The 55434-nt window shown below is 66.1% G+C and carries 53 protein-coding genes, 1 tRNA gene and 3 pseudogenes (2 of these 57 only partly in view); 22 read left to right on the top strand and 35 right to left on the bottom strand.

The annotated features are described in order from the left end of the window. Together serA and GV161_RS02250 are read right to left on the bottom strand one after the other, a co-directional pair. Positions 1-690, bottom strand: the start of a protein-coding gene (gene serA / locus GV161_RS02255; protein WP_152012048.1) for a phosphoglycerate dehydrogenase. The gene continues 900 nt to the left of window position 1, outside the view; only the first 690 of its 1590 coding nucleotides appear in the window; it begins with the start codon at positions 688-690; the stop codon falls past the left edge of the window. 253 nt (positions 691-943) lie between these two features. Continuing rightward, entirely contained in the window at positions 944-2122 is a 1179-nt protein-coding gene (locus tag GV161_RS02250; RefSeq protein ID WP_152012049.1) for a phosphoserine transaminase, read from the bottom strand. 222 nt (positions 2123-2344) lie between these two features. Here GV161_RS02250 and GV161_RS02245 point away from each other — a divergent pair, with 222 nt between their 5' ends. The 3 genes from GV161_RS02245 to GV161_RS02235 all read left to right on the top strand — a co-directional run bounded on the left by GV161_RS02245 (position 2345) and on the right by GV161_RS02235 (position 5996). Then, entirely contained in the window at positions 2345-4423 is a 2079-nt protein-coding gene (locus GV161_RS02245; protein WP_152012050.1) for a hypothetical protein, read from the top strand. A gap of 724 nt (positions 4424-5147) precedes the next feature. After that, positions 5148-5492, top strand: coding sequence for a hypothetical protein (locus GV161_RS02240; protein WP_152012051.1), 345 nt, complete (start codon positions 5148-5150; stop codon positions 5490-5492). 240 nt (positions 5493-5732) lie between these two features. After that, positions 5733-5996: a hypothetical protein gene (locus GV161_RS02235; protein WP_152012052.1), complete on the top strand. Its 264-nt coding sequence runs from the start codon at positions 5733-5735 to the stop codon at positions 5994-5996. 136 nt (positions 5997-6132) lie between these two features. On the opposite strand, the gene putA is transcribed toward GV161_RS02235, so the two are convergent. Further along, positions 6133-9225: a bifunctional proline dehydrogenase/L-glutamate gamma-semialdehyde dehydrogenase PutA gene (gene putA / locus GV161_RS02230; RefSeq protein WP_152012053.1), complete on the bottom strand. Its 3093-nt coding sequence runs from the start codon at positions 9223-9225 to the stop codon at positions 6133-6135. Positions 9226-9338: 113 nt separating this feature from the next. Between putA and GV161_RS02225 the strand changes: the two genes are divergently transcribed. The 3 genes from GV161_RS02225 (at position 9339) to GV161_RS02215 (ending at position 12803) form a co-directional block, all read left to right on the top strand. Beyond that, positions 9339-9812, top strand: a complete 474-nt coding sequence (locus GV161_RS02225) for an Lrp/AsnC ligand binding domain-containing protein (RefSeq protein ID WP_152012054.1) — start codon at positions 9339-9341, stop codon at positions 9810-9812. Between the two features lie 185 nt (positions 9813-9997). Beyond that, positions 9998-11062, top strand: a complete 1065-nt coding sequence (locus GV161_RS02220) for an ABC transporter substrate-binding protein (RefSeq protein WP_244623865.1) — start codon at positions 9998-10000, stop codon at positions 11060-11062. Positions 11063-11186: 124 nt separating this feature from the next. After that, entirely contained in the window at positions 11187-12803 is a 1617-nt protein-coding gene (locus GV161_RS02215; protein ID WP_152012055.1) for an acyl-CoA synthetase, read from the top strand. On the opposite strand, the gene GV161_RS02210 is transcribed toward GV161_RS02215, so the two are convergent. The 4 genes from GV161_RS02210 to GV161_RS02195 all read right to left on the bottom strand — a co-directional run bounded on the left by GV161_RS02210 (position 12775) and on the right by GV161_RS02195 (position 17619). Then, positions 12775-13866 carry a GNAT family N-acetyltransferase gene (locus GV161_RS02210; RefSeq protein ID WP_152012056.1) on the bottom strand — a complete coding sequence of 364 codons (1092 nt, stop codon included), beginning with the start codon at positions 13864-13866 and terminating at the stop codon, positions 12775-12777. The two genes, GV161_RS02215 and GV161_RS02210, sit on opposite strands and share 29 nt — an antisense overlap. Before the next feature lie 121 nt (positions 13867-13987). Continuing rightward, the gene (locus GV161_RS02205) at positions 13988-15112 is read right to left on the bottom strand and encodes a GTP-binding protein (protein WP_152012057.1); all 1125 of its coding nucleotides are present in this window, start codon (positions 15110-15112) and stop codon (positions 13988-13990) included. Between the two features lie 15 nt (positions 15113-15127). Beyond that, positions 15128-16036, bottom strand: a complete 909-nt coding sequence (locus tag GV161_RS02200) for a DMT family transporter (protein WP_159650105.1) — start codon at positions 16034-16036, stop codon at positions 15128-15130. Between the two features lie 14 nt (positions 16037-16050). Further along, positions 16051-17619, bottom strand: coding sequence for a D-alanyl-D-alanine carboxypeptidase family protein (locus GV161_RS02195; RefSeq protein WP_159650104.1), 1569 nt, complete (start codon positions 17617-17619; stop codon positions 16051-16053). 188 nt (positions 17620-17807) lie between these two features. On the opposite strand from GV161_RS02195, the gene GV161_RS02190 reads away from it, so the two are divergent. From GV161_RS02190 to GV161_RS02170, 5 genes are all read left to right on the top strand, one after another. After that, the gene (locus GV161_RS02190) at positions 17808-18710 is read left to right on the top strand and encodes an EamA family transporter (protein ID WP_152012059.1); all 903 of its coding nucleotides are present in this window, start codon (positions 17808-17810) and stop codon (positions 18708-18710) included. Between the two features lie 69 nt (positions 18711-18779). Further along, entirely contained in the window at positions 18780-19730 is a 951-nt protein-coding gene (locus tag GV161_RS02185) for a hypothetical protein (protein WP_201302973.1), read from the top strand. Then, on the top strand, positions 19727-20122 hold the full coding sequence (locus GV161_RS02180; RefSeq protein ID WP_152012061.1) for a DUF4087 domain-containing protein: 396 nt from the start codon (positions 19727-19729) through the stop codon (positions 20120-20122). Before GV161_RS02185 ends, GV161_RS02180 begins: the two co-directional genes overlap by 4 nt. Before the next feature lie 215 nt (positions 20123-20337). Beyond that, positions 20338-21507: an acetyl-CoA acetyltransferase gene (locus GV161_RS02175; RefSeq protein WP_152012062.1), complete on the top strand. Its 1170-nt coding sequence runs from the start codon at positions 20338-20340 to the stop codon at positions 21505-21507. 61 nt (positions 21508-21568) lie between these two features. Beyond that, positions 21569-22762: an MFS transporter gene (locus GV161_RS02170; RefSeq protein ID WP_159650103.1), complete on the top strand. Its 1194-nt coding sequence runs from the start codon at positions 21569-21571 to the stop codon at positions 22760-22762. 3 nt (positions 22763-22765) lie between these two features. Here GV161_RS02170 and GV161_RS02165 read toward each other — a convergent pair whose 3' ends face one another. After that, positions 22766-23038 carry a BolA family protein gene (locus tag GV161_RS02165; RefSeq protein WP_244623866.1) on the bottom strand — a complete coding sequence of 91 codons (273 nt, stop codon included), beginning with the start codon at positions 23036-23038 and terminating at the stop codon, positions 22766-22768. A gap of 94 nt (positions 23039-23132) precedes the next feature. Here GV161_RS02165 and GV161_RS02160 point away from each other — a divergent pair, with 94 nt between their 5' ends. The 3 genes from GV161_RS02160 (at position 23133) to GV161_RS02150 (ending at position 26497) form a co-directional block, all read left to right on the top strand. Further along, on the top strand, positions 23133-24767 hold the full coding sequence (locus tag GV161_RS02160; RefSeq protein WP_152012064.1) for a M14 family metallocarboxypeptidase: 1635 nt from the start codon (positions 23133-23135) through the stop codon (positions 24765-24767). Between the two features lie 175 nt (positions 24768-24942). After that, positions 24943-25551, top strand: a complete 609-nt coding sequence (locus GV161_RS02155; RefSeq protein ID WP_152012065.1) for a J domain-containing protein — start codon at positions 24943-24945, stop codon at positions 25549-25551. A gap of 73 nt (positions 25552-25624) precedes the next feature. Continuing rightward, positions 25625-26497, top strand: coding sequence for a DUF1989 domain-containing protein (locus GV161_RS02150; RefSeq protein ID WP_152012066.1), 873 nt, complete (start codon positions 25625-25627; stop codon positions 26495-26497). 12 nt (positions 26498-26509) lie between these two features. On the opposite strand, the gene GV161_RS02145 is transcribed toward GV161_RS02150, so the two are convergent. Then, the gene (locus tag GV161_RS02145) at positions 26510-27514 is read right to left on the bottom strand and encodes a serine protease (protein WP_152012067.1); all 1005 of its coding nucleotides are present in this window, start codon (positions 27512-27514) and stop codon (positions 26510-26512) included. Positions 27515-27696: 182 nt separating this feature from the next. Then, positions 27697-29700 carry a protein meaA gene (locus GV161_RS02140; protein WP_152012068.1) on the bottom strand — a complete coding sequence of 668 codons (2004 nt, stop codon included), beginning with the start codon at positions 29698-29700 and terminating at the stop codon, positions 27697-27699. A 333-nt stretch (positions 29701-30033) separates the two neighbouring features. Between GV161_RS02140 and GV161_RS02135 the strand changes: the two genes are divergently transcribed. Beyond that, a complete protein-coding gene (locus GV161_RS02135) occupies positions 30034-31371 on the top strand; it encodes an amidohydrolase family protein (protein WP_152012069.1) in 1338 nt (445 codons plus the stop codon). A gap of 12 nt (positions 31372-31383) precedes the next feature. Here the strand turns inward: GV161_RS02135 and GV161_RS02130 are convergent, their stop codons facing one another. Continuing rightward, a complete protein-coding gene (locus GV161_RS02130) occupies positions 31384-31908 on the bottom strand; it encodes an Lrp/AsnC family transcriptional regulator (RefSeq protein ID WP_152012070.1) in 525 nt (174 codons plus the stop codon). 149 nt (positions 31909-32057) lie between these two features. Between GV161_RS02130 and GV161_RS02125 the strand changes: the two genes are divergently transcribed. After that, positions 32058-33290 carry a PLP-dependent aminotransferase family protein gene (locus GV161_RS02125; RefSeq protein ID WP_152012071.1) on the top strand — a complete coding sequence of 411 codons (1233 nt, stop codon included), beginning with the start codon at positions 32058-32060 and terminating at the stop codon, positions 33288-33290. A 32-nt stretch (positions 33291-33322) separates the two neighbouring features. Continuing rightward, positions 33323-33994, top strand: a complete 672-nt coding sequence (locus GV161_RS02120) for an RraA family protein (protein ID WP_152012072.1) — start codon at positions 33323-33325, stop codon at positions 33992-33994. A gap of 6 nt (positions 33995-34000) precedes the next feature. On the opposite strand, the gene GV161_RS02115 is transcribed toward GV161_RS02120, so the two are convergent. The 7 genes from GV161_RS02115 to GV161_RS02085 form a co-directional block, all read right to left on the bottom strand. Then, the gene (locus GV161_RS02115; RefSeq protein WP_152012073.1) at positions 34001-34693 is read right to left on the bottom strand and encodes an SDR family NAD(P)-dependent oxidoreductase; all 693 of its coding nucleotides are present in this window, start codon (positions 34691-34693) and stop codon (positions 34001-34003) included. A gap of 14 nt (positions 34694-34707) precedes the next feature. Beyond that, entirely contained in the window at positions 34708-36021 is a 1314-nt protein-coding gene (locus GV161_RS02110; protein WP_244623867.1) for an MFS transporter, read from the bottom strand. 46 nt (positions 36022-36067) lie between these two features. Beyond that, positions 36068-36466, bottom strand: a complete 399-nt coding sequence (locus tag GV161_RS02105) for a MarR family winged helix-turn-helix transcriptional regulator (RefSeq protein ID WP_152012074.1) — start codon at positions 36464-36466, stop codon at positions 36068-36070. 198 nt (positions 36467-36664) lie between these two features. Beyond that, on the bottom strand, positions 36665-37162 hold the full coding sequence (locus GV161_RS02100; protein WP_152012075.1) for a DUF1178 family protein: 498 nt from the start codon (positions 37160-37162) through the stop codon (positions 36665-36667). Positions 37163-37228: 66 nt separating this feature from the next. Further along, positions 37229-38092, bottom strand: coding sequence for a carbon-nitrogen hydrolase family protein (locus GV161_RS02095; protein ID WP_152012076.1), 864 nt, complete (start codon positions 38090-38092; stop codon positions 37229-37231). A 13-nt stretch (positions 38093-38105) separates the two neighbouring features. Continuing rightward, positions 38106-38366 carry a glutaredoxin 3 gene (grxC, locus tag GV161_RS02090; RefSeq protein ID WP_152012077.1) on the bottom strand — a complete coding sequence of 87 codons (261 nt, stop codon included), beginning with the start codon at positions 38364-38366 and terminating at the stop codon, positions 38106-38108. 45 nt (positions 38367-38411) lie between these two features. Then, positions 38412-39167, bottom strand: coding sequence for a ComF family protein (locus GV161_RS02085; protein ID WP_152012466.1), 756 nt, complete (start codon positions 39165-39167; stop codon positions 38412-38414). Between the two features lie 224 nt (positions 39168-39391). Between GV161_RS02085 and GV161_RS02080 the strand changes: the two genes are divergently transcribed. The 3 genes from GV161_RS02080 (at position 39392) to GV161_RS02070 (ending at position 41132) form a co-directional block, all read left to right on the top strand. Beyond that, positions 39392-40510 (top strand): alkene reductase, encoded by a 1119-nt coding sequence (locus tag GV161_RS02080; RefSeq protein ID WP_152012078.1) that lies wholly within the window; start codon positions 39392-39394, stop codon positions 40508-40510. 121 nt (positions 40511-40631) lie between these two features. Beyond that, a tRNA-Glu gene (locus GV161_RS02075) sits at positions 40632-40706 on the top strand. 84 nt (positions 40707-40790) lie between these two features. Then, on the top strand, positions 40791-41132 hold the full coding sequence (locus GV161_RS02070; protein ID WP_152012079.1) for a hypothetical protein: 342 nt from the start codon (positions 40791-40793) through the stop codon (positions 41130-41132). Between the two features lie 107 nt (positions 41133-41239). Here GV161_RS02070 and GV161_RS02065 read toward each other — a convergent pair whose 3' ends face one another. From GV161_RS02065 to GV161_RS02020, 10 genes are all read right to left on the bottom strand, one after another. Beyond that, on the bottom strand, positions 41240-41422 hold the full coding sequence (locus GV161_RS02065; protein WP_193219472.1) for a hypothetical protein: 183 nt from the start codon (positions 41420-41422) through the stop codon (positions 41240-41242). A gap of 310 nt (positions 41423-41732) precedes the next feature. After that, a complete protein-coding gene (locus GV161_RS02060) occupies positions 41733-42521 on the bottom strand; it encodes an anti-sigma factor (protein ID WP_244623868.1) in 789 nt (262 codons plus the stop codon). An 8-nt stretch (positions 42522-42529) separates the two neighbouring features. Beyond that, a complete protein-coding gene (locus tag GV161_RS02055; protein WP_244623869.1) occupies positions 42530-43063 on the bottom strand; it encodes a sigma-70 family RNA polymerase sigma factor in 534 nt (177 codons plus the stop codon). 43 nt (positions 43064-43106) lie between these two features. After that, entirely contained in the window at positions 43107-43451 is a 345-nt protein-coding gene (locus GV161_RS02050) for a cupredoxin family copper-binding protein (RefSeq protein ID WP_152012082.1), read from the bottom strand. 29 nt (positions 43452-43480) lie between these two features. Beyond that, positions 43481-44428 carry a metallophosphoesterase gene (locus GV161_RS02045; protein WP_152012083.1) on the bottom strand — a complete coding sequence of 316 codons (948 nt, stop codon included), beginning with the start codon at positions 44426-44428 and terminating at the stop codon, positions 43481-43483. Between the two features lie 258 nt (positions 44429-44686). Next, a complete protein-coding gene (locus GV161_RS02040) occupies positions 44687-45664 on the bottom strand; it encodes a spore coat protein U domain-containing protein (protein ID WP_244623870.1) in 978 nt (325 codons plus the stop codon). Beyond that, on the bottom strand, positions 45655-48075 hold the full coding sequence (locus GV161_RS02035) for a fimbria/pilus outer membrane usher protein (RefSeq protein ID WP_159650102.1): 2421 nt from the start codon (positions 48073-48075) through the stop codon (positions 45655-45657). The genes GV161_RS02040 and GV161_RS02035 overlap by 10 nt, the downstream gene beginning before the upstream one ends. 4 nt (positions 48076-48079) lie before the next feature. Next, on the bottom strand, positions 48080-48796 hold the full coding sequence (locus tag GV161_RS02030; RefSeq protein WP_159650101.1) for a molecular chaperone: 717 nt from the start codon (positions 48794-48796) through the stop codon (positions 48080-48082). Positions 48797-48914: 118 nt separating this feature from the next. After that, a complete protein-coding gene (locus GV161_RS02025; protein WP_349236843.1) occupies positions 48915-49382 on the bottom strand; it encodes a spore coat U domain-containing protein in 468 nt (155 codons plus the stop codon). A 416-nt stretch (positions 49383-49798) separates the two neighbouring features. Continuing rightward, positions 49799-50557: an alpha/beta hydrolase gene (locus GV161_RS02020; protein WP_152012087.1), complete on the bottom strand. Its 759-nt coding sequence runs from the start codon at positions 50555-50557 to the stop codon at positions 49799-49801. Between the two features lie 137 nt (positions 50558-50694). On the opposite strand from GV161_RS02020, the gene GV161_RS02015 reads away from it, so the two are divergent. Then, positions 50695-51180, top strand: a complete 486-nt coding sequence (locus GV161_RS02015) for a MarR family transcriptional regulator (RefSeq protein ID WP_152012088.1) — start codon at positions 50695-50697, stop codon at positions 51178-51180. A 137-nt stretch (positions 51181-51317) separates the two neighbouring features. Here the strand turns inward: GV161_RS02015 and GV161_RS02010 are convergent. Continuing rightward, positions 51318-51599, bottom strand: a pseudogene (locus tag GV161_RS02010) (LysR substrate-binding domain-containing protein); the annotation flags it as partial. 17 nt (positions 51600-51616) lie between these two features. Then, positions 51617-52191 (bottom strand): annotated as a pseudogene (locus GV161_RS02005) (transposase); the annotation flags it as partial. Positions 52192-52371: 180 nt separating this feature from the next. Here GV161_RS02005 and GV161_RS31055 point away from each other — a divergent pair. After that, positions 52372-52461 (top strand): annotated as a pseudogene (locus GV161_RS31055) (Ku protein); the annotation flags it as partial. Here the strand turns inward: GV161_RS31055 and GV161_RS01995 are convergent. The 5 genes from GV161_RS01995 to GV161_RS01975 all read right to left on the bottom strand — a co-directional run. Continuing rightward, entirely contained in the window at positions 52437-52589 is a 153-nt protein-coding gene (locus GV161_RS01995) for a hypothetical protein (protein WP_159650100.1), read from the bottom strand. The pseudogene GV161_RS31055 and the gene GV161_RS01995 overlap by 25 nt on opposite strands. Before the next feature lie 76 nt (positions 52590-52665). Beyond that, complete coding sequence (locus GV161_RS01990; RefSeq protein ID WP_100959541.1) at positions 52666-53115, bottom strand: Rrf2 family transcriptional regulator; 450 nt, start codon at positions 53113-53115, stop codon at positions 52666-52668. Positions 53116-53220: 105 nt separating this feature from the next. After that, positions 53221-53685, bottom strand: coding sequence for a cupin domain-containing protein (locus GV161_RS01985; protein ID WP_152012090.1), 465 nt, complete (start codon positions 53683-53685; stop codon positions 53221-53223). Next, positions 53678-54802 (bottom strand): RuBisCO large subunit C-terminal-like domain-containing protein, encoded by a 1125-nt coding sequence (locus GV161_RS01980; protein ID WP_152012091.1) that lies wholly within the window; start codon positions 54800-54802, stop codon positions 53678-53680. The genes GV161_RS01985 and GV161_RS01980 overlap by 8 nt, the downstream gene beginning before the upstream one ends. Before the next feature lie 75 nt (positions 54803-54877). After that, on the bottom strand, positions 54878-55434 hold the 3' portion of the coding sequence (locus tag GV161_RS01975) for an NADPH-dependent oxidoreductase (RefSeq protein WP_152012092.1). It continues 322 nt past the right edge of the window; 557 of the gene's 879 nt are visible here — the last part of the coding sequence; the start codon falls outside the window, past its right edge; it ends in the stop codon at positions 54878-54880.

The raw sequence follows: 55434 nt of genomic DNA, 5'->3' as shown, positions 1-55434 counted from the left end.
GATGCGCACGCCCTTCTTGGTACGGCTAAGGTTTTCCGCCGAGAGGATGTTCTTGGTCTTCTCGGTCATCGGCACGTGCAAGGTGATGAAGTCGGCGCGCTTCAGGAGTTCGTCGAGCTCGACCTTCTCGACGCCCAGCTGCACCGCCCGCTCCGGCGAGAGATAGGGGTCGAAGGCGATGACGCGCATGCGCAGGCCAATGGCGCGCTCGGCGACGATCGAGCCGATATTGCCGCAGCCGATCAGGCCGAGCGTCTTGGCAGTGATCTCGACGCCCATGAAGCGGTTCTTCTCCCACTTGCCGGCCTGGGTCGAGGCATCGGCCGACGGGATCTGGCGGGCGAGCGCGAACATCATCGCGATGGCGTGCTCGGCGGTGGTGATCGAGTTGCCGAAGGGCGTGTTCATCACGATCACGCCGCGGCTGGTGGCGGCGGGGATCTCGACATTGTCGACGCCGATGCCGGCGCGGCCGATCACCTTGAGGTTCGTCGCGGCCTCCAGCAGCTTGGCGGTGGCCTTGGTCGCCGAGCGGATGGCGAGGCCGTCATAGTCGCCGATCACAGCGGCGAGCTTGTCCTTGTCCTTGCCGAGGTTGGGATCGAAGGTCACGTCGATGCCGCGATCCCGAAAGATCTGGACGGCGGCGGGGGAGAGGGCGTCGGAAATCAGGACGCGGGGTTTGGTCATCGGGATGGCTCCGGCAGCGCGCCGCAAGCGGTCGCGCGCGTGAATGGGGAGGCGCGTTCCTTCTCCCCTCGGGGGAGAAGGTGGCTCGGCGAAGCCGAGACGGATGAGGGCCGGCGGGCGAGAGCTCACGACAAACGTCGCGCTGCCCTCACCCCAACCCTCTCCCCATCGAAGTCGGCTGTTGCCGACTTCGACACTTTGAGTGCTGATCTCGGGTATACCCGAGATCAGTGGGAGAGGGGGCGCGTCGAGCTTACGCCGCCTTCTTGCCGAGGCCTGCCTTCGCCTCGTTGAAGGCATACGCAATCCACGGCAGCAGCGCCTTGAGGTCGCGCGATTGCACGGTCGCGCCGCACCAGATGCGCAGGCCGGGAGGGGCGTCGCGGTAGTGGCCGAGATCGTAGCCGGCGCCGGCCTTCTCGATGATGCTCACGACCTGCTTGGCGAAGGCCGCCTGCGCGTCGGCCGGCAGCGCTGTCACCGCCGGGTCGGTGAACTTCAGGCAGACCGAGGTGTTCGAGCGCGTCTTCGGCTTCAACGCAAGGAAGTCGATCCAGTCGTTCTCGCGCACGAACTTGGCGATGACGCGGGCATTGCCGTCGGCGCGCTTCACCAGGCCGTCGAGGCCGCCGACCTTCTTGGCCCAGGCCAGCGCATCGAGATAATCCTCGACCGCGAGCATGGACGGCGTGTTGATCGTCTCGCCGGCGAAGATGCCCTCGGAGAGCTTGCCGCCCGAGGTCATGCGGAAGATTTTCGGCAGCGGCCAGGCCGGCTTGTAGGTCAGCAGCCGCTCGACTGCGCGGGGCGAGAGCACGATCATGCCATGCGCGGCCTCGCCGCCGAGCACCTTCTGCCAGGAGAAGGTGACGACATCGAGCTTGGGCCAGTCGAGCTTCTGGGCGAAGGCGGCCGAGGTCGCGTCGCAGATCGTCAGCCCCTCGCGGTCATCGGCGATCCAGCTCGCGTCGACGACGCGCACGCCCGAGGTGGTGCCGTTCCAGGTGAAGACGACGTCGCGGTTTTTCGTGTCGATCTTCTTCAGGTTCGGCAATTCGCCATAGGGGGCGGTGAAGGTGCGCACATCCGCCAGCTTGAGCTGCTTCGTCACATCGGTGACCCAGCCTTCGCCAAAGCTTTCCCAGGCGACCATGTCGACGCCGCGGGCGCCCAGCATGCTCCACATCGCCATCTCGACGGCGCCGGTGTCGGAGGCCGGCACGATGCCGATGCGGTAATCGGCCGGGATCTGCAGCACCTCGCGCGTCAGGTCGATCGCAGCTTTTAGCTTGTCCTTGCCGATCTTGGCGCGGTGCGAGCGGCCGAGCGCTGCATCACCAAGGGCCTTGAGGGTCCAGCCGGGGCGCTTGGCGCAGGGGCCGGACGAGAAATGCGGCACGCGCGGGCGCGCTGCCGGAATCGTATTCGCCATCGATGTCTCCATCCTTACAGATGGGCGCGCCGCGTTGGGGCGGCGTGTCCCGTCGATGGGCGTAGGATGGGAGGGGGAGGGGAGTCAAGGGTGGGATAAATCATAGAATTCCCTCCTGCGGCTGCTGTTACTCGCGAAGCAATACACAGAAGGCTCGTTTGTTAGGATTGCCTATTATCTGCAGTTTTCCTTATGGTGGATCGTGCAGGGTGGGACGGCGAAATGCTTGAACGTTCGGAAAAAATTGGCCTCGAAGCGATCTTGGATCTTAGCGGTACTGGCCGCGAAGCTAAAGCTTATGCCTTTCTATATGCAGCTTTTAAGAGAACGGAAATAAGTAAGAATCCGGTTCGCGACGTCCTAGACTGTCTGACGCCTTTTTCGGCGCCTTATATTAATAGTATATCTGGACGTCAGATCACATCTGATGGTTTAAAAGATTATCTCAAAACGACGTTTGGATTTGATATACCTCTGTATGCGATAGATCAACTTATGCCAACTTTGCAGAAAGCTGGATATGTTGAGTATAACAGAATTACGAAAAGGTACATCTCCAAAAAGAATGACCATAATTACGAAATTGCAAAGGCTGAAATCGACACTGAATTTGATGACGTGGTCGAGGCGCTCGCTTCTTATGCTAGAAGAGTTGGTTTCACAATTGCCCCACCTTCAGGGAGTTGGGGTGATGCTCTAATCCAATTCCTCAAGAGCAGTACAGATCGCCCGGAAGTAAAATTTGGTAATATAAAAGGAGCTTTGCTCGATCCTGCAAAAATAGAATTTTCTGTGATTGGAGCTTTCATAAAAGATAATCATCATCTTGATACAGTTATATATAAAAGCATACTTAATGTATTCATGGGCGTTTTAGTTGAGGAATTTATAGCGTCCGTTTCTGAAGTTAGCGCTATCGATTTGAAGAATCCAGTTCATGTGTTCTTTGATACATCCGTAATATTGCGTCTTCTAGGATGCTCTGGAAAACTTTTGAAGACGGCTACAGATGAGCTTACGAGATATCTACAGGACCTCGGTTTCAAAATATTCTATCTCTCTGGAAATGAATCTGAGGTTGCTGGAATTCTAGAGACGATTATTTATGTAAAAGATACTGGCCGCGAAATTGAAGGCGAGACGGCGGATGCCATTGCCAGCGGAGATGTCAACATAACCGATATTCGGATGCTGCAAAATACATTTGCGGAGCGGCTGGCCGCGATGGGTATTTTCCCTGCAGCCGATCTTGAAAAAAGCGCATACGACAATGCCAAATATCAGATCGATGAACGTGGTTTTTCTGAGTACCTAAAGCAAAACTCTGTGAAATCACGACGTGGGTATACGCTAAATAATCGCGAGAATGATGCTGGCTATCTCGGGGCCGTCATGAGGTTACGGCGCCGACTGACGACAAATGATCTTGCAAGTTGTGGGTATTTATTTGTTACGTCAAATAAATTTCTCGCAAATATGTCACGCAGATATCTTGTCGAACAGAAAGTAATAAGACCTCAGCACTGCCCTCCTGTTCTTTCGGTCGGGCAGGTTGCTACTATACTTTGGCTTATAAAAGATAAGGCCCTAGAGCCGCAGAAGGCTGGAAGAGAATTGCTGTCTAATTGCTATGCTGCATTTCGCCCTGATCAACAATGGTTTCGATTTTTCCGAGAGGGGATTGAAAAAACATCAGGAAACATTGAGGAATTCGTGAAGGCGCCTCGAAGCGCTCTTGCACTTCAGGCTGCTCGACGCATCGCGCAAGAGGAGAGTTTTGGCGAATCGTCGGTCGTTCGCGAGCTAAATATGGCAGAGATTCTGAGCCGTGCCGAAGTAGAGATCAGCAAAAAAAATGATGAGCAACAAGCAATATTGACCGCCCAATTGCAGGCGTCGTCCATAGCGCGTGATGACCTTGCTCGACAGAAAGACGAGGAAATCATTCGCCTGAACCAGCTAGCGGAAGCTGAACGGTTGGCGGCTGTTGCCGCCGCGCGATCAGACACAACGCGCGCGGTTGAATTTGAACTTGGAGATAAGTTTAATCGGGCGGCTTCTCGATTGGCCGAACGTATTGTTAAAATCATTCAGATGACTCTTATTGCCTTATTCTCGATATTCACGGCTATTGCGATATACTTTCAGATAACGAACTCTAATACAATTTTCCTCTGGATGACATCGGCCTTGCTTGCGGTCCCAAGTATCTTAGGATTTGCAGACGTAGTGGGCGTGAAGTGGGTACAAAAATGGTTTGACAGATTGAGGTCGTGGCTTGTTCATTTGATTGCCTCATGAATAGGCTCCTCTCTCACAGTCTCTGGCCATTTAACAGTTGCCGTGTCGCGGCAGGGCGCTCGGTGGCCTTCGTAGGGTGCGCTAGGTGAGTTGTACGATGTCGATGGTCGGGACGGGGCTGACCGAGGCTCTGCGGGGATAGACACGAGAACAGTCACCGCCCTCCCAACCTCCCGTATACTCCGCCGCATCCCATCCCCGAGGGGCGGCCGACCGGAGGCATGTCGTTTGGCGGGGTGGGTGCGGCGCCTGCGGGCGAGGGTTGCGCCTCGCTCCCGGGAGGCTTCGGGAACCGACCTGGGGACACTACGATCCCTGCGCGAGGAGCTCGCTAGACCGCGCCGGCTGCATAAGCCGGCGCGACAGAAGCGCGGCCCGGAGCTTTCAAATCGCCGCCTGGCGGAGCGCCACGGGGCGTGCGGATGGTGGCTCAATCCATCCGCGCCGCGTCCGTAGCTCACGGAAGCGGATCACCAACCAGCGCCTCGCGGCGCTCCGCTGCCCCTCACATGCGACAACGCCCGCAGGATCAGCCTGCGGGCGGGGAAAAGCTTGGGTGGAGGAGGCGCGACGCGCACCCTTCTCCCCTCGGGGGAGAAGGTGGCAGCGCGAAGCGCTGACGGATGAGGGAAGTCCTGCACAACGCTCACCCGGTCGTACCGCCCTCATCCCCTGCCGGACCTTCTCCCCCGAGGGGAGAAGGAGGCTATTTGGAGGACACTCCATGCCTCGCAATCCCGACCATCGCGGCGCGACCCGCGAGGAGTTCGAGCGCTTCCAGCGTGAGCGGCCGATCATGCTGCGCCAGTTCGCGACACTGCTGCAGTGCTGGCGCTTCTGCGGCCGCAAGGATTGCCGGCGGGCCAAGGCCTGTCGCGGGGCGGATAGCCTGCAATGCTCAGGCGAGTTCATGCAGGCCCTCTCCGACGAGATGCGCGCGACCTTCCAGGAAGCGATCCGCCTGCGCGGCCAGGGCGTCGAGGGCAGGCAAGCCTGGCGCGAGGCCGAGCGACGCATCGCCAAACACAAGGCGCAGCTCGAGGCGACTCCGCTGCGGGGGGAGCGGTAGGTCGGCGCCGGGAGAGCGCCTCTTCCGTCATGGTCGCCCTTGTGGCGACCATCCACGTCTTCGCCCGGTTTCGACAAGGTGCCGGAGGCCATTCTTGGCGGGCGCGTCTGCGATCGGCGGCGCAAGACGTGGATGGTCGGGACAAGCCCGACCATGACGGAGGAGGGAGAGGCCCCGCGCTCTTTGCCGGCAGGCTGCTATAAGCTCGGCTCAGACACGATTCACCGAAAGCTCAGCGCCATGGCCAGAAAAACCCCCGAACAGCTCACCAAGGAATTCGAGGGCCGCAAGGCCAAGGGGCTGGCCAAGGGCGGCGCGGCCTATTGGCCGAACGTGCTGTCGAACGCGGTGCTGAAGCTCGTCGCCGCCGGCGGCGAGCTCAGCGTCGCGGCGCTGGCGGAGCGGGTCGCGCAAGAGGGGCAGGTGACGGATCCGGCAGTCAAGGCCGGGGCCGAGGAAGCGCTCGCCCGGCTGAAGCAGGCGGCGGCAAGGGCGGCGGAGTAGAAGGCTCTTCCTTCTCCCCTCGGGGGAGAAGGTGGCAGCGCGTAGCGCTGACGGATGAGGGAAGGAGGGCTCACCCGGTCGAGGCGCCCTCATCCCCCTGCCGGGACCTTCTCCCCCGAGGGGAGAAGGGGGCTAGTCACTCCCCCATCGCGATCAGCGAGGCATTGCCGCCCGCCGCTGCGGTGTTGATCGTCACCGTCTGCTCGGTGGCGAAGCGCGGCAGATAGTTCGGGCCGCCGGCCTTGGGGCCGGTGCCCGACAGGCCGTGGCCGCCGAAGGGCTGCACGCCGACGACCGCGCCGATCATGTTGCGGTTGACATAGATGTTGCCGGTCGAAAGCCGGTCGATGACCAGCTCGACCGTGGTCTCGATGCGCGAATGCAGGCCGAAGGTCAGGCCGTAGCCGGTCGCCTCGATCTCGGCGAGCACCTTGTCGAGCTGGCCCGCCTTCCAGCGTACGACATGCAGGATCGGGCCGAAATGCTCGGCGGCGAGGTCGGCGACCTTGTCGAGCCTGATGATGTGCGGGGCGACGAAGGTGCCGGGCAATGACGGCGTCTTGCCGGCGTAAGTCACGCGGCCGGCGGCGCGCATCGCGGCGATATGGGCGTCGAGCCGCTCCTTGGCGGCAGCGTCGATCACCGGGCCGACATGGGTCTCGATCGCGCGCGGATCGCCCAGCGTGAGCTCGCGGGCGGCGCCCTCGATCATCTCGACCATCTTGTCGGCGACGTCCTCCTGCACGACGAGCAGGCGCAGCGCCGAGCAGCGCTGGCCGGCCGAGCGGAAGGCGGAGAGGACGACGTCGTCGGCGACCTGCTCGGCCAGCGCGGTCGCGTCGACGATCATGGCGTTGAGGCCGCCGGTCTCGGCGATCAGCGGCACGATCGGGCCGTCCTTGTTGGCAAGCGCGCGGTTGATGGCCCGGGCGGTCGCGGTCGAGCCGGTGAAGGCGACACCGGCGACGTCCCTGTGCGCGATCAGCGCCGCGCCGAGCTTGCCGTCGCCGGGAGCGAAGTGCAGCGCGGTCTTCGGGATTCCGGCCTCGTGGAGGAGGCGCACGGCGAGCGCGGCGATCAGCGGGGTCTGCGGCGCCGGCTTGGCGACGACGCTGTTGCCGGCGACGAGCGCGGCGGCGACCTGGCCGACGAAGATCGCGAGCGGGAAGTTCCACGGCGCGATGCAGACGAACGGGCCGCGGCCGCGCAGGATCAGCCGGTTCTCCTCGCCGGTCGGGCCGGGCAATGCGGTCGGCACGGCGAACTTGGTTTCGGCTTCGGCGGCGTAGTAGCGCAGGAAGTCGACGGCTTCGCGCAGCTCGGCGATGGCGTCGTCCAGCGTCTTGCCTGCCTCGGACTGGAGTAGCGCCAGGATCGGTCCGCGGCGCGCTTCCATCAGGTCGGCGGCCTGGCGAAGGCTGGCGGCGCGGTTGCGGGCAGGCGTCGCGTTCCAGGCGTGGAAGCCTGCCTTGGCGGCGGCCACCGCCCTCTCGGCGCTGGCGGCATCGCCCTCGGTGACGCGGCCGACCGGCTTGCCGTCGATCGGCGAGAGCACGTCGCGGGCGGTGCCGGAGCCGGGCTTGCCGTCGATCAGCGGCACGGCCTCGGGCACGGGCTTGGCCGCTGCGGCGTGGATCTCGGCGAGCAGGGTCGCGAGGCTTTCCGCATCGCCGAGCTCGACGCCGGCGGAGTTGCGGCGGCTCGTCCCGAAGAGCTCGGCCGGCAGCGGGATGCGGCGATGGCGGGCGGCGCTGGGCGTGCCGATCAGGTCGGCCGGCGGCACCAATAGCTGCGCGACCGGCACGTCCGGATCGCCGGAGACCGAGACGAAGGAGGAGTTGGCGCCGTTCTCGAGCAGGCGGCGGACGAGATAGGCGAGCAGGTCCTGATGGCCGCCGACCGGCGCATAGGTGCGGCAGGCGAAACCGGAATCCGACTGCAGCAGGCGCTCATACAGCGCCTCGCCCATGCCGTGCAGGCGCTGGAACTCGAAATTCTCGGCGTCGCCGGCGAGCTCGGCGACGGTCGCGACGGTCAGTGCGTTATGGGTGGCGAACTGGGGAATGATGCGCGGGCGCAGCGCCAGGAGCTGCCTGGCGCAGGCTTCGTAGTTCAGGTCGGTCATCGCCTTGCGGGTGAAGACCGGATAGTCGGGCAGGCCGCGCTCCTGGGCGCGCTTCAACTCGGTGTCCCAATAGGCGCCCTTGACCAGGCGGACCATCAGCCGGCGGTCATAGGTTTCGGCGAGGGCAGCGATGTGGTCGATCACCGCCGCGGCGCGCTTCTGATAGGCTTGGATGGCGAGGCCAAAACCGTCCCAGCCGGCGAGCGAGGCATCGGCCATCACTGCGGCGATGACGTCGAGCGAGAGCTCGAGCCGGTCGGCCTCCTCGGCATCGACGGTGAAGTTGAGATCGTAGGTCTTGGCCTGGCGGGCGAGCTCGATCACCTTCGGCGTCAACTCGGCCAGCACGCGCTCGCGATTGGTTGCCTCATAGCGCGGATGCAGGGCCGAGAGCTTGACCGAGATGCCCGGGCGGTTCGGCAGCCTGTCGTTACCGGCCGAGTGGCCGATGGCGTCGATCGCGTCGGCGTAAGATGCGTAATAGCGGTTGGCGTCTCCTTGCGTGCGTGCGCCTTCGCCGAGCATGTCGAAGGAGTAGCGGTAGAGCTTGCCCGAGCCGGAGCGGGCGCGCTTCAGCGCTTCCTCAATGGTCTGGCCGAGGACGAAATGGTTGCCCATGACGCGCATGGCCTGGCGCGTCGCGGTGCGCACGGCGGGCAGGCCGAGGCGCTTGGAGAGGTTGCCGATGATGCTGGTCGGGGTCTCGCCCGGCTGGATGATGCGGGCGGTGATGCCGAGCGCCCAGGACGAGGCCGAGATCAGGAAGGCGTCCGACTTGGATTCGTGATGGGCGAAGTCGCCCTGGCCGAGCTTGTCCTCGATCAGCCGGTCGGCGGTGGCGGCGTCGGGCACGCGCAGCAGCGCCTCGGCCAGCACCATCAGCGCAAGGCCCTCCTTGGTCGAGAGCGAGTACTCGCGCAGCAATTCCTCGATGCCGCCCAGCCCGACCTTGCGGGTGCGGATCGCGTCGACCAGCGACGTGGCGCGGGCGTCAATCCTCGCCTTGGCCAGGGGATCGCGGCGGCCGCCGGAGAGCAGGCGACCGGCGATCGCGGCATCGTCCTCGGCATAGGGGGCGCGGAAGACGGGTGCAGGGGCGGCCATGAAGAGAGCTCCGGGTCTCGGCGGCGGGATGATCTGCAGAATCATCGCAAGCGGGCTGGATATCAATGGAGATTTCGGCGAAGATATAGTGATTTATCTCGTAGGAAATTTATATGGCAGAGAATAATCCGGTTCTCGATAGAACCGACCGGCGCTTGCTCGCCCTGCTGCAGAACGACGGCCGCGCTGCCGGCGTCGAGCTGGCGGAAAAGGTTGGGCTGTCGCCGACCGCGACCGGCGAGCGGCTGAAGCGGCTGGCGCGCGAGGGCTTCATCACCGGCTACCGCGCGACGCTCGATCCGGTGAAGCTCGGCCTGCACCTCCTGGTTTTCGTGGAAGTCTATCTCGACAAGACGACACCCGATGCGTTCGAGCGCTTCGCGGCGGCAGTGAAGCGGGCTCCCGAGGTGCTCGAATGCCATATGGTCGCTGGTGGCTTCGACTATCTGGTCAAGACCCGCGTCGCCGACATGAACGCCTATCGGCGCTTTCTCGGCGAAGTCCTGCTCGCGCTGCCGGCCGTCCGCGAGACGCGCACCTATGCGGTGATGGAGGAGGTCAAGACCGACGGCGCGCTGCCGTTGTGACTCCTGCAGCACTGCCGCAGAAAAACGTAACCATTTCCGCGATTTCGCCGTGTTCTTGCCCTGTTGGTGCTTGACCTGCCGGCTAGGGAGGTCTTGGTTGCGTTGCGTCCCCGGTATGGTGCTCCACGAGTTCCGTCGGAGAGGCACTTGCGTCCGTGTCGGCTATGGTCGCTCCGGAGTTTGCCATGTCCGTTGCCATGCCCCTGCTTGGCGCGCCGATCTCCCGGCGCGGGTTCGGGCGTTTCCTCGTAGGAACCGGGCTTGCCGCTTGGGCCGGGCTGCGTAATGCGCCTATCGCTGCCGCTACGATCCCGTTGCGCTTCACGCTTGACTGGCGCTTCGAAGGACCAGCGGCGCTGTTCCTCACCGCCCTGGACAAGGGCTATTTCCGCGACGAGGGCCTCGACGTCACGATCGAGCCCGGAACGGGCTCACGCGAAGCCGCTCTTAAGGTCGCGACTGGCGGTTTCGATGCCGGCTTCGGCGATGTGAACTCGCTGATCCGCTTTCGCGACGAGAATCCGGCCGTCGATCTCAAGGCGGTGATGATGGTCTATGACCGGCCGCCCTTCGCGATCGTCGGGCGCAAAAGCCGCGGCATCAGCACCGATCCGAAGAGCCTCGAAGGCAAGAAGCTCGGCGCGCCCGCTGCTGACGGCGCCTTCGCGCAATGGCCGGTGTTCAAGAAGATCAACGGCATCGACGATGCCAAGATCAAGCTCGAGAATATCGGCTTTGCCGTGCGCGAGCCGATGCTGGCGTCGGGCGAACTCGATGCGATCTTCGGCTTCGCCCACACCTCCGTGATCAACATGAAGGCGCGCGGCGTGCCGGCCGAGGATATCGTCACCTTGCTGATGGCCGATTATGGCATCGAGCTCTACGGCAATGCCGTCATCGTCTCGCCGAAGCTGCTCGCGGAGAAGCCGCAAGCGGTGCGTGGCCTGCTGCGGGCGATCACGCGCAGCGTCCGGGATGTCGTCGCCGCGCCGGAGGCGGCGATCGCCGGGGTGATCCAGCGCAATGAAGGTGCCCGCCCTGAGATCGAGCTGGAGCGCCTGAAGATGGCGCTCGACCACTATGTGATGACGCCGAACGTCAAGGCGAACGGCTTCGGCGGCATAGACAAGGCGCGCTGGCAGAAGGGGCTCGATCAAATCGGGCTGACCGTCTCGTTCAAGGACAAGGCCAAGGCCGGGAACGCCTTCGCCGAAGGCTTCCTGCCGGCGGAGGCCGAGCGGGCGTTCTGACCGGCAGAGCAGTTGACCTTAGGCCAAGGTGACAGCGGCTTTAGGCTTCGCCTATCGTGCGCCGCTTTTTGCTAGGGCAGGTGCCGACCGGTGCGTGCTCGATCCGTGATCCTGGGCCTGCCGCATGCTTCCCGACATCCGTGACTATGAGCGCCTGCGCGCGGCCTTCCGCTGGCAGATTCCGGAGCGCTACAATATCGGCGTCGATTGCTGCGATCGCTGGGCAGCGGTCGATCCCGGGAAGATCGCGATCCTGGAGGTCCAGCCCGACTGGTCGGTCATGCCGGTCAGCTATGGCGAGTTGCGGGCGCAGTCGAACCGCCTTGCGAATGCGCTGCGCAAGCGCGGTGTCGGCGAGGGCGATCGGGTCGCGATCCTGCTGCCGCAAGGGCGCCTGGTACCGATCGCACATATGGCAGCCTACAAGCTCGGCGCCATCGCGGTGCCGCTGGCGGCGTTGTTCGGCGCGGACGCGCTGTCCTACCGCCTGCGCGATTGCGGGGCATCGGCGCTGATCACCAATGCTGCCGGGCTCGCCAAGCTCGGCCAGATCGAGGAGCCGCTCCCGGATCTCGGGCTGGTGATCTCGGCCGATGGGCCGGACGGAAGAGCCGAAGGGCTCGCGCGCCTGCTGGAAGCTGAAAGCGATAATTTCGCGCCGGTCGACAGCGGGCCGGACGATCCGGCGCTGATGATCTACACCTCCGGCACCACCGGCAATGCCAAGGGCGCGCTGCATGGCCACCGGGTGATGCTTGGGCATCTGCCGGGCGTGGAGATGCCGCATGAATTCCTGCCGCAGCCGGGCGATCTGCTCTGGACGCCGGCGGACTGGGCCTGGGCCGGCGGCCTGCTCAACAATCTCCTGCCGGCGCTGCATCACGGCGTCCCGATCGTGGCGCGGCCGACGGCGAAGTTCGACCCCGACGAGGCGCTGCGTCTGATGGCGGATCTCGGCGTGCGCAATTGCTTCATTCCGCCGACGGCGCTGCGCATGCTGCGGGCGGTCGAGAATCCGCGCGAGCGCTATGATCTCAAGCTGCGCACGGTCGCTTCGGGCGGCGAGGCGCTCGGTGCCGAAACGCTGGCCTGGGGGCGCGAGAAGCTCGGCCTGACGATCAACGAGTTCTACGGCCAGACCGAGTGCAATCTCGTGCTCGCCTCCTGCGCCGAAATCGGCGTGGTCAAGCCGGGCTTCATCGGCAAGGCGGTGCCGGGCCACGAGGTCGCGGTGATCCGGCCCGATGGCGGCCTGTGCGAGCCGGAGGAGGAGGGGCAGATCGCGGTGAAGCGGCCCGATCCGGTGATGTTCCTGCAGTACTGGCGCAAGCCCGAAGCCACGGAAGCCAAGTTCATCGGCGACTGGATGACGACGGGCGACCAAGGCTCGCAGAATGCGCAGGGCTATATCCGCTTCGTCGGCCGCGACGACGACGTCATCACCTCGTCCGGCTACCGGATCGGGCCGAGCGAGATCGAGGATTGCCTGCTGCGCCATCCGGCGGTCGCGCTCGCGGCGGTGGTCGGCAAGCCCGATGCGCTGAGGACCGAGATCGTCAAGGCCTTCATCGTGCCGAAGCCCGGCTACTCGCCCTCGAAGGAGCTCGTCGCCGAAATCCAGGGCTTCGTGCGCGAGCGCCTCGCGGCGCATGAATATCCGCGCGAGATCGAATTCCGCGAGGAGTTGCCGATGACCACCACCGGCAAGATCATCAGGCGGCTGCTGCGCGACGCCGGGTGAAAGGCGTTGTGCGGCGCGGAGCCTTCGCGGTCGCGGACAGGCGGATGTTGCCGAGTCGCTGCGGCGCCGTGACGGCGTGAAGTCCGGGCAGGTCGGCGATGATCTCGCGCCGACGGCTGCGCCGGCCAAGCCAGGTTATGAGCTGGGCCAACGGGGCGAAGCTGGCGAAGCGCTCGTCCTGCGTGCCCGAATAGAGCCAGAGGCGCGGACTCTTACCGATCAGGATCGCGCCGGCGATCGGCTTGTCGTCGAGGCTCAACAGGCCGATACGGCAGCGGTGGCTGCGCGCCAGATTGCGGGTCATCGCGCGCAGGAAGGCGCTCTCGCGGATGTCCTGAAGCGCGGCGCCGCCGGCGCGCGCCAGCGAGCCTGAAGCTTCGAGCGCCAGATGGTGCTCGACCATGTCGCGCAGCTCCTGACGCGAGCCAGATTCGGCGAAGGAGAGCTTGCCATGGCGTGACAGGCCATGGCGGAGAGCGGCGAGATCGGGCCTGTCCGCGGTGGCCTGCGGTGCCGGTGCCGGATCGAGCGCGGCGGCGTGGCCGGTTTGCTCGGCGACCTGCAACAGGCTGTGCAGCAGCGGGCCGTCGAGATCGAGGTGGCTCAGCTGCAGGTTCTGCGTATCGGCGAGGCCCCAGCGGCCGGGCGCGTGGAGCAGGGCAGCGATGACGCGTTCCACCTGATCGATGTCGATCAGCGGCGTGGCGAGGCCGAGCCGGGGATTGTTCCAGCCGATCAGCTCGTCCTGCCCCAGCAGCCTGCGCCGGAGGCGGGCCGGCACGAAGCCGAGCAGGCGGCGTGGCGCGGCCGGGCCATCCCAGAACAGCAGCACGGAGACGTCGCGGAAGTCGACGAGATGCTGCGCGGCGGGCAAGGCGAAATCGGGCTCGCAGAACGGATTCGGCTCAATGGCGCGGCTGGCGAGGTCGCGCCATTCGGTCTCGATGGCGGCGCAGGTAGCGAGCGGGCGGCGCTCGATCGTGAGGCCAGCCGGGCTTGAGACGGCATTCTGCTTCGGCACGGTCTCGTCCGGCGCAGCCGGGAATGCAGCGAGGTTCGGCATGGCGCAGCCCTTTCGCGGCTCGCCCCGCTTCGGTGCGCTTCCGTGCCGGATCGGCACGTGAGCACGGGGCGGGGCAGGGGTCTGCGCGTGACGAACCAAGAAGCGGGCCGGCGGAAACTGGTCAGGCGTGGTGGTGGTGGGGCTCGGACTGGGCGGGGGTAGCTCGGCCGAGGAAGGCCGACCAGAGCCGCGCGACGGTCTCCTCCTCCAGATCCTTCACGATCAGGACGAGGCGGGAGCGCCGGTCGGCATCGGGCCAGGTCGGTAGCAGCACCGGCGGATGCAGGATCTGCTGGACGGCGTGGACGAGGAGCGGCTCTTCGGGGTGCTCGGCGAGCGCAACCAGCCCCTTCAGCCGCAGCAGCTTTGCGCCATGGGTCGAGCGCAGCAGGGTCCAGAACAGGTCGAAGGTCGCCTCGCGGATCGGCGTCTCCGCTGTCAGGGTGAAGGCACGGATGCTGGCATCGTGGCGGTTGACGTCGTGGTGATGATGGCCGTGGCCGTCGTGATGGTGGTGTCCGTGGGTGTCGCCATGATCGTGGTGGTGGTCGTGATCGTGGCCATCCAGTGCTTCGGCCGCGAGCCAGCGCCGCAATTCGTCCGGGCGTTCGGCGATGTCGTAGAGGCCGGCGCCGATGATCGCTTCGGCAGGGGCATCGGGAGGCAGGATGGCGATGCCCGGATTGAGCTCGCCGAGCCGCTTGCGCAGTGCCGTGACCGCTGCGCCGTCTGTCGCGATGTCGGCCTTGGTCAGCACCAGCCGATCGGCGGCGACCGCTTGCCGGAGCGCCTCGGGGTGAGCGTCGAGCGTCGCCATGCCGTTGACCGCATCGACCAGCGTGACGACGCCGTCGAGCTTGAAGCGCATGGCGAGATAGGGGTGGTTGATCAGCACATTGAGGACCGGCGCAGGGTCGGCGAGGCCGGTGGTCTCGATCACCAGGCGCCTGAACGGCGCGACGCGGCCATTGTCGAGCCGGCGCAGCAGGTCCTCGAGCGTGACGATCAGGTCGTCGCGGATCGTGCAGCACAGGCAGCCCGAGGCGAGCAGGATCATGCCGTCCTCGATGCCTTCGACGAAGAGATGGTCGAGGCCGATCTCGCCGAACTCGTTGACCAGCACGACCGTGTCGGCCAGCGACGGGTCCTTGAGCAGGCGGTTGAGCAGGGTGGTCTTGCCTGCGCCCAAGAAGCCGGTCAGCAGCGTCAGCGGGATCGGCTCGGGGCGGACGGACTGCTCGGACATCGACGGTCAATTTCCCTATGCGGCCACCGCCGGCAATCGGCGGGCTCGCTTTTGTTCCAATATTACATTGGCGATGATCGCAGCGACGACAAGGGCGCCGCCGGCATACTGCAGCGAGCCGACGCGCTCGCCGAGGAAGACGGCGGCGATCGCGACGGCGAAGACCGGCTCGCCACAGAAGGCGAGCGCGGCCGGCCCGGGCGCGACACGGGCGAGCGCCATCACCTGGAGCAGGAAGCCGATCAGGTAGCCGCCGATGGTGATCGCGACCGCGACCGGTGCGAGCAGCAGCGCCGAAGGTGGCTGGAACAGGCCGGTGAGGGCGAGGATCGCCAGCGTCACCGGCAGGATGACGAGGTGCGACCAGAACAGCTTCGGTACGATCCCGGTGTCGGCACAGCGCGCCGCCGAGAAGAACTGCACTGCGGCCAGCACGCTGGCGGCGAGTGCGAGCGCCAGCCCGCGCGGGTCGAGCCCGTGCCAGTCGGGCCCGACCACCATGGCGACGCCGAAAAAGGCGACGAGGGCGATCACGACACGGTCCAGGCTGAAGCGGGCCGGGGTCAGGAACGGCTCGGCGAGCACGATCAGGATGGGAAAGGTGTAGAACACCACGGCCGCTACCGTGATCGGCAGGAAGGCGACCGAGGAGAGATAGGCGCAGGCGGTGAGCGCTGTGCTGAGGCCGAACAAGGCGAGCGCGGACCAATGTCGGCGCGGCACGACGAGGCTGGCGCGCCAGATCAGCGCCGCGCCGACGACGAGCGCCAGCATCAGGAAGACGCGGTAGAAGACGATGAGCGGCCCGCTCAATCCGGCATGGCCGGCGAGCTGGGCGCTGACGATGTTGGTGCCGAAGGCGGCGGCGGAGCCTAGCGCCAGGGCAAGGCCATGCTGGGCCGAGGACGCGCCGCGCTCCTGCACGTCACGCCGCCGGATCAGGCGTCGGGCTTGCTGGCGTCGGGCTTGGTGGCGGGCTTCGCCCCCGGGCGGGCCGGAGGCTTCGCCAGCGGCTTGGCCTGGGCCTGGCTCGGCCTGGCCTTGGCCGGTTCCGCCTTCTCCTGCTTCGACTTGGTCAGCAGCGGCTTGGCGGCCGGCTTGTTCGCGGCCTTGATGCCGGCAGCAGCGCCGGGGCGCAGACTGGCGGGCGTCGCAGCGCCGGGCTGGATCGCGCCCTGCAGACGCAAGGGGCCGGAGCCGAGCGCGGCTGCGGCAGGCCGCTCTTCCGGCGTCGGCGCGACCGGCGCGAAGGCGGAGGAGGTGGGCGGGATCGCGCCATTGCGCGAGAAGGTACGGTTGCCGGCGACGAGGCCGGCTGCGACGGGGGCGCCCGGCTGGATCGTCTCGCGCGCGACCTGGGTGTCGGGCCTGGCGACGGCATTGGCAGCGAGCGGCGCGGAAGCCGAGCCCGGCGTGCGGCCGAAGGAAACCTGGATCGGCTCGAACTTGGCGCGCGGGCCGAGCGTGATGCGGCCGGAGGGCGCGCGGGTCAGCACCGAGCCGGAGGAGCCGCCCTGCGGCGTGGCCACGGCAAAGCGGTCCGAGGTTCCCTCGGCATTGCCGCCGACGCCGCTGTTGGTCGAGATGAAGCTGATTGGCCCGGAGGTCTCGGTATCGTCGCCGAGCGCGTGGCCGCCGCGGCGGACGCTGTCGCAGATGCTGTAGGCGCGCCCGCCATTGCCGGCCGGCATGCTGGCGATGCTGCCGCCGAAGCCGCCCCATTTGCCGAAGCCTTCATCGAGCAATTGCGCAGCCTTGACGGTGCGCTCAGCGCCGGAGCTGGCACCCATGACGACGGCGATCAGGGTGCGGCCATTGCGCGTGGCGGTGGAGACGACATTGAAGCCGGAGGCGCAGACGAAACCGGTCTTCATGCCGCTGATGCCGTAATAGCGGCCGACCAGCCCGTTGGTGTTGTTGAGCACCTGCTTGCCGAGCTGGACCGCGCCGGTGTTCCAGTAATCGGAGTACTCGCCGAACTCGCTCATCAGCGCCATGGCGAGCACCGCGAGGTCGCGGGCGCTGGTCTGCTGGTCGGGGTGGTGCCAGCCATTCGGGTTGACGAAATGGGTGTCGGCCATGCCGAGCCGCCGGGCTTCGGCGTTCATCATCGAGACGAAGGTCTCGACATCGCCGCCGACGCCTTCGGCGATGACATAGGCGATGTCGTTGGCCGACTTCACCATCATGATGCGCATGGCGTTGTCGAGCGTGATCTCCTGGCCGGCCTTGATGTAGACCTTGACCCGCGGCTGGCTGGCTGCCCGCTTCGAGGCGGGGATCGCGGTCTCGAGCCCGAGCTTGCCCGCGCGCACGGCCTTGAGCGCGAGATAGAGCGTCATCATCTTGGTGGTGGAGGCCGGATGCCAGGCCTGGGTCGGGTTCTCGCTCGACAGGACGGCGCCGCTCGAGGCATCGACCACCACGCTCGTGCCGGCTTCAGCCGGAGCGGCGACAGCGAGGAGCGAGGCGAACGTGGCGCCGGCAGCGAGGCGAAATGAAATCATCGGCAGAGGTCTTGAACCTGTCTTGGCGGGAGTCGAGGGCTTCAACGCGACGCTTGAGGCATTTTCGAGACGGCGGGCGACAATCCTGCCTCGCTGATGACGCATACCTACCCCTCATCGGGTGATTTGCCTAGCGGGGCGTGGCGGTCCAAAGCATCCGCGGTGCTTTTTCTTCGGGATGCCAGCGCGTGAGTCTCAGCCTTCTGTGGATACCGGTGACGCTTGCCGCCTCGCTGCTGCAGACGGCGCGAAACCTGACCCAGCGCTCGTTGACCGAAGTGATCGGCGTCGTCGGCGCGACGCAGGTGCGGTTCCTGTTCGGCCTGCCCTTCGCGCTGCTCTTCCTCGTCCTGGTCTGCCTCGCCAGCGGCGCATTGCCGCCGGTGCCTGACTCGCGCGCCTTCGGCTTCGCCGTCTTCGGTGCCCTGACGCAGATCCTCGCCACCGCTCTGATGCTGGCGGCGATGCGCGAGCGTTCCTTTGCGGTGACGACCGCCTACACCAAGACCGAGCCGGTGCAGGTCGCGCTGTTCGGGGCGGCGCTGCTCGGCGACGCGCTGGGCTGGCCGAAATTCGCGGCGATCGTCGTCGCTACCGCCGGCGTCGTGCTGATGTCGTGGAAGCCGGGCGACAAGCTCAGCGCGGCGGGAATGCGCCCGGCGGCGCTCGGGATCGGTGCCGGCGCCGCCTTCGCGCTCTCGGCGATCGGCTTCCGCGGCGCGATCCAGGCGCTGCCGGAGGGGCACTTCCTGATGCGGGCGACGACGATCCTCGCCCTGGGCCTGGCGCTGCAGACCTTGCTCCTGACGCTCTACATGCTCGTCGCCAACCGCCCGGCGCTGATCCTGAGCCTGCGCAACTGGCGCCGTTCGCTCACCGCCGGCTTCCTGGGCGCTGCGGCCTCGCAATGCTGGTTCCTCGGCTTCTCGCTGACGACGGCGGCCAATGTGCGCACGCTGGCGCTGGTCGAGGTGCCGCTGGCGCAAATCGCCTCGCGCCGGATCTTCGCGGAGGGCACGAGCTGGCGCGAGCTTCTGGGCATGGCGATGATCGTCGCCGGTGTCGGTGCTCTACTTCTGCTGGCGATTTAAAAACCGAGACACGGATTCGTCGCAGTCGCTCCCTACCGCTTCCGGACGACGGGCCTGCGGAGATGGATGATGGCGACGAACTATCATTACGTTGGAACCTACGACGAACGCATCTTTGAGCAGGAATTCAGGGAGCGCTTCGGCAAAAGGCCGCAGATCGCCAATACGATTCCCAACGCGCTCGTCTTGCTGCGCCTGATCAGCCGGGACACCAACATCACCGATGTTCGCTGGGCCGCCTACATGCTGGCCACTGTTCTGATCGAGACGACGAACCGCTTCGACCAGCTCGTGCCCGCCAAGAACAAGAAGGGCAAGCCGCTGCTCGACAAGGCGGGGAAGCCGGTGATGCTGAAGCGCCAAACGTGGTTGATGGTGATGGCACCGATCGACGAGGTCGGCCATGGCAAGAAGAAGGACTATCACGAGCCGGTTAAGGTCGCGAAGCTTGCCGACGGCAGCGTTCGTATCACCGAGCAGGATGGCGATCAGTTCAGTGTCACGACGACCGGCAAAATTTCCAAGTTGACCAAAGGTGCCGTGATGGGCTCGCCCGATGGCGGAGCGGCGGCCAAGGTCTATACGAACGATACCGGCGTCGAGAACGCCTATTACGGCCGCGGCTATGTTCAGCTGACCTGGTGGTCGAATTACATCAAGGCGGGAATTGCCCTCGGTAAAGGCCTCGATCTGTTGCTGGACCCTGAGGCGGTGAAGGATCCCGCCACGGCTTACGCTCTCATGTCGCACGGCATGTGCACAGGTTTCGGCTTTGCCAATGGCCGCACATTCTCGACCTATTTCAGCGGCAAGTCGCGCAACTATGTCGGTGCACGCGCCATGGTGAATGGCTCGAACCGAGCCCAGGAGATCGCCGAGATCGCCGAAATTTTCGAGGCGATCCTACTGGCTGCCGGACCGCAGCGGCCGGGCAAGTTCCCGCCGCCGATCGATTCCAGCCTCGCGGGTATGCCGCTGCCGGGAGAGCGTTTCTCCGGCTCGTCGAGGTTCTTCCAATGAGCCGCCAATGGTTCTTGGTAGCCGCTGCGGCTGCTCTGACCCTCGGCCTCGGTGCTGGGATTGCGGTGGCGCAGCAGCCAGGCAACGAACAGCGCTGCGGCTGGTTCGACAATCCGAGCCCGGGCAATGCCTGGCTGCATGACAAGGATGGTCGATGGACGGTCGCGATCCAGGGTGATCATCAGGCGAAGGGCGACTGGCCGCCAGTCTACAAGCCAGGCGAATGGCGCAGAAGCGGCGGTTACAGCTATGGCTATGGCTGCGCTTGCCTGACGGTGAAGGTCGATGCCGAGGAGAAAAACATCCTCGAGATCGTCTCGTCCAAGGGACGGCCGCTATCGGTCTGCCGCAAGGACAAAGCCCTGTCCACCGTCGAGAAGAAGCTGCGCTGACGCCGGACCGATCGATCGACGGGCCGATTCCTGCCGTACTCCGCCATGTCCTGTCCGCAGAGGCGGCTCCCGCTTCGCTGCGCAATGGACCGGCTTGACTTGCTCCGGTTTCCGTTGGCCTTTCCTCGCACAGGAGGAATGCGCGCTTGCCGGCTTGTGGCCACGAGTGCGCGGAGGCAGATATAGTGTATCTGCACATCAACCAGGAGATGGCTATGAGCGCTGCAATCGTCGGCTGGGCCCACACGCCTTTCGGTAAGCAGGATACCGAGACGGTCGAGAGTCTGATCGTGCGCGTCGCCACCGATGCGCTGGTCGATGCCGGCATCACCGCCGATCAGGTCGACGAGATCGTGCTCGGCCATTTCAACGCCGGCTTCTCGGCTCAGGACTTTACCGCCTCGCTCGTGCTGCAGGCCGACCCGGCGCTGCGCTTCAAGCCGGCGACGCGCGTCGAGAACGCTTGCGCTACCGGCTCGGCAGCCGTTCATCAGGGCGTGCGCGCCATCAAGGCCGGCGCTGCCAAGGTCGTGCTGGTGGTCGGCGTCGAGCAGATGACCACGACGCCCGGGCCAGAGATCGGCAAGAACCTGCTGAAGGCCTCCTATCTCGCGCAGGAAAGCGACGTGCAGGGCGGCTTTGCCGGCGTCTTCGGCAAGATCGCCTCGTCCTATTTCCAGCGCCATGGCGACCAGTCGGACGCGCTCGCCATGATCGCCGCGAAGAACCACAAGAACGGTGTCGACAACCCTTACGCCCAGATGCGCAAGGATCTCGGCTACGCCTTCTGTCGTGAGGAGAGCGAGAAGAACCCCTACGTTGCCGGGCCGCTGAAGCGGACCGACTGCTCGCTGGTCTCGGACGGCGCCGCCGCGCTCGTGCTCGCCGATGAGGAGACGGCCAAGTCGATGCGCCGCGCCGTCGGCTTCCGCGGCATGGCCCATGTTCAGGACTTCCTGCCGCTGTCACGTCGCGACATCCTGAAGTTCGAGGCCGGCGCGCGCGCCTGGCAGGACGCACTAGCGCAGGCCGGCGTCGCGATCGAGGACCTCTCCTTCGTCGAGACGCATGACTGCTTCACCATTGCCGAGCTGCTCGAATACGAGGCGATGGGCCTGACCAAGGAAGGCGAGGGCGCTCGCGCCATCAAGGAAGGCTGGACCCAGAAGGACGGCAAGCTGCCGGTCAACGTCTCCGGCGGTCTCAAGGCCAAGGGCCATCCGATCGGTGCGACCGGCGTTTCCATGCATGTGCTCTCGGCCATGCAGCTCGTCGGCGAGGCGCCGGAGGGCATGCAGGTGCAGGATGCCCGCCTCGGCGGCATCTTCAACATGGGTGGCGCTGCGGTGGCGAACTACGTCTCGGTGCTCGAGCGGGTGAAGTGACGAACAGGGCCGCCGTCGAATCCAAGTCGGCGGCCATCTTCGAGCTGGCCGGAGAGGCGGCGTGATCATCTTCTTCGCGCTGCTGCCTGCCTATGTGCTGTCGATCTTCTACCGCTCCTTCCTGAGCGTGATTGCCGGACCGGTGATGGGCGATCTCGGCATCGGGCCGGCCGAATTCGGCCTGCTCGGGGCCTCCTGGTTCATCGCCTTCGCATTGGCGCAGTTTCCGGTCGGCTGGGCGCTGGATCGGCTCGGGCCGCGCCGGACGGTGGCGGTGACCATGGCGATCGGCAGCGTCGGCGCCGTCCTGTTCGCGCAGGCCGGCAATGCCAACACCGCCACAGCCGCGATGGCGCTGGTCGGCGTCGGCTGCTCGCCGATCTTCATGTCATCGCTTTATCTGTTCGCGCGGACGGAGGCGCCGGCGCGCTTCGGCCTTTTGACCTCGATCTTCATCGGCCTCGGCTCACTCGGCAATCTCGTCGGCGCTGCGCCTTTGGCGCTGGCGGCGCAGGCCTATGGCTGGCGCCCGACCATGCTCGCCTTCGCCGTGGCCTTCCTGCTCGCGACTGTGCTCGCCGCGGCGCTGGTGCGCGATCCGCCTCCGGTCACCGACGCCTCGGGCAAGCATGAGGGGCTGCTGCAGGGGCTGAAGAGCATCGTCGCGATCGGGCCGCTCTGGCTGCTCGCGCCGATCACCCTCGTCGGCTATGCGATCATCGCGACGGCGCGGGGCCTGTGGATCGCGCCTTACATGACGCAGGTGCATGGGCTCGACGGCATCGCCGCCGGCCATGCGACGCTCGGGATGGCGACGACCATGATCGTCGGCGCCTTCGTCTATGGCGGGCTGCAGAAGCGGGCGGGGCGCAGCAAGGCGCTGGTCGCCTGGGGGACGGTCGCGACCGGGATCGGCTTCGGTCTGCTCGCGCTCTTCGGCGCGCGTTCCATGCTCGGGGCGGTGGTTCTGTTCGCGGTCGTCGGCGCGACGGGTTTCACCTATGCGATCCTGATGGCGCATGCGCGCGAGTTCTTCCCGGCGCATCTGGTCGGGCGTGGCATGACCTTCATCAATTTCCTGTTCATCGCCGGGGCGGGGCTGATCCAGTGGGGCTCCGGCTGGTTCGTCGCGGCGCAGCGGGCCGATGGGCGCGACGCAGCGCTCGCCTTTGCCAACATGCATTGGGGCTTCGCGGCGCTGCTGCTGGTCTCGACCGCGATCTACCTGACGACGCCGGAGCGCAAGGCGGCCTGAGGCTCAGGCCTCGCCCGGCGCCCGCGCCGCGATCGCCAGTGCGTGCACGCCACCGGCGAGTTCCTCGGAGAGCGCGGCGTTGACCAGGCGATGGCGTTCGAGCCGGCTCTTGCCGGCGAAGGCGGGCGAGACGATCTCGACGCGGAAATGCGTCTCGCCACCCTCGCGCCAGCCGGCATGGCCGTGATGCTGGTGGGATTCGTCGATCACCTTGAGATGCTCGGGCGTGAGCTGCGTGGTGAGCTTGCCGGCAATCCGGTTGGCCATGGTCGGCATGCGGGTTTCTCTGCGGTTGCTTGCTCGGGTTCCGAGGCAGTCTCATAGTCCCTGACGGGCAGGGCGGGAACGCGTCTTTCTGTCGGAGGCGGCGATGATGACGATATGGCGCATGTTCACCCTGGCGTTTTGCGTCGCTGCGGGCCCCGCGCTGGCGCAGGACGAGGGGCGCGTCGCCGATTACAAGCAGAGCGAGGCGGTGTTGGCGCGCTACAAGCCGGTGCCGATACCGCTCGCGACCCCGGCGCTGACACGCGGAACGCCCGGCCTGACGACGCAGGCCGAACTCGAAGCCTTCGTCACCGATCTCGCCGGCAAGGCGCCCGGGAAGGTCGTGCTCGGCTCGCTCGGCAAGTCGCAGCAGGGCCGGGACCTGCCCTATCTGGTCTTCTCGAAGGAAGGGCTCAAGGACCCCGCCGCCCTGAAGGCGCTGGGGCGGCCGATCGTCTGGTTCGTCGGCCAGCAGCATGGCAACGAGCCGGCGGGCGCCGAGGCGATGCTGGCGCTGGCGCATGATCTGGCGCTGGGTGATCTTGGTGCCGTGCTCGACAAGCTCGTCGTGGTGATGGTGCCGCGCAGCAATCCCGATGGCGCGGCGGCCGACAAGCGGCCCGGCGCCAGCGGCTTCGACCTCAACCGCGACCATCTGCTGCTGACCCTGCCGGAGACGAAGGCGCTGCATGCCAAGCTCGCCGAATTGCCGGCCGACGTGATCGTCGACGTGCACGAGTTCTCGGTCGCCAATCGCTGGCTGGAGAAGTTCGGTGGGCTCAACGCGGCCGATGCCATGATCCTCTACGCCACCAATCCGGCGGTTCCGCAGCCGACGACCAAGATCGCCTCAGAAATGGTCAAGCCGGCCATGGACAAGGCGATGGCGGAGAAGGGGCTGAGCTCGTTCTGGTACTTCACCACCAGCTACCGCAAGGACGACAAGCTGGTCTCGATGGGCGGCAATGCGCCCGGCATCGCGCGCAACCTGTTCGGGCTCTCCGGCGCGGTCTCCTTCCTGATCGAGACGCGCGGTGTCGGCTTGCAACTCGAGAACCTGGAACGCCGCATCGCCACGCATTACGTGATCGCGCGCGCCGTGCTCGACACGGTCGCGGCCAATGACAAGGCCGTGCTGAACGCGGTGAAGGCGGCGCGGGCGGAACTGGCTGGTAATCAGGGCGAATTGATCGTCGCCCATCGCATCGCCAGCGAGACGGTCGCGATCCCGCTGGTCGATCCGGCGACCGGGGTGGACATGCCGACCCCCGTCGAATTCCGCGACTCGCGCAAGGTCACGGTGACCAGCCGCCGGGCGCGGCCGGAAGGCTATCTCGTGCTGCCGGCCGGACAGGCAGCGCTCGATGCACTCAAGCTCAAGGGTATCGCCAGCTGTGCGCTTAGCGCGCCGGCGACGCTGGAGGTCGAGGCCTTCATGGTCGAGCAGAAGGGGCCGGTGAAGAAGATCGACCGCGAGAACATCAATCCGGACCAGGCGGTGAAGGTCGAGCTTCGGCCGCGCCGGATGGAGGTTCCGGCCAATGCCGTCTTCGTGCCGATGACCCAGGCGGGGGCGAATGTGATTGCTGCCTCATTGGAGCCGGATTCTCCGGGCTCTCATGTCGGCGTCGGGGTGGTGGAAACTGCGCCGGCTTCCGGCGAGGCGCCGATCTATCGCGTGCCTCGCGGGACGAAGCTTGCGCTCGCAGCCGGGGGCGATGTGGCGTGCGGCCGTTGAGTTTGAAACGTGGAAATATTATCTAGAGGGCGTCCCGGCCGCTTCGGCTGAGCCGGGTTCTTTAAGCAATCAGGGTCAAGCTGCCGCCAAGGCGATCGGCTTGCTGCAGGCGCGGAGCGATCCGCGTGGCGGTCGGCTTGTCGGCGCAGCGTTCCACCCGCATAACCATGAGACGATGAACTTCAGCTCGCGCCTTTTCGACCGGATCAGGATCGGCCCTTCCGAGGCGGAAGAGGTGGTCGAGGCCGATGCGCGTCTTTGCGACCATCCGGGTTGCACGAAGGCGGGCGAGTTCCGCGCGCCGATGGGGCGCGGCAAGGAAGGCAAGTTCTTCCAGTTCTGCCTCGAGCATGTGAAGGCCTATAACGCGACCTACAACTACTTCGCCGGCATGAACGACGAGGCGCTCGCGGCCTATGCCAAGCAGGAGGAGATCGGCCATCGGCCGACCTGGAAGCTCGGCGTCAATGCCAGCGCCGCGCGGATGGCGCAGCGTGGGCGCGAGGCCGGCGGGCCGGAGATGGAGGATGCCTTCAACCTGTTCCGTGGTCGCGCCGGCCGCGAGCAGGAGCGGGCTGAACCCAGGGTCGGTGTCCTCGCGAAGAAGGCGCTGGAGACGCTCGACCTCGACGAGAACGCCGACCGCGTCGCGATCAAGGCGCGCTACAAGGAACTGGTGAAGCGCTTCCACCCCGATGCCAATGGCGGCGACCGCTCGCGCGAGGGCCGGCTGCAGGAAATCCTCAAGGCCTACCAGACGCTGAAGAGCAACGGGCTGGCCTGACACGTCGCAGTCTGGACCGCGCTCTCTGCTCCCGATAGGAAATCCGCGGGCATATCAGTCGGCGGAGCACGTCATGACCATGGATTCGCAGGTGATCGCTCCCGCCGATGCGGAGGAGCGTCGGCGCAAGCCGCCGGTCGTGGTCTATCCCAATGGCAGCCTGCCTGGTGCCGACATGGCAATGCTGGCGCGTGCCCGCCAGACCTTGACCAAGCGCGACGAGATCATCGTGCCGCCGCGTGAGGCCGGCAGCTTCCGCGTGCCGAAGGGCCACTTCTTCCGGGTCGTCAGTATCGAAGGGCCGCAGGTCGGCGACCTCAATCTATGGAACGCGGAGGATCTCGACGAGCGCTTCTTCAGCGGCAAGACGCGCGCCCTTCACGCGACCCATGTCGGGTTGGGAGATCGGCTCTGGAGCAACCTGCCGCATCTTCGGCCGATGGCGACGATCACCCATGACACGCTCGGCTGGTACGGCTTCGACCAGGACGGCGCCGGCGTGCACGACGTGATCGGCACGCGCTGCGACCCCTATACCCACCGGCTGCTCGGCGATGGCGGCGACTACCATCATTGCTGCCATTCGAACCTCGCCCGAGCGCTGGGGCAGGCGAGGGGGCGGCCGGCGCGCGAGGTCGAGCATCACATCCACGACGTGCTCAACGTCTTCATGTGCACGGGCTTCACCCGTGACACGCAGCAGTACTTCATGAAGGCGAGCCCGGTCAGGCCCGGCGACTTCCTCGAGCTCTTCGCCGAGATCGATCTGCTCGGTGCGATCTCGGCCTGTCCGGGCGGTGATTGCGGCCAGACCCATTCGAGCGACGTCGCAATCTGCCACCCGCTCAAGGTTGAGATTTACGAGGCCGATCCCGCGACTCTCGAAGGCTGGTGCTCGCCGCAGCGCAGCCTCTATGGGCGCAGCCACGGCGAGGCCGATAGCTGAGGGCGAAGGCCCTCAGTTCTTCAGCAGCGAGTTCATCCCGTCGGTGTCGAGATTGTCGGAGCCGCGCACCGCGCTGCGCTCGGTCGAACTCGGCTGGTCGTCCTGTCCGCCGCCCGAGGCGACCGCGCCGCCGTCCGAGGCGGCCGGAGCCTGCCCGCCCGCGCCGGCCATCTTGCGCAGCAACGGGCTGGCCTGGAGCAGCGCGGTCATGCTGGTCGCGGTGTTGTAGCTGTTCGGGTCATTGGGAGCGAGGCCGCCCTGCTTGTGCAGCGCGATGCCCGCATTGCCGGCGTTGTACAGGAGCGAGCCTGACGAGCCGCCGAGCGTGTCGCAGCGATGGCGCAGTTCGGCTGCGTCGCCCTGCTGGCGCGTCGCCATGCAGCGGAAGCGGCTCATCACCTTCGGCCGGCCGGCCGGGTGGTGGATCACCATCAGCGAAGGCGCACCGCCCGACGGCGTCGCGGCGAGCTTGACCGAGCCATAGGTCGCGGTTGGATTGCCCTTCGCCTTGGCGATGGCGTAGTCGAGGTTGGCATTGAACTCGACCGGCTTGGGGTCGAGCTCGAAGACTTTCGCGCCTTTGCCGTCCTGCGTCAGGAAGTCCATGACGATGATGGCGCGCACCGGCGTCATCTCGCCGCTCTGCGGCAGGCAGTGGTGGTTGGTGAGGACATAGTCGCCCGGCAGCAACTCGCCGGTGCAATGGGCGCCGGACTGCTTGCCGGTCTTGTTGTCCTTCAGGAGGATGTCGAGGCGCCCGATGGGCTTGGCCATCTTGGCGAGCGGATCGCGCTGATCGAGCTCCGCGATCGGCTCGAAGGCACCCTTGTTGTTTTCGATCTGGGTCGCGGCGTCGCCGGTGCTCTGCCGGCGCGGCATGCTGACCTTGCCGAAATCGCTGGGGTCGAATCCCATTGTCTGGGCCGCGGCGGGGCCCGCCAGGGCAAGGCCCATGGCACCGATGAAGGCGGCGCGAATATGGGTCCCGGTCAAATTGGTCTGCAGCCATGCGGGCATGCGCTTCTTCCTCTCCTCAAGCGGGTCCCTCGCGGCCCTGCCGACGACCGCCTTCAGGCACGGGCCGGCGCCGCGGGAACCGGGCGCGGCCGAGCAGTACCGAGACGATAGTCGTCCGCACGCGCTTGGGAAACCCTGAGCGCTTTTCGCATGAGCCGGAAGCTGGGGAAGGCGACCGGCTCTCAGCGCTTCTTCGCCGCGAGCCCCGCGACATCGGCGATGATACCGTCGAGAGCGAAGTCCTTGGGCGTATAGACGCGCGCCACGCCCATGTTCTTCAGTGCGTTCTCGTCGTCGGGTGGGATGATGCCGCCGACCACGACAGGCACGTCCATGCCGGCAACACGCAGCCGAGCCGTGACGTCGCGCACTAGCGGCAGATGCGAGCCGGAGAGGATGGAGAGCCCGATAATGTCGGCCTCGGTCTCCTGCGCCTGCGTCACGATCTCCTCGGGTGTCTGGCGGATGCCGCCATAGGAGACCTGCATGCCGGCGTCGCGGGCGCGCACCGCGATCTGCTCGGCGCCGTTCGAATGGCCGTCGAGTCCCGGCTTGCCGACGAGGAAGCGCGGCGACCTGCCGAGTTTCTCGGTCGCCAGGGCAACCGCTGCCTTGACGGTGGCAAGCCCGGTATCGTCGCCGAGTTTGGTCGTATCGACGCCGGTCGGGGCGCGGTATTCGCCGAAGATCTCGCGCAGGGTCTGCGCCCATTCGCCGGTGGTGACGCCGGCCTTGGCACAGGCGATCGAGGTCGGCATGACGTTGCGGTCTTCCTTGGCGGCACTGGCGAGCTCGGCGAGCGCGGCCTCCGCCGCCTTGCCATCGCGCGCCGCGCGCCAGGCCTTCAGCCGGCCGACGGCCTCGATCTCGACCGAGTCCGGAACCGTGACGACATTGCCTTCGCCGGCCGAGAGCGGCGAGGGCTCGCTGGTGGTGAACTTGTTGACGCCGACGACGATCTGCTCGCCGCGCTCGATCGCCTCGATGCGGCGCGCGCCGTTCTCGACCAGCGCCATCTTCATGTAGCCGCTCTCGACCGCGGCGAGCGCACCGCCCATGGCGTCGATCTTCGCCAGTTCCTCCAGCGCGGCGACCTTCAGTGCCTCGACCTTGGCGTCGATCTCCTTCGAGCCGTCGAAGATGTCGCCGAATTCGAGCAGGTCGGTCTCATAGGCCAGCACCTGCTGCATGCGCAGCGACCATTGCTGATCGAAGGGGCGGGGCAGGCCGAGCGCCTCGTTCCAGGCCGGTAATTGCACGGCGCGGGCGCGGGCTTTTTTCGACAGCGTCACCGCCAGCATCTCAATCAGGATGCGGTAGACATTGTTCTCGGCCTGCGGCTCGGTCAGCCCGAGCGAATTGACCTGGACGCCATAGCGGAAGCGGCGATGCTGCTCCTCCAGCACGCTGAAGCGCTTCAGCGTGATCTCGTCCCAGAGATCGACGAAAGCCCGCATCTTGCAGAGCTCGGTGACGAAGCGCATGCCGGCATTGACGAAGAAGGAGATGCGGCCGACGACGCTGCCGAACTCCTCGGGGGCGACCTCCGGCCGGGCCCTGATCGACTCCAGCAGAGCGATCGCGGTCGCCAAGGCGAAGGAGAGCTCCTGCACCGGCGAGGCGCCCGCCTCCTGTAGATGATAGGAGCAGACGTTCGTCGGGTTCCATTTCGGCAGTTCGCGCGCCGTGAACACGACGATGTCGGTGGTCAGCCGCATCGAGGGGCGCGGCGGGAAGACGTATGTGCCGCGCGACAGATATTCCTTGACGAGGTCGTTCTGGGTCGTGCCCTGCAGGGCAGCCCGGTCGGCGCCCTGCTCATCGGCGGTGGCGATGTAGAGCGAGAGCAGCCAGGCCGCCGTCGCGTTGATCGTCATCGAGGTGTTCATCTGCGCCAGCGGGATCTCGGCGAACAGCGCCCGCATATCGCCGAGATGGGTGATGGGAACGCCGACCTTGCCGACCTCGCCGCGCGAGAGCACATGGTCGGGATCGTAGCCGGTCTGGGTCGGCAGATCGAAGGCGACGGAGAGGCCGGTCTGGCCCTTGGCGAGATTGGTCCGGTAGAGCTTGTTCGATTCGGACGCGTCGGAATGGCCGGCATAGGTCCGGAAAATCCAGGGCTTGTCACGCGGCAAAGCCTTGTCGCGCTGGACCTGATTCCGAAGCGGATCGATCGCGTTCATGGTCGCTCCCTACCGTGCCGTCTTGATGTGCTCGTGCAATCTCGATTGTTGCACTGCAGCGAAGATAACGCCAGTGGGGCGGCTCGTCGTCTACGACATTGGGCGGAGGCTCGCGCTGGATTGCGGTGGCCAGGATCGGGACACGCGAGGGTTGCGGCCAGGGCATGCGTGACCGGCCATCCTGTCGATTGACGGTCTTCCGCTCTCCTCCGCAGATTGCGCCCAGCCGCAGGGAGGTCCCTGCGCAAGATCAAGCGACGCACCCGACGCAACACGCCCTGCCAGCAGGCAGGATGGCGCGTGGCGGTGACGTCGCTGCACTGGAGGAAGCCGATGTCGAAAGCGATCATGCTTGCTGCCGCGTTCACCGCGGTCCTGGCGCCGGCCGCCCTGGCTCAAGCGCCGGCCGGCGACCGTTGGACGATCATTCATGCGGGCTCGGTGCTCGCGGTTCCCGGCACTCCGGCCCGGGGCAAAACCAGCATCATCATCAAGAACAGCCTGATCCAGGAGCTGAAGGACGGTTTCGTCGCGGCCGACAGCATCGGCGCGCCGGCGCAAGCGGTGACGGTCGTCGATCTCGGCGACCGCTATGTCTTGCCGGGCCTGATCGACTCCCATGTCCACATCACCTCGGAGCGGGCGCGCGATACGGAACTCCAGCGCGTCAAGAAGACCGGCGAGAACGTCGCGCTCGACGGCGTCGTCTATGCCCGGCGCACGCTCGATGCCGGCTTCACCACGGTGCGCGATCTCGGCTCGCGCGGGGCGCCGGCGCTCGCTTTGCGCGACGCGATCCGCAAGGGGCAGGTGCCCGGGCCAAGGATCGTTACGGCCGGCCAGTCGATTTCGGCGACCGGCGGCCATTCCGACACCAACGGCTTCGCGCCGGATGTCTTCCCCGAGCTCGGCGACAACATCTGCAATGGTCGCGAGCAGTGCCGCCATGCGGCGCGCAACCAGATCAAGCGCGGCGCCGACGTGATCAAGATCACCGCGACCGGCGGCGTGCTCAGCAACACGGCGGCCGGCACCGGCAAGCAGATGTTCGACGACGAGATCGAAGGCGTCGTCGAAGCGGCCCATGCCATGGGGCGCAAGGTGGCGGTGCACGCTCATGGCGCCGACGGCGTCAATGCGGCGCTGCGGGCCGGCGTCGATTCGGTCGAGCACGGCACCTATCTCAACGACGAGTCGATCGCCCTGTTCAAGAAGAGCGGCGCCTATCTCGTCCCGACCGTGCTCGCCGGCGCGACCGTGGTGCGGATGGCGGACGAGGAGGGCTATCTGCCGCCGGCGGTGCGCGACAAGGCGCGCCAGGTCGGCCCGCTGATGCTCGACATGCTCGGGCGCGCCTATCGCGGCGGCGTCAAGATCGCCTTCGGTACCGACACCGGCGTCAGCGAGCATGGCAACAATGCCGAGGAGTTCGCGCTGATGGTCAAGGCCGGCATTCCGGCCGATATCGCGATCCGGATGGGGACGGTCGATGCCGCCGACCTGCTCGACCTCTCCAAGCAGATCGGCACGCTCGAGCCTGGCAAGGCCGCCGACGTGATCGCGGTCGCCTCCGATCCGGTCAAGGACATCACCGAGTTGCAGCGCGTGCTGTTCGTGATGAGCAATGGCCGCGTGCACAAGGCGACGCCGGCCAAGGTTGCGGCGAAGTAAGCGCGAGCAGCGCTAGGCCCGGTCCGCCTCGCGTGCGGATCGGGCGGGCTGCGCCTTGCGGCCCTGGGCCGTGCCGGGCACATTCAGCAGCCGGTTCGAGCTCTGCGTGTCCAGGATGACCATGGTCGAGGTCTCGGCGACGCAGGGGATCGCCTGCAGGGCCTCGCTGATGAAGGTGCGCAGCGCCTCGATATCCTTGACCCAGACGCGCAGGAGATAATCGACATTGCCGGTGACCAGCAGGCATTCGGTGATCTCCGGCTGGTCACGGATCGCGCTCATGAACTGCTCCGCGGCGTCCGGGCTCTGCTTGGCGAGCTTGACGCTGACCATGACGCAGATGCCAAAGCCGAGCGCCGCCGGGCTGATCTTCGCCGCATAGCCTTTGATGACGCCGGCCTCCTCCAGCCGCTTGATGCGGCGGGCACACGGCGTTGGAGAAAGGCCGACCGCCTCGGCCAGTTCGAGGGTCGAGATGCGGCCATTCTGCTGAAGTGCGGCCAGGATCTTCCGGTCGATACGGTCCAGTTCGATCATGAGCGAGTTTCACTCCAGGATTTCTCTTCCTGGGCGATAAATCGCGCCAATTAGAAGATGTGCTCGATCATTGCACGGATTCACTCGCTTCGAGAGTGCTAAATCTTCACAAGCGGCCGTTTCGGCCGAAAAAGGATGGTGCAAGGGTCATGGTGACATCGGATGCGCGGCGGCCGGCTTTCGCCAGCTGGCTCTCGACCGGCAACAGCATCACCCAGCAGTTCATGGCGATCGGCGGGCGGCCCGACGTCGTCAGCCTCGCCGGCGGCTTGCCGGCGAGCGAGATCTATCCGGTCGAGGCGATCGCTGCGGCGCAGGAGCGGGCGCTGACGCGCTGGGGCACGCAGATCCTCGAATATGGCGCGATCGAGGGGCTGCCGGCGCTGCGGGCTGCGATCGCCGAGCGCTTCAGCGCCACGACCGGGCGCCGCTTCGGGCCGGAGAACGTGCTGCTGACGACCGGCGCGATGCAGGGGCTCGACCTCGTCGGCAAGGCGCTGGTCGATCCCGGCGAGCTGATCCTCTCGCAATTTCCGACCTATCTCGGCGCGCTCGACGCCTGGCGCCCGCGCATGCCGCGCTATGAGAAGCTCGACTGGAGCCTGCAAGCGCCCGGCCAGGATGCCGCGCTACGTCAGGCCAAGTTCGTCTATGCCGTGCCGAACTATTCCAATCCGACTGGCGTGCTGGTGTCGCAGGATGAGCGTGCTGCCTTGCTCGACAAGGTCGAGGCGGTCGGGACCTGGCTGCTCGAGGACGATCCCTATCTGCCGCTGCAATTCGACGGGCCGGCCGGGCCGAGCCTGCTCGCCCATCACGCGCAGCGCCATCCGAACGGCGCCTATGCCGGGCCGGTGATCTATCTCGGCACGCTGTCGAAGAGCCTGGCGCCAGGCCTGCGCGTCGGCTGGGTCGTGGCCGAGGCCTCGCTGATTTCGACGCTGGCGCTGGCCAAGCAGTCGACCGACATCGCCTCCAGCCTGCTGACGCAGGCGATCGCGCTGGAGATGATCGAGAGCGATTTCGAGGTGCAGCACATCCCGAAAATCGTCGCGACCTATCGCGAGCGTCGCGACGCCCTGTGCGCTGCTGGGGCGACACATCTCTCCGACTGGTTCGAGTGGGAGGTGCCGCCGGGTGGCATGTTCGTCTGGATGCGGGCCAAGGACGATGCGATCGACACCGACGCGCTCTATGCCCATGCGCTGGCGGAAAATGTCGCCTTCGTGCCGTCGAGCGTGTTCGACCCTTCAGGCGCCTTGAAGAGCGCGATGCGGGTCAATTTCACCCGCTCGCCGCCGGAGGTGCTGGTCGAGGGCGTGCGCCGGCTGGAGCGGGCGGTGCGCCGCCTGCTCGCTGAGCGACCCGGCCAGGCCGCCTGAACCAACAAGCCATAAAAACCGAGGAAACGCCGATGCCGACCCGTCTCGCCACGCCCGCCCATCCGCGCCTGCCGCAAGCTCTGATCGACGCCTGGCAGGCGGTGCCGAGCTCGGTGATCGCCGACCAGCTCGGCGGCACCGGTCACGCCGATCCCGCAATCCGGCCGACCCGGCCCTTCGTGCCGGGCAAGCGCCTGGTCGGCCAGGCGATCACGGCCTGGTGCGAGCCGGCCGATTACGGGCCGGTGCACCACGCGATCAGCATTGCCGAGCGCGGCGATGTCGTGGTGGTCGCGGCCGGTGGGCGCAAGGATGCGGCAATGATCGGCGACCTGCTCGGCGGTGCCGCCCGGCGCAAGGGCATTGCCGGCGTCGTCGTCGATGGCGCGGTGCGCGATGTCGGGCCGGTCTCGCAATGGCCGGACTTCGTCTTCTTCTCGCGCTGGATCATGCCGCGCGGCCCGTCCTCGATGGAGCGCGGCATCGTCAACGGGCCGATCGTCTTCGGCGGCGTCGCCGTCCATCCGCATGACCTCGTCGTCGGCGACGATGACGGCCTCGTCTTCGTGCCGCATGCACTGGTCGAGGCAAAGCTCGCGCCCTGTCTGGCGCGAGTGAAGGCGGAGGCCGAATGGGAGGTGCTGCTCGCCGGCGGCGCCTCGACGGTCGAGACCTTCAAGGTACCGCCGATGGAGAAGCTCTGAGCGCTCTCAGAAGCTCTCGACCCAGGGCCTGAGCTCGACCTCGAGCGACCAGGCGCTGCGCGGCTGCCTGAGGACGTCGAGATAGCTCTGGGCGATGGCGTCCGGATCGAGCGTGTTGTCGTCAGTATCGGGATGGCGGGTGCTGCGCACGGCGCCGTCGATGACGAAATGCGCGACATGGATGCCCTTCGGCCCGAGCTCTCGTGCGGCGCTCTGGGCGAGGCCGCGCAAGGCGAACTTGCCCATGGCGAAGGGGGCCGACAGCGCGAAGCCCTTGATGCCGGCAGTGGCGCCGGTCAGCAGGATGGCGCCGCGGCTATGCGGCAGCATGCGTTTCGCCGCCTGCTGCGTCACCAGGAAGGCGCCATAGGCGGTGACCGCGAGCGCCTGCGCGACCGCCGCGGGATCAAGCTCCGCGATCGGCCCGCGCAGCCGGCCGCTGGCGTTGTAGATGACGACATCGGGCTCGCCGATCTTGGCGTCCGCCGTTTCGAACAGGCTTGCGACGGCGGCCGGATTGGAGGCGTCGACCTGGAAGGTCGCGGCGCCGGTCTCGGCGGCGAGCGCGGCGAGCTTGTCGGTATTGCGGGCGGCGAGGCCGACCTTGACGCCTTGCGCCGCCAGGGCCCGCGCAACCGAGGCGCTTATGCCGGAGCCGGCGCCGACGATCAGGGCGCTGCGATAGGGCAGGGAGGTCATCGCGAGGTCTCCGTTCAGGCGGTGGCTGGGATCGGCTTGGGCTCGCCGCCGCGCATCATGATGCAGAAGCCGGCGGCGAAGAGACAGAGCGCGCCGGCAATGAAGAAGGCCGGCAGATAGCTGTCATAGACGGTGCGGCTGAAGCCGGCGCCATAGGCGGCGAAGGCAGCGCCGAGCTGGTGGCCGGTGAAGACCCAGCCGAAGACCAGTGTCGCCTTCTCGCCGAAGCGGTCGGCGGCGAGCTTGATCGTCGGCGGCACGGTCGCAACCCAGTCGAGCCCGTAGAAGATCGCGAAGATCGAGAGGCCGTAGAAGGAGAAGTCGGTGAAGGGCAGGAAGAGCAGCGAGAGCCCGCGCAGGCCGTAATACCAGAACAGCAGCCAGCGGCTGTCATAGCGGTCCGAGAGCCAGCCGGAGCCGACCGTGCCGAGGAAATCGAAGATACCGATCACGGCGAGCACGCTCGCCGCTGTCACCGCCGCCATGCCGTAGTCGCCGCAGAGCGAGACGAAATGGGTCTGCACCAGTCCGTTGGTGCTGGCGCCGCAGACGAAGAAGGTGCCGAACAGGATCCAGAAGGTGCTGGTCTTCGCCGCGTCACGCAGCGCCACGATCGGCGAGGCGAGCATCGCTCCGAGGCTGGCGGGTTGAGCAGGTGCCGGCACGATCTGCGTTGCGCCATAGGGGGCCAGGCCGACATCGACCGGCCGGTCGCGCATCAGAGCGAGGATGCCGATCGCCGCGAGCGCGATCATGCCGAGCACGAAGGTCATGGCGGCGCGCCAGCCGACCTGCTCGGTCAGGGCGGCGAGCAGCGGCAGGAAAACGAGCTGGCCGGTCGCGGTGCTGGCGGTGAGCAGGCCGACGACGAGGCCACGGCGCTGCACGAACCAGCGGGTCGCGACGGTGGCGCCGAGCACCATGGCGGTGAGGCCGGTGCCGAAGCCGAGCACGAAGCCCCAGAGCAGGACCAGCTGCCAGAGCTGCGTCATGAAGAAGGAGCCGATGATGCTCGCCGCGATCAGGCTGAGCGCCACCAGCGCGACTGGGCGGACGCCGAAGCGGTTCATGAAGGCTGCGGCGAAGGGCGCCATCAGCCCGAACAGCAAGAGGCGGATCGCCAGCGCCGAGGAAATCTCGGAGGTCGCCCAGCCGAACTCTTTCTGCAGCGGCAGGATCAGCACGCCCGGTGCGCCGACGGCCCCGGCGGTGACCAGCATGGTGAGGAAGGTCACTGCCGCGACGGCCCAGCCATAATGGATGCCGCGCCGGGCGAAGGTGGCGGCGAGGCCGACGGGTTGAACTGGTTCTGCGAGGTCGGTCGGCATGAGTGGCTCCCTTTTGCGGGTATATGCCCGCATATGCATGAGAAAATCAGAGTGAATCGAGCGCAACATGAAGCTGTCGCATGAATTCGACGCCGAGACGGTCGTCGAGGGACTTCTGGGCGCCATCCCAGAGGGGAGCGCCATCTTCCAGAACCTTGTGTCCGGCCTCAGTCAGCGCGACCGTGGCCTCGCGCTGGTCTTCGCCGCGGCCGAGTTCGACGAGACCCATCTTCTCGAGCACGCGGACATTGCGGCCGATGGTTGAGCGGTCGAGCTCGACTCGGCGGCCGAGCGCGGTCAGCGTCACCGGCTCGACCCGGGCGATCGAGCGCATCAGGCTGAATTGCGCGATGTTGACCCCGACCGGAGCGATCGTCTCGTCATAGAAGGCGATCATCCGGCGGGAAGCCGAGCGCAAGGTCGTGCAGATGCAGGGAACTGACATGGGTTGCGGGTATATGCCCGTGACAGAGCGAATGCAAGAGGTTGAATGTCGCTTGCCGGGTCTATTGAGCTCAACGTTCGTCATGCTCGCCCTTGTGGCGAGCATCCACGTCTTGAACACCGCACTGCGATCTATGAGGTGAAGACGTGGATGGCCGGGACAAGCCCGACCATGACGCAAAGGCGGATGGTGGAGCGCTCAGTTCCGCCCTTCGGGCAGGCGCGGCAGGGGCAGGAACTCGACGCCTTCCTCATGCAGCATCTGGGCGTCTTCGGCGCTGGCCTCGCCATAGATGGCGCGGCTTTCGCTCTCGCCGTGGTGAATCTTCAGCGCTTCCTCGGCGAAATTCTTGCCGACGGGCTCGGCGTTGGCGGCGACATGCTCGTGCAGTGCCGTCAGCATGGCGCGAAACGCCATCTCCTTCTCACCGATCAGCGCGGCGGGCTGGGTCGCGGGAACGGGGGAAGGAGCGGGGGCAGACGAGGGCGCGGTGACCTCCGGTGCAGCCCCTGCCGGCCGCGGGCCGCGATCCGTTCGGGCCACGGCCGGCGCCATCACGGCGCGCTCTACTTTGGCGCTGTCGCAGACCGGGCAGGTGACGAAGCCGCGATTCGCCTGCTCGTCGAAGCTGGCGGAACTCGCGAACCAGCTCTCGAACTCGTGGGCGTTGTCGCAGGTCAGGGTGTAACGGATCATTTCAACTCAAGGCCGGCGGTAACGGCAGCAGATAAGGACGCAGCCGTTCCGCGACAAGTTTCACGCTCATTCGGCCGCATCGAGCCGCGGCGCTTCGCTCTTGCGGGTCTCGACCGCGAAGGAGCGGGTGTGACGAAGCGTCGGGATGCGCTGGCGGGCGTCAGCAACCAGAGCAAGATCGATCTCGGCCATGATCAGCCCGGGCTCGTTGCCGGCCTCGGCGAGGACGCGGCCCCAGGGATCGACGATGATCGAATGGCCGTAGCTCTCGCGGCCGTCCTCGTGCAGGCCGCCCTGCGCCGCCGACATCATGAAGGCGCCGTTCTCGATGGCGCGGGCCCGCTGCAGCACCTGCCAATGCGCCTCGCCGGTCTGGCGGGTGAAGCAGGCCGGTGCGGTCAGCATGAAGGCGCCGGCCTCGGCCTCGGCGCGGTAGAGATAGGGGAAGCGGATATCATAGCAGATCGACATCCCGATCAGCCCCCAGGGCGTCTCGACCAGGCTCGCCCGGTCGCCGCCGGAGAAGGTGTTGGATTCGCGCCAGGTCTCGCCATTGGGCAGGTCGACATCGAAGAGATGGATCTTGTCGTAGCGCGCGGCGATCTCGCCGGTGGGATCGATCATATAGGCGCGGTTGGCGATCTTCTCGCCGGCCCTGACCGAGAGCGAGCCGACCTGCAGCCAGATCCTGGCCTCGCCCGCCGCGTCGCGCAGTCCGGCCAGCACCTCGTGCTTGTCCTCACTCTGGCTGGTCTCGCGTAGGACCTTGGTGTCGCGCTCGCAGAGATTGGTGACCTCCGGCGTCTGGACGAATTGCGCCCCGGCCGCCGCTGCCTCGCGGATCAGGCGGACCGCATCGTCGCGATTGCGCCGGGGATCGCGCGTCGAGCGCATCTGGACGCAGGCGGCGGTAAAGCGTGGCGCGGTCATCGGCTCGTCTCCTTCAGGCTGCCTTCAGCAGCGGGTCGAGCTCGCCGCGCGCATCGAGCGCGTGCAAATCGTCGGAACCGCCGACATGGCGCTCGCCGATGAAGATCTGCGGCACCGAGGTCCGCCCGCCGGCCTTCGCCGTCATCTCCTGGCGCAGCTCCGGCTTGCCGTCGACGCCGACCTCCTCGAAGGCGACGCCCTTCTTTGTCAGCAGCGCCTTGGCGGCATGGCAATAGGGGCACCAGCCCGTGGTGTAGATCGTGACCTGCGGCATCAGCCTATCCCGAAAGACGAGTTCGCTTTGTAATATAGGGAGCCGTCACGCTTCCGTCACGACCCGGGCGAAGGTCAGCACGTCGACCGCGCTCGCCCCGCCGCGCAGCAAGGCGCGCGAAGCGGCGTTGACGGTCGAGCCGGTGGTCAGCACGTCGTCGACGAGCAGGATACGCCGGCCCTCGACCAGCGGGCGCATGGCGGGCAGCACCTTGAAGGCGCCCTGGAGATTGTCGGCGCGCTGGGCCTTGGTCAGCCCGACCTGCTGCTTCGTCCGCTTGACGCGGGCAAGCGCCTGCGGCGCGCAAGGGCGACCCGATTGCCGGGAAATCGTTGCGGCCAGCGCCGCCGCTTGGTTGAAGCGCCGCGTCCACAGGCGGAAGCGATGCAGCGGCACCGGCACGATCAGGTCTGCGTCGGAGATCAGCTCGCGGCCGGCCTGCACCGTCATCCGTCCGAGCATCAGGGCAAGCTCGGCCCGGTCGCCATATTTCAGTCGGTGCACCAGCTCGCGCGCCGTGCCGTCGAAGCGGCAGGCGGCGCGGGCGCGGGCGAAGACCGGTGGATCGGCGATCGCGGCCGGCGAGATCAGCCCCGGTCCGAGATCGACTTCGAAGGGCGTGCCGAGCCGCTCGCAATAGGGCCGCTCGATCAGGCCGAGCCCGGCCCAGCACTGGGCACACAAGCCCTGCGCCTCGCTCGTGGCAGCCCGGCAGCCGACGCATGAAGGTGGGTAAACCAGGCCGACGGCGCTGGTGACGCCCGCCCGCAGCCAGCCTCCTCCGCGCTGCAGCCAGCGCATGGAGAGGGTTTTTTCCGCCTCTTCGGGATTTTCGGAAAGGCTCATGCGCGGCGGCTGCCGTGAAGAGAGCATCTTCGCTTTCTCGTGAGCGGGGTGGGGCAGCCCCTGCCAATCCCTGCCATCTGGCCTATCTTCCTTGCGACGGCTCCGGCCCGCCTGACGGCGGCTGGCGCCATGGATGCCTCCCTCGGCCCCGCGGCCGCCTCGCGACAAGGATCGCCACGATGAGTCATGCCTCCCCCGCCAAGCTGTTCACGCCGTTCCGCCTCGGCGATCTCGAGTTGAAGAACCGCGTCGTGATGGCGCCTTTGACCCGCAACCGCGCCAACAAGCACGATGATGCGCCGAACGCGCTCAATGTCGAGTACTACCGCCAGCGCGCCGGCGCCGGGCTGATCATCACCGAGGCGACGCAGATCTCGCAGCAGGGCCAGGGCTATATCTGGACGCCGGGCATCTACCAGGATGCGCAGGTCGCCGGCTGGAAGGCGGTGACCGATGCCGTGCACGAGGCCGGCGGGCGGATCATCGCGCAGCTCTGGCATGTCGGGCGCGTCAGCCATGTCTCGCTGCAGCCGGGCAACCAGGCACCGGTCGCGCCCTCGGCCGTGCTGGCCAAGACCAAGACCTATATCGAGAGCGGCTTCGCCGAGGTGTCCGAGCCGCGCGCGCTCGCGCTCGACGAAATCCCCGGCATCGTCGCCGATTTCGTCCGGGCGGCCGAGAATGCCAAGGCGGCCGGCTTCGACGGCATCGAATTGCACGGCGCCCATGGCTATCTGCTCGACCAGTTCCTGCGCGACGGCTCGAACCAGCGGCAGGACGCCTATGGCGGCTCGATCGAGAACCGCGTCCGGCTGACGCTGGAAGTGGTCGATGCGGTGAGCAAGGTGTTCCCGAAGGAGCGCATCGGCATCCGCATCTCGCCAGTGAGCCCGGCCAATGATTCCCGCGATTCCGACCCGCAGGCGCTGTTCGGCCATCTCGTCGGCGAACTCGACAAGCGCGGCATCGCCTTTATCCACGTCGTCGAGGGCGCGACGCGCGATGCGCGCGACTATCTGCCCTTCGACTACCTGGCGCTGCGCAAGGCCTTCCGCGGCGCCTATATCGCCAATAACGGCTTCACCCGCGAACTCGCGATCGAGACGGTGGAGAAGGGCGAAGCGGACCTCATCGCCTTCGGCCGGCTCTTCATCGCCAATCCCGACCTGCCGGAGCGGCTGAAGCTCGACGCCCCGCTCAACACGCCGGATGTCGCGACCTTCTATGGTGGCGATGCCAAGGGCTATACCGATTATCCGGCGCTGGCGCAGGCAGAACGTTCGCACGCCGCCGGCTGAGGCGAGAAGGAAAGCTCCTGCGGGCGGTGCTTCATCCTGCCCGCAGGTTTTTCGCCTTCGGCTGCACGGAAGGGCTTGCAGCGCGGGCCGGTGCCGATTATACGGACGGCCTTGCCGCGCTGCTCCCATCGTCTAGCGGTCAGGACGTCGCCCTCTCACGGCGAAAACTGGGGTTCGATTCCCCATGGGAGCGCCAGCAAAATCAAGCACTTAGGCTTGATCCCGGCGCCAAGCCACACAGACGTGCCACATAGCCGCGGAAGCAGGCGCCGTTTCGGACTTGGTCGTTTGCGGTCTTGCGTTCCTGTTATGTGGCTGCCGCACCACCGCCGAGCTTGAGGCCGAGCGCGACGCAAAGTTCCAAACGCTCGTCGGCGGCACCATGGCTGATTTCATGCGGCGCACCAGCCTGACGCCCTCCGACATGTATCCGACGAGCTCGGGACGCACGTTCGTCGTCTATGGCCCAGCCAGCACGATCATCGTGCCAGGCCGCGGCTTCGTGCCGACCGTGGCCGCGCATCGACAGTGCAAGATGCTGGTCGAAACCATCGATGCCGACGGCAAGGGGAGTGCGGATAGTTGGCACGTGTCACTGATCACACGAAGCGGGCCCTGCTGATTTAGCTCCAGGAATGCTTAGAGCCGCGTCACCTTGCCATGGTTCCCAGCTGCCGTCTGGAACGTCCGCTCCTGGCGCGCTTTTGGACTTCGACGAAAGCATTGAGGTCAACGGGGATCAGCGAGCCGAGTCTCCCAGGACTCAGAGAGCAGCGCGGCCACGGTGATCAAGCCGAGCGGCGCGGCAGGGTGGCATGCCCCGGCCAATTCGCAGGTCGCCTTGTAATTCCAGAAGGAATTCGGGTTGAATCGCGGATAGATCATCAGCACGCGGCAGCGTTCAGTCGACATGTCATCTTCCCTGCTTGCGCCGAGCGAGCGGCGGGCGATGAAGGGCTCGCAAAGGTCCGAGCCTGCAGCCACGACAATGTAACCCTTTCAGGACCTGTTGTCTTGGAAGAGGTAGGTTCACGCTATGCCGTGCATAGCCGATGCCGGAAGTCGCCAGCGCGATTTCCATAATAAAACAATGAGTTACCTGAATTTTTCTGTCCTTTGGCGATATCCAAAGAATTGGCGATACGACACAATTGGGGGAAGATTCGCTGGTGGGCGCGGCGATTTCAGCGAATCTTTTTGGGGTAATCCTGAGGATCGAAACTCAGCCCGCCGCGGTAGCTTCCCGGAAGCGGCTGACGAAATCTTCAAGGGTGGCGTGATCGGTGTCCGACACGGCCCAATAGAAGAATGCGCCGTCGGCCCAGCGGACCAGGGAGAAGCCGCCGGCGGAACGCTCCATTGCAACCGGCATCCATGCGGTTCCGCTATCCCGCGGCGCGGCCACGAGGGTGATCAGATGCTCGCGGTGCTTGTAGACGAGCGCCGGGAGCGGCCTGCTCCCGATCACTTCGACACGGCCGCCCAAGAGTGAAAAGCCGCCCTTCGCCAGGTCCGGGGCACCAGGCGACAGGCCGATGCGGGCGTCGAGCCAAGGCTTGACCGTGTGGCGATCCGACGAGGCGACATCGACCGGGCTTGCGGCGAGCAGGCTGCGGCGGTGGCTGCTGGCGATGGCTGCGACGAAGCTGTCGGGCGCATCGCGCGTCACCACCCATTGGGTCAGTCCGCTTGCCAGAACCGCGGTGACGAGGATCGACGCCGCCATGGCACGCCAGCCGATCGAACCGAAGCGAGGGCGACCCGGCTGCGCTGGCCTCTCGGGACGAGCGCCCAGTGCGGCGATGCGAGCCTGAAATGCGCTGCTGATTTCGGGGCGGGGCAGATTGCGGACAGCAGTCTGCACGGCGGCAATGCGCGCGTGCTCGACCGCGAGCGCGGGATCGTCAGCCAGCCGCCGCTCCAGGGCCAGGGTCGTAGCGGCATCGAGTTCGCCATCGACCAGAGCGTGAAGCAGCAGCCGCAGATCCGTGGGGTCGGACGGCAAGTGCATGCTGTCTCTCATCGGGCACCCCCGAGTTCCGCCATCAGCAATCCGCGCGCCCGCGACAGCCGCGACATCACCGTGCCGAGCGGCAGATGGAGCATCGCCGCGATCTCCCGGTAGCTGAGGCCGTTGATGTCCCGCAGCACGAGAACCTCGCGAAAAGAATGCGGCAGCATCGTGATCGCAGCCTCCAGCGCGGCCGTGTCCGCCTTGGCGATCAAGGCGGCCTCCGGCGTATCGGCCCCCGTTTCGGCATTCGCGGCCAAGGCGTCGAGATCGGCCAGATCGCCAACGGCGACGATGCGGCGCGGGTGGTTGCGGGCAAGCCAGGCATAGGAGGTATTGCGCACGATCGTCAGTAGCCAGGCCCGCGCATTGCCGCCCGCATAGCTCGCCAGCCCCTTATGCGCCTTCAGACAGGCCTCCTGCACCACATCCTCGGCATCGTCGACATTGCCGGTCAGCCAGCGGGCAAGTGCCAGGGCGTCGGCGAGGTAGGGTAAGACCACCTCGCCGAAGCGTTCCGCCGAAGCCTTGTCGCCTAACACCGGTGCATCATCCGGTTCTCCGGAACGGCCCGCTCGATACAACTCACGGCGTGACGGTGATCGTACCCTGCATATGCGGATGAAGAGAGCAGAAATAGGGAAAATCGCCGGGTTTTGTGAAGGTGAAAACGAAAGCATCGCCGGTGTCGAGCACCTTGGACCGGAATGAATTATCGCTAGCGACGACGGTATGGGGAATGTCGTCGCCATTCTCGAATGTCACGGTCGTCCCGACCTTCACGGTGAGCAACTTGGGGCCAAAGGTGAAATTGTCGATCCTGACATGCGCGGCATCCGCGGCCCAAAGCGGGGACCGCGCCAGGGCGATGATGCCAAGACAGACGAAAGCGGAGGCAAGCCGCCGGCGGCTGAGGCTTATGCGGATCATTGAAGGCATCCTTCCATGCGATGCGAGGCTCAGGCCCCGGCCAGCGTGCTGTCGATGATCGCGAGATCCTGCTTGCCCCGCTTCACAGCGACCTGGGTGATGCCGAGGAGGCTGCGCAGCTGGCCGGCCGGCACAGTCATCGGCCCGGGCGATGGCGCGGTGCCAGGCGCCGGCTGCGGGAAGGCGGTCGAGAGGGCAGTGTGGAAGGTGACGTTGCCCTCCACCTTCTGCATGATCTGATGGATATGGCCGTTGAGCACGGTGACCGAGCCGAAGCGCCTGAGTAGGGCAAGCGCCTGCGCCGCATCGTCGGTGCCCCAACCCCATTCCGGATAGACCGCCCAGAGCGGAATATGGGCGAAGACGACGATGGGCGTAGAGGTGCTCAGCGCCTTCAGGTCGTCGGCGAGCCAGGCGAGCTGGTCGGCTCCGAGATTGCCGAGCCCTCCGGCCTTCAGGTTGACGACATTGACCAGGCCGATGAAGTGCACGCCGTTCTGGTCGAAGGAATACCAGCCGGCGCCGCGGGTGCCCGCCCCATAGCGGTCGAGATAGGCCCGCCCGTTGCTCTCGTCGATGATGTCGTGCTCGCCGGGCACATAGTGCACGTCGAGCGCGGCGCCGCCGATGATCTGTCCGGCCGCATCGAACTGCGCGGCCGTGGACAGATGGGTGATGTCGCCGGTGTGGATCATGAAGGAGGGCTTTTCAGGCAGCGCCCGAACCCTGCCGATCGCCTCCTGCAAGGTGTCGATGGCATGCGGATTGGCAGCCTTGTCGAAGCCGACATGACTGTCCGAGATTTGCAGGAAGGTGAACCCTGCCGCCGCCTCGGCTGCGTTGGCTTCGCCCAGCAGGCCTGGCGAGACGGGCACACCGCCCGAGATCGTCCAGAGCACGCCGGTGCCCGCCCAGATCATGCATTCGAGGGCATGCCGGCGGTCGATAGGCTCGTCATTATTACCGTGCTGGGTCATGTCGATCTCCTGCGCTGCCGCCAATGGCAGATGCTGAGGAGAGCGAGAGAGCGGCGGGTTTATTCCCACCCCTGCCGCATCACATGTTCACAGAGGCGTGAGGAAGCCGGCGTGCTTTCGGTCGTGCCTTTACGGCGCTTCAGAGGTCCGCTTCCGGGCGTGGCGCCAGCTTCCGCTTCTGGCGCATTCAGACCCTTGACGGGTACTCGGCGGGCTAATGAGCGTCTGAGAAAGGTCAGCGCAAAGCCGCTGCAATTTTCAGTAGGTGACCGTCGCTTGAATCGTGTCGGCGTATGGCCCCGGCGATGGTGTGGCCTGGGCCGGGACCCGTCCGTAGACATGGCTCGTCTGCGCCAGACCGGAGCCAATGCCCGTCAATGTATCGAGGCCGAGCGTGCTGCCGAAGGGTTGGCTTCGCGCGACATCCCGATAGAGCCCGTAGGTGATCGTCTCCGCTCCCTTCGTCATGCGCCTCGTCGTTGGATTCGTCGCACCCGACAAGCCGCCGTTCAGGCCGATCTGATAGGCGGTGCCATTCGTGCAGGTCGGCGCCAGGGTCGTGAACGCGTCCTGCGGCGCGGCCAGTACGCCGACCGAGCCGAAATTGAGATCGCTTGTCGTCACCCGGCAGGTCGCCGGCACGTTCGCGCTGACCGTGAAGCTGGTCGACTGGACCACGGTGAGGAGCTCGCAGCCGAGCAGGAAGGACAGGAGCCCGTAGCGGATCCGGGCATCGGTGCCGGCGAAGCTGCTGGAGTAGGTGACGGGCGCCGCGGTAGCCTGGCCGCTGTAGACACGGCCATAGATGGTGACGCTCCGGCTGCCGGTGCCAGATACGGACAAGGTCAGGTTGAAGCCGACCGCCGAAGCCCCGCCCGCAGGCCAGGCTCCCGATCCCCAGGGCACGCTGGCTGCCGCATCGGAGAACAGGCCGTAGTGCAACTGGTTGACGCCGTTCGTCAGGGTCCGGTTCGCCGCGCTGGCGCCGCCGCCGGTCCCGGGCCCGAGTTCGATGCAGACCCCGACCGGCAGGAGCGCCGACCCCGTGCACGAGACTGTCGCAGTGGCCGTTCCATTCACCTGGGCATTGGCGGTGACATCGACGTCACCGAAAACCAGGGGCGTGATGTTCAGCGAGCAGGATTGCGCGGCGGCCCGCGGGCTTGCCAGCAGGCTGCCGGCCGCGATCAGCATGCCCCACAGGCAGAGCGCCAGAACGCGGGAGCCTATCGGCATCGCACCGGTCCGATCGAGACTTGCGTATAGGCACGCGGGACAAAGGAGAAGCGGGCCTTGCAGCTCCCCGTCTCCAGCTTGACGAGGACTTCGTTGTCGGCCGCGAGATTCTCGATGAACGCGCGGCCGTCATAGCCGATGACGAATTCCGGTCCTGCCGCGCTCGTGCCCTTGAGTCCCGGCTGAACGGCGCCTGTCGCCCCGACCCGGATTGGCTGGCCAGCCGCATCCTGAAGGATGACGATCGCCGAATTGCTGGTCGACCTGACGCCAAAGTCGACCACCACGCCGGCACGATCGGAGGGTGCTCGCACCTCGACCGTGGTTTCCGAGAGGGCATCGATCGGGAGGCCGCGCGGGTCGATCGAGATCTTGTTCGGCTGGTAGGACCGCAAGCCTGGGACGAGCGCGTTGCCGGACGCGTTGGTGCGCGCGACCACCCTGTTCTCGAAGAGCACATCCACGTCAGGCGCGCCGACCTTCGCCACGGCGAAGGCGTCGTCGATCCGATTGGCGGCGAAGATGCTGCCTCCGGCCATGGCGATCGCCCCATCGAGTTGCACGGTGCCCGAGAACCCCGACGCGCCCTGCGCGGCGCCCGCCTCGATCAGCCCGGCACTTCCGCGATAGGCGATCGAAGCCGAGCGTCGCTTCTGTCCGTCTTGACCCTCGACGTTGCGTATGCGCCAGCCCACGCTGCCGATCTCCTGATCGACGGGCTTGTAGACGTCGGCAGCCAGGGACCAGCCCGATCCGACGCGATTGGCGCCGGCGGAGGAGGTGATGTTGGTCCCGAACGGAAATGACAGCCCGGCAAAAACGCCTGCGGAGCTGCGATCTGCCAAATCCGTATAGGCGATCGCGTAGAAAGAGCCTCCGCCCCAAAGCGGGCGCGTATAGCTCACATTGACGATCCGGTTGGCACGGCCGACCGCCGGCTTCACATGGGCAACGCCGAGGCTGATGGCCCCACCCAGAGCCGGTATCGGCAGGCTGACCGAAGCCCTGTCGAGGGCGTGCGGCGGCAGCAGCGTTCGCTCCCAGTTGGTCCCGGTCTGTGCCGTCGAGGCCGCCGAGGCGACGTAGTTGCCATAACCGTTGGCGAACTGAGTCCCGCTGACGGAGGCGAGGTCCCTGTAGGCTCCAAAGGTCCTTTGGGATGCCGCCATCAGGGAGACACCCCAGAGCTGGGTCTCGAAAGAGACATAGGACTGGCCGCCGAGTTGCCCGTCCCGCCAGCTCCCCGCGCCGGCCGCCGTCAGCACACCATATCGACCGAGCCCGAAGACCCCGCCGAGACTTCCCGTGCCAAGCCCCTTTGCCCCTTCGGCATGAGCCACGACCGTCATCATGTCGGTGATGCCGTAGCGCCCGCTCGCCGAGCCCGCGATGCCCTCGTCGTAGATGCTGGACCGCAGCCCGTATTGCAGGCGCGGCAGGCCGATTTCCGCAGAGAAGTCGAAGAGGCCGGGCCGCAGCAGATTGCTGGACACCACGAAGGGCAAGCTCGACTCACTCTGGCGGCCCGAGGCGTCCCGAACCACGACACTGGCATTGCCGTTGCCGGTGAGAATCGGAATATTGGTGATGCGGAACGGCCCGCTGCCGACGTCCTGCGAGATCGTCTTCGTTCCGTTGACGAAGATGTCGACCGTCGAAGGAACCGCAGCCGAGCCGGTGACGCCGGGAAGCGGAAGCGTGATCAGATCCGGGCGCAGCCCGAAGTTGCGCTGCACCTGCAAGCCGCCGAGGCGAACCGGCCGGGTCCAGGCGAGGCCGCTCGAGATCAGATCGCCAGCGCGGTAGCTCACCAGGCTGCCGGGATCCGAATAGGTCCAGCTCGTCTCGAGGCGAAGTGCGTCCGTCCCGCCGCCGGCCAGTGACTGGTCGCTGAGGATTCCGGTCTGCGAGAAGACGCCGACCGGGCTGAAGAGCCGGGCATCGAGGGTCGCCGACAGCGTGGGATAACGCCAGAAGCTGCGGAACTGCTTGTCTTCCGACGTTCCGAACAGCGTGTAGTTGAGCACCGCGCCGATGCTGCTGCGTTCCGGAGCCGGTCCGGGTACGGTGCCGGGCTGCAGGTCGTAGGTCTTGGGCAGGCGGCCATCAGGCGGCAGCTTGATGTCGATGCGCTGCGCGGGCTCGTCGTAATGGAAGCTCACGCCCGGGATCGCGCCGAGCGCAACCTCGTCCTCGACCTTGAAGCTCGCGGGAACCCTGATCCCGAGCTCCTCGAGTTCCTTGCGGGCCGCCAGGATCTCGCCGCGCTGGTTCTGCCGGAATGCGCCGATCAGCCCGATCGACTGACCGTTGAGAAGAACGTCCAGGTGCAAGCTGCGGTCCCGAGCGTCTTCGCCGCGGGCCGGCACAGCCGTCCACCACGCTGATCCAAGCGCCAGCGTCAGCACCATGAGCTTACCGGCCCGCTGACATCGGCAGCGTTGCATTGAACGGACCTGCCTCCGTCAGCCCGGAAATCGTGAAGTGAGCGCCCGATTTCGAGCCTGGCTGTGAGGGGAGAACCCACTGCATCGCGGAATGGCCGAGGGAATAGCCGAGCAATCCCTTGTTGACCGCGACCACTTTCCCGGCCCCGTCGCGAACCGTCACAGCGGCGAGCCTGACCCGGCGATCGCCGCTGTTCGCCGCGCCGATCGCCAGGCTTTTCCCGTGTTGGCTCGCCGACCACGTCAGCGATGCCGGCGATGCGGAGCGATCCGTGAAAAAGACGGGAATGACATGGCGCATGACCAGCGCAACGGTTCCCGGCGTTCGGTTCGGTTTGGGCAACTCATCCACGACCAGCCGAAAGGCCGCCTCGCCGCCGGCCGGGCCGCCGGTTACCCGGACGACGCGCACCATGTAGTCTTGGCGGGAGCGCAATTGCACGACGGGCGGGCTGGCGACGACCTCGTCCGTCGGCTCGAGCCGTTCTGTTCCGTCACGTTGGATCCAGCGGAAAACCCGGACCTGCGCCGTGATCGGCTCGACATCGGTGTTGCGCAGGGTGATCGTTGCTGCGTTCCCCGGGGTCGGAAGGTCCAGCAGCACGGGAGTCACCTGCAGCGACGCCGCATCTGCCATTCCGGCGACCAGGGCCGCGAGGGCCGTGCCGATTGCCGTGCTTCTCATCCTGCCCTCCTCCTGGTCCTGGCAAAGCGGAGGCGATCGGCGCCGCGCAAGCAGCGTCGTCCAGCCTCTCGGTTGCCTCATGAAGCGATCGTCAGCAGGCCGGCGGCTCTGGCCGTCGTCAGTAGGTGACCGTCACCGTGATGGTGTCGGTGTAGAGCGCAGGCGCGGGCGTGGTCTGTGCAGGCACCCGGCCGTAGACGGTATAGTTCTGCACTGCCCCGTTGCCGACGCCCGCGACGGTGTCGCTACCCGCCGTCGAGCCCCAGTTCTGCGTGCGGCCAGTGTCGCGGAAAAGCGAATAGTTGATCAGTCCGCCCGCCCCAGCCATCTGGCGGGTCGTGACTGAGCCGCCGTTCACACCCTGGTTGAAGCCGACCGTGTAGGGAGTCGACGTGGTGCATTGCACGCTGATCGTACTCGTCGAATCAATATTCGCGGACAAGACGCCAGCATTGCCGAAATTCAGATCCGAAGCGCTGGCGACGATGCAGTTCGCCTGGATATTGATCTGAACTTGGAAGTTCCCGGTAGCAGTCGCTGCCTCGGTTCCGCCAGAGGTAATTGTACACATTAAAAGCGCAGACAAGAGTCTTATTCTTGCCATGGCCAAATTCCTCATACAGGATTGGCGAATTGAAATCTCACAGAAGAAAGATTACGCTTCCACGGTTAACGAGCTGTTAATCACCTAAAACCATGGCATGCTGAGATGCAAAAGTTTTCGTTTTCCAGCTCAAACTCGCACTAGCGAGCAGCAACCTGGTGTCACCGGTGTCGCCTCTATGAGCCTGCACGCTTCAGGCACTCCTAGAGGCCCCTTTCAGGGAAGGGATCGACTTCCGCTGCTGGCGCGGGCGTGCCGTTGAGGCCTAGTCGCAATCCCAAAATTGTACGCCGTGCAGCGACGTCGTCGAATCTGTTAGCGGGCCCTTTCGGGCCCGCTTTTGTTGTTCTGGCTGGTGCCGGGCTGGGTTGCTACCGGTCCGGTCGCCTGGTTGTCGTTTACTTGGCCGCGGTGGCCTTTTCGATGAACTCCGCGACGACCTTTGGCCTGGAGACGTAGAGGGCGTGGCTGCCCTTTGTCTCGACGACGGTGGCGCCGGCGCGCTTGGCCATCTGGCGCTGGGCCGGGGGCGGGATCATGCGGTCGTCGCTGGCGACGAGGTAGAAGGCGGGCTTGACCTTCCAGGCCGGGGAGGTGACGGCGCCCCCGGCGGCCGCGACGCCCCAAGGCACCTGCGAGTCGGCCATGAAGGCGGCGGTCCTGGCGTCGACGTCGGCGGCGAAGGCGGCGGCGAACTTGGCCTTGTCGAGCGCGAGGAAGCCGTCGACCGGCGCCAGGATCGGCGGGACGGACGCGCCTGGAGGCGGGTTGGCGATCAGCGAGGAGACCGACTCGCCGGCATCCGGCGCGAAGGCGGCGATGTAGACCACCGACTTCACCTTCGGATCAGTGCCGGCCTCGCTGACCACGCCGCCGCCATAGGAGTGGCCGACGAGCACGACCAGACCGTCCTGCTGGGCGATGGCGCGCTTGGTGAAGGCAACGTCGTCGGCGAGCGAGGTCGTCGGGTTCTGGACGATGGTGACCGTGTAGCCCTTGGCCTTCAGGGCAGTGTAGACGCCCTGCCAGCCGGAGCCGTCGACGAAGCCGCCATGGACGAGGACGACGTTCTTCACGGCAGGCGCAGCCTGGGCCGGGATGGCAGTGACGGTGGCGGAGAGGGCGAAGGTCGCGGCGGCGATCAGGGACTTGGTCATGGCGGGCTCCTTTCGTTGATCTATCTGCAATAATAATTATCGCAATATGCATCTTCATAGGAGCCACTTCGGACTTGTAAAGCAGTTTCTTTATCGCGATATCATTTTTCTCGACACAGGCCGATTCCGGAGCCGCCATGACCGACGCCCCTGCCCCGCCGACGCTGCCGCTCGACGGTCAACTCTGTTTCTCGATCTATTCGGCGTCGCTGGCGATCCAGCGCGTCTACAAGCCGATGCTCGATGCGATGGGCGTGACCTATACGCAGTATCTCGTGCTCAGCGCGCTCTGGGAGAGAGACGGGCTGACGATCAGCGCGATCGGCGAGCGCCTGGCGCTCGAGCCGAGCACGATCACGCCCGCGGTCAAGCGCCTCGAGGCGGCCGGCTTCCTCGGCCGCCGGCGCAGCACCGTCGACGAGCGTCTGGTCGAGGTTCATCTCACCGAGAAGGGCAGGGAACTCCACCCGAAGACCGGCTGCCTCACCAATGCGCTGCTGCGCCATTCCGGCTTCGAGATCCCCCAGATGATCGCGCTCAACAGAAGCGTCCAGGGGCTGCGACAGGGCATGCGCGAGGCGGTGGGCCTAGACGAAGCCGCGAAAGCCAGCGCTCACGACTGAATCCGCGATGGCTTTAGTAGAGGTCCGCTCCCTGTTGGTGATGATGTCGAGTTCGACGGTGTTGACGACGCTCCAAGGCCTTCGCCTATGCAGTCACAGAAGCCAGGCATCGTGTGCTCCTTAAGTCGCACGGATGGCTAGCCAAGACTGCCAGCAAATCTTTCCGCAAGCCGCTGGCGTCGAACCGCATCCGCGACGAAATCGACAAAGACGCGGGTCTTTGATGGGAGCAGCGTGCGGCTCGCGTAGTAGATCGAGATCGGCCCCTCGTCGATGTACCACTGTGGCAGCAGGCGGACGAGCGCGCCGCTCTCCAAATGCGGCAGCACATGGCACACAGCGCTCAAGGTCACGCCGAGACCGAGCAGCGCCGCGCGACAGGTCGCTTCCGGGTCGTCGAGAACGATCGTCTCCTTGAGCATGACCGGAATCGCGGTGCCTTGACCCGGCGCTTGGGCGTCTTGTTCCTGAGCTGCAAGCCTAACTCATTGTAGATCCTTCGAATCCGCTTTTGATTGACATGCCAGCCCTCGCGCCGCAGCAGGACGTCGACGCGGCGATAGCCATAGCGAACGCGGGTCTCGCAGATCGCCTTGATCCGGGCTGCCAAGGGGGCCTGGTCGGGCCGGCATGATTTGTAGTGGTAGCTCGAGGTGTCGAACTCCAGGACCGCACAGGCCCGCCGGATCGACACCTGCCACTCGCCACACATCGCGCCGACAAGCTCGCGCTTGCGACCAGGCCTCAGAGCTTTCGGCGAATGACGTCCTGCAGCATCTCGCGGTCCAGGGCGAAGTCGGCGACGAGCTTGCGCAGCTTCGCGTTCTCGTCCTCGAGCTGCTTCAGCCGGCGCATCTCGGCCGGCAGAAGCCCGTCGTACTTCTTCTTCCAATTGAAATAGGTCGCCTGGCTGATTCCAGCCCGCCGGCAGATCTCCGCCACCGGAATCCCGTCTGCGCCCTGCTTCAGGATGAACGCTTTCTGCGCGTCCGAGAACTTCGAATCCTTCATCGTCTTCCGCTCCTCCCAGCCCAAGGGAAACGACGCGGAAACTCTAACCCAAAGCGGTCCAGTCTTAAGGGCTCAGATCACCATCAGCATCGCCACCAAGTTCCTCCGCGGAGAGCAATCACCTATCCACCCTAGGGGACATCCACGGCACCGCGCGCTGTTTGGAAAGGCGTCCTCAAGATTGCCGAGGTGACATGTCCGGTAGCGCTGTACACGGCAGCGTCGACCGCCGAACGAATTTCGTTTCACACGCTCAACCGCAAGACGGGCAGGCCGGCGCGCTCGCCGTCATGCGAGGCGGTAATGATGCTGACCGCGCCCGCGACATTGCGCATCACCGCCTTGAACGCGTCGGAATGGATATCGGCGGCGACGGGCGGGGCGAACTGTTGATTCATGATTTCACCGGAGTGCGGTTTCCGCTCCGATCGAAAATAGGTTCTTGTGATAATTTGTCTACTAAAGAAATAGATTTTAGATCGCGAAGTCGATCTCGGGCTTGTGGGCTGCGGCGCGGCCGACGAGATCGGCGATCGTCGTGTTGTCGACGACCGCCGCCATGGCGTCGCGGACCTCCCGCATCACCCCGCGGACGACGCAGGCTTCGATGTCTCCGCAATCCTGGCACGGCTTGAACGCCGATTGGCTGGCGCAGTCGATCGGCGCGATCGGCCCTTCCAGGGCCCGAATGACGGCTCCAACCTTGATGGTCCGGGCCGGTTTCGCCAGCGCGTAGCCACCGCCCGGACCCTTCTTGCTGCGCAGCATGCCGGCATTGCGCAGATCCAGCAGGATCGCGTCGAGAAACTTCTTCGAGATGTTGTTGCGCTGGGCGATCTCGGCGATCTGGGCGGTCTCGCCGGCATCGAGCCGGGCGAGGTGGACCATGGCCTTGATGCCGTATTTGCCCTTGTTGGTCAGCACTGCCCGTCCCCCGCTTAGAAGTACAGTATATCGATCTATTTTGCGGGAACTGCAAGCGAGGGCGATTATAGGGACGTTGCCCGGCGATGGCGCTTCGGCTGCGGCTCAGCCGTCGAGGAAGGCAGCGATCTCCGGCGAGGCGCGCAAGGTCGCGAGTTCCTCCGGCGTCGGCAGAGCCGGGCGGTCGCGGGTGGCATCGACGAGGCAAAGGAAGCCGAGCGGTTCGTCGGGCGCGGCCTTGAACTGGTGCCAGGTCCAGCCGGGGATGGTGACGAGATCGAGCGGGCCGATCTCACTCACCTGCGAGCCGACGAGACAGCGGCCACGACCGCGCACGATCATCACGCCATGGACATGGCCGTGGCGCTCCAATGTGGTGTGACCGCCCGGCCCGACCTCGAAATAGCGCAGCTCGCCGGCAAGATCGGATCGCGAGAACAGGATCTGGCGCGAGACGTCGCGGAAGGGTGCATCGCCATCCTGCTTGTAGGCGAGTCGTTCAACACCCTGCCAGGCGAAGCCGTCTTCATGCCGGCGCAGGTTGGGAGCATCCTTGGTCGTGTCAGGCATGGGTTTGTGCCAGGGCTTGTGCTTGCGAGTGCTGATGGACCGTGGCGACGAACGCGGCCGTGGCCTCGCTCAATCTGTCGCCCTCGGCGAGCAGGTTGCCGCCGATCAGCAGCATGACGTCGCGGCCGTAGAAGTCGAGCATCTCCGGCACACGCGCCACGCTCATGCCGCCGGCCGGTACCGGAGCGATCGCTGCGAGCCCGGGCTCCGGCGCGAGCGCAGCTTGCGCGATGCGCTGGCACGTCTCGGCGGAATAGCCGAAGCGGCCGCCATGATTGGGGAAGATCACCGCATCGATGCCGGCGAGCCGCCAGAGCCTGGTCAGGCAGGCCGGGTCTATCCGCGCCGCGCCGGCCAGGCTGGGATGGGCGAGCAAGGCGATATCGGGATAGTCCCGCCTGAGCCGCTGGACATTGGCGAGGCCGAGGATCGCCGGCGCCACCATCGCTGTGTCGAGGCCTTCCTGTGCGAGGATGCGCAACTGCTCGCGCACGGCGTCGAGGTTGCCGGAGAGGCTCGGGACATAGCGGGTCGGATGGCCGGTCCGCGTGGTGGCGCGGCGCACCGCGGCGGCACAGGCCGAAACGCGCTGCGGGAACGGGCTGTAGGCTTGCGTCGCCAGCCCGTGATCGTCCTTGACGTAGTCGATGCCGCCGAGCGCGAAGGCTTCGGCCAGGCGCGCCAGCTCCTCCGGTGGCAGTCCTTGTGGTTTGAGGGCCGAGCAGGTCAGAGCGCGCCCTGTGGCGCCGACGCGCTGACGCAGGCCGTCGAGCCCGAACTGCGGGCCATCGCCGAACGCGGTGCGCAGATCGGGCGGCAAGGCGACGTCGGCGAGCGTGAGGTCATCATGCAGCGAGGAATTGCCGAACAGCATGTTGAGGAGCTGTCCGGTATCGTCGCCCACCGTGGCGGCAGAGAGCAGGATGCGGATCGCATGCAGGCCGCTGCCCTTGGGCTCGACCGCGACGACACGGCCCAGAATCTCGCCGAGGACGAAGGGATCGTCGACCGCCTCGGGTGGCATCTCGATGCTCTGCTCGACGGCGATCGCCCTGGCGCGCGCCTGGGCATCCTCGGGCGAGCCGCGCAGGTGATAGGTGACTTCGATCCAGCTCATCGTCGATCCCGCTGAGGCGGGGCTCCGCCATTCCGTTTCACACCACCATTATAGCGCTGCCGTCGCGGAGGCACCTCAGCGCAGCATGAAGCCGAGTGCAGCCAGCGCATCGCGCATGCGGTCGCGCCCGCTCAGCGATTGCGGCCCGGCGACCCGGGCGAGCGCCTGCCGCGACCACGGCACCTGCGGGATCTTCTGCTCGCTCTGGAAGCCCTGGATCGCTCCGTCATAGGCCGCAACCGGCTCAGGCGCGTAGCCGGCCCCGTATTGCTCGCGATGGAGGACAAGGGCGGGCGAGAGGCGCGGCTTGATGCCGGTGACCACCTCGGGAGCGGGATAGCCGACGCAGAGGCCGAAGACGGGGAACACCTTCGGCGGCAGGCCGAGCTCGTTTGCCACCCTTTCGGGATCGTTGCGCAGGGCGCCGATGTAGACCGTGCCGAGGCCGAGGCTCTCGGCGGCCAGCACGGCGTTCTGCGCCGCCAGCGCCGCATCGATGATCGCGACGAACAGCGTCTCGATATAGTCGAGAGCCTCGACTGCATGCTCACGCGCGGCACCAAGCGCGCCCAGCCGATTGAGATCGGCGAGGAAGACCAGCAGGGTCGGGGCCTGCAGGATGTGCTTCTGGT

This window comes from Bosea sp. 29B (genome assembly GCF_902506165.1).
Lineage (GTDB): Bacteria > Pseudomonadota > Alphaproteobacteria > Rhizobiales > Beijerinckiaceae > Allobosea.
The sequence above is the reverse complement of the archived record's forward strand: the minus strand, read 5'-3'. Positions and strand labels throughout refer to the sequence as shown.

What these genes read in the sequence shown, in the direction of transcription:
- GV161_RS02250 (WP_152012049.1), bottom strand. Translation starts at nt 2,122, where the DNA reads ATGGCGAATACGATTCCGGCAGCGCGCCCGCGCGTGCCGCATTTCTCG.
- GV161_RS02245 (WP_152012050.1), top strand. Translation starts at nt 2,345, where the DNA reads ATGCTTGAACGTTCGGAAAAAATTGGCCTCGAAGCGATCTTGGATCTT.
- GV161_RS02240 (WP_152012051.1), top strand. Translation starts at nt 5,148, where the DNA reads ATGCCTCGCAATCCCGACCATCGCGGCGCGACCCGCGAGGAGTTCGAG.
- GV161_RS02235 (WP_152012052.1), top strand. Translation starts at nt 5,733, where the DNA reads ATGGCCAGAAAAACCCCCGAACAGCTCACCAAGGAATTCGAGGGCCGC.
- putA (WP_152012053.1), bottom strand. Translation starts at nt 9,225, where the DNA reads ATGGCCGCCCCTGCACCCGTCTTCCGCGCCCCCTATGCCGAGGACGAT.
- GV161_RS02225 (WP_152012054.1), top strand. Translation starts at nt 9,339, where the DNA reads ATGGCAGAGAATAATCCGGTTCTCGATAGAACCGACCGGCGCTTGCTC.
- GV161_RS02220 (WP_244623865.1), top strand. Translation starts at nt 9,998, where the DNA reads ATGTCCGTTGCCATGCCCCTGCTTGGCGCGCCGATCTCCCGGCGCGGG.
- GV161_RS02215 (WP_152012055.1), top strand. Translation starts at nt 11,187, where the DNA reads ATGCTTCCCGACATCCGTGACTATGAGCGCCTGCGCGCGGCCTTCCGC.
- GV161_RS02210 (WP_152012056.1), bottom strand. Translation starts at nt 13,866, where the DNA reads ATGCCGAACCTCGCTGCATTCCCGGCTGCGCCGGACGAGACCGTGCCG.
- GV161_RS02205 (WP_152012057.1), bottom strand. Translation starts at nt 15,112, where the DNA reads ATGTCCGAGCAGTCCGTCCGCCCCGAGCCGATCCCGCTGACGCTGCTG.
- GV161_RS02195 (WP_159650104.1), bottom strand. Translation starts at nt 17,619, where the DNA reads ATGATTTCATTTCGCCTCGCTGCCGGCGCCACGTTCGCCTCGCTCCTC.
- GV161_RS02185 (WP_201302973.1), top strand. Translation starts at nt 18,780, where the DNA reads ATGGCGACGAACTATCATTACGTTGGAACCTACGACGAACGCATCTTT.
- GV161_RS02180 (WP_152012061.1), top strand. Translation starts at nt 19,727, where the DNA reads ATGAGCCGCCAATGGTTCTTGGTAGCCGCTGCGGCTGCTCTGACCCTC.
- GV161_RS02175 (WP_152012062.1), top strand. Translation starts at nt 20,338, where the DNA reads ATGAGCGCTGCAATCGTCGGCTGGGCCCACACGCCTTTCGGTAAGCAG.
- GV161_RS02165 (WP_244623866.1), bottom strand. Translation starts at nt 23,038, where the DNA reads ATGCCGACCATGGCCAACCGGATTGCCGGCAAGCTCACCACGCAGCTC.
- GV161_RS02160 (WP_152012064.1), top strand. Translation starts at nt 23,133, where the DNA reads ATGATGACGATATGGCGCATGTTCACCCTGGCGTTTTGCGTCGCTGCG.
- GV161_RS02155 (WP_152012065.1), top strand. Translation starts at nt 24,943, where the DNA reads ATGAACTTCAGCTCGCGCCTTTTCGACCGGATCAGGATCGGCCCTTCC.
- GV161_RS02150 (WP_152012066.1), top strand. Translation starts at nt 25,625, where the DNA reads ATGACCATGGATTCGCAGGTGATCGCTCCCGCCGATGCGGAGGAGCGT.
- GV161_RS02145 (WP_152012067.1), bottom strand. Translation starts at nt 27,514, where the DNA reads ATGCCCGCATGGCTGCAGACCAATTTGACCGGGACCCATATTCGCGCC.
- GV161_RS02140 (WP_152012068.1), bottom strand. Translation starts at nt 29,700, where the DNA reads ATGAACGCGATCGATCCGCTTCGGAATCAGGTCCAGCGCGACAAGGCT.
- GV161_RS02135 (WP_152012069.1), top strand. Translation starts at nt 30,034, where the DNA reads ATGTCGAAAGCGATCATGCTTGCTGCCGCGTTCACCGCGGTCCTGGCG.
- GV161_RS02130 (WP_152012070.1), bottom strand. Translation starts at nt 31,908, where the DNA reads ATGATCGAACTGGACCGTATCGACCGGAAGATCCTGGCCGCACTTCAG.
- GV161_RS02125 (WP_152012071.1), top strand. Translation starts at nt 32,058, where the DNA reads ATGGTGACATCGGATGCGCGGCGGCCGGCTTTCGCCAGCTGGCTCTCG.
- GV161_RS02120 (WP_152012072.1), top strand. Translation starts at nt 33,323, where the DNA reads ATGCCGACCCGTCTCGCCACGCCCGCCCATCCGCGCCTGCCGCAAGCT.
- GV161_RS02115 (WP_152012073.1), bottom strand. Translation starts at nt 34,693, where the DNA reads ATGACCTCCCTGCCCTATCGCAGCGCCCTGATCGTCGGCGCCGGCTCC.
- GV161_RS02110 (WP_244623867.1), bottom strand. Translation starts at nt 36,021, where the DNA reads ATGCCGACCGACCTCGCAGAACCAGTTCAACCCGTCGGCCTCGCCGCC.
- GV161_RS02105 (WP_152012074.1), bottom strand. Translation starts at nt 36,466, where the DNA reads ATGTCAGTTCCCTGCATCTGCACGACCTTGCGCTCGGCTTCCCGCCGG.
- GV161_RS02100 (WP_152012075.1), bottom strand. Translation starts at nt 37,162, where the DNA reads ATGATCCGTTACACCCTGACCTGCGACAACGCCCACGAGTTCGAGAGC.
- GV161_RS02095 (WP_152012076.1), bottom strand. Translation starts at nt 38,092, where the DNA reads ATGACCGCGCCACGCTTTACCGCCGCCTGCGTCCAGATGCGCTCGACG.
- grxC (WP_152012077.1), bottom strand. Translation starts at nt 38,366, where the DNA reads ATGCCGCAGGTCACGATCTACACCACGGGCTGGTGCCCCTATTGCCAT.
- GV161_RS02085 (WP_152012466.1), bottom strand. Translation starts at nt 39,167, where the DNA reads ATGCGCTGGCTGCAGCGCGGAGGAGGCTGGCTGCGGGCGGGCGTCACC.
- GV161_RS02080 (WP_152012078.1), top strand. Translation starts at nt 39,392, where the DNA reads ATGAGTCATGCCTCCCCCGCCAAGCTGTTCACGCCGTTCCGCCTCGGC.
- GV161_RS02065 (WP_193219472.1), bottom strand. Translation starts at nt 41,422, where the DNA reads ATGTCGACTGAACGCTGCCGCGTGCTGATGATCTATCCGCGATTCAAC.
- GV161_RS02060 (WP_244623868.1), bottom strand. Translation starts at nt 42,521, where the DNA reads ATGCACTTGCCGTCCGACCCCACGGATCTGCGGCTGCTGCTTCACGCT.
- GV161_RS02050 (WP_152012082.1), bottom strand. Translation starts at nt 43,451, where the DNA reads ATGATCCGCATAAGCCTCAGCCGCCGGCGGCTTGCCTCCGCTTTCGTC.
- GV161_RS02045 (WP_152012083.1), bottom strand. Translation starts at nt 44,428, where the DNA reads ATGACCCAGCACGGTAATAATGACGAGCCTATCGACCGCCGGCATGCC.
- GV161_RS02040 (WP_244623870.1), bottom strand. Translation starts at nt 45,664, where the DNA reads ATGCCGATAGGCTCCCGCGTTCTGGCGCTCTGCCTGTGGGGCATGCTG.
- GV161_RS02035 (WP_159650102.1), bottom strand. Translation starts at nt 48,075, where the DNA reads ATGGTGCTGACGCTGGCGCTTGGATCAGCGTGGTGGACGGCTGTGCCG.
- GV161_RS02030 (WP_159650101.1), bottom strand. Translation starts at nt 48,796, where the DNA reads ATGAGAAGCACGGCAATCGGCACGGCCCTCGCGGCCCTGGTCGCCGGA.
- GV161_RS02020 (WP_152012087.1), bottom strand. Translation starts at nt 50,557, where the DNA reads ATGACCAAGTCCCTGATCGCCGCCGCGACCTTCGCCCTCTCCGCCACC.
- GV161_RS02015 (WP_152012088.1), top strand. Translation starts at nt 50,695, where the DNA reads ATGACCGACGCCCCTGCCCCGCCGACGCTGCCGCTCGACGGTCAACTC.
- GV161_RS01995 (WP_159650100.1), bottom strand. Translation starts at nt 52,589, where the DNA reads ATGAATCAACAGTTCGCCCCGCCCGTCGCCGCCGATATCCATTCCGAC.
- GV161_RS01985 (WP_152012090.1), bottom strand. Translation starts at nt 53,685, where the DNA reads ATGCCTGACACGACCAAGGATGCTCCCAACCTGCGCCGGCATGAAGAC.
- GV161_RS01980 (WP_152012091.1), bottom strand. Translation starts at nt 54,802, where the DNA reads ATGAGCTGGATCGAAGTCACCTATCACCTGCGCGGCTCGCCCGAGGAT.